51 protein-coding genes and 1 tRNA gene (1 of these 52 running past the window's edge) are annotated in these 47,161 nt (G+C 40.7%); 7 read left to right on the top strand and 45 right to left on the bottom strand.

The window, feature by feature from the left end; translation table 11 throughout:
• The 4 genes from O3670_RS00830 to dnaG all read right to left on the bottom strand — a co-directional run.
• Positions 1-533, bottom strand: a 533-nt coding sequence (locus tag O3670_RS00830; protein ID WP_371595675.1) for a glycosyltransferase family 2 protein, incomplete at its 3' end; no start/stop codon positions are given.
• A gap of 10 nt (positions 534-543) precedes the next feature.
• Positions 544-879 carry a metal-sulfur cluster assembly factor gene (locus O3670_RS00825; RefSeq protein ID WP_002884757.1) on the bottom strand — a complete coding sequence of 112 codons (336 nt, stop codon included), beginning with the start codon at positions 877-879 and terminating at the stop codon, positions 544-546.
• A 53-nt stretch (positions 880-932) separates the two neighbouring features.
• Positions 933-2,042 (bottom strand): RNA polymerase sigma factor RpoD, encoded by a 1,110-nt coding sequence (gene rpoD, locus O3670_RS00820; RefSeq protein ID WP_002884252.1) that lies wholly within the window; start codon positions 2,040-2,042, stop codon positions 933-935.
• A gap of 3 nt (positions 2,043-2,045) precedes the next feature.
• Entirely contained in the window at positions 2,046-3,857 is a 1,812-nt protein-coding gene (gene dnaG, locus O3670_RS00815; RefSeq protein WP_195950523.1) for a DNA primase, read from the bottom strand.
• A 162-nt stretch (positions 3,858-4,019) separates the two neighbouring features.
• Here dnaG and mscL point away from each other — a divergent pair, with 162 nt between their 5' ends.
• Positions 4,020-4,400: a large conductance mechanosensitive channel protein MscL gene (mscL, locus tag O3670_RS00810; protein WP_371482483.1), complete on the top strand. Its 381-nt coding sequence runs from the start codon at positions 4,020-4,022 to the stop codon at positions 4,398-4,400.
• Between the two features lie 157 nt (positions 4,401-4,557).
• Here mscL and rpsU read toward each other — a convergent pair whose 3' ends face one another.
• The 9 genes from rpsU to O3670_RS00765 form a co-directional block, all read right to left on the bottom strand.
• Positions 4,558-4,734: a 30S ribosomal protein S21 gene (rpsU, locus tag O3670_RS00805; protein WP_002884573.1), complete on the bottom strand. Its 177-nt coding sequence runs from the start codon at positions 4,732-4,734 to the stop codon at positions 4,558-4,560.
• 194 nt (positions 4,735-4,928) lie between these two features.
• The gene (locus O3670_RS00800) at positions 4,929-5,723 is read right to left on the bottom strand and encodes an ABC transporter substrate-binding protein (protein WP_037602915.1); all 795 of its coding nucleotides are present in this window, start codon (positions 5,721-5,723) and stop codon (positions 4,929-4,931) included.
• 61 nt (positions 5,724-5,784) lie between these two features.
• Positions 5,785-6,894: an aminotransferase gene (locus O3670_RS00795; RefSeq protein WP_371595674.1), complete on the bottom strand. Its 1,110-nt coding sequence runs from the start codon at positions 6,892-6,894 to the stop codon at positions 5,785-5,787.
• A gap of 243 nt (positions 6,895-7,137) precedes the next feature.
• On the bottom strand, positions 7,138-7,935 hold the full coding sequence (locus O3670_RS00790) for a transporter substrate-binding domain-containing protein (protein WP_175063032.1): 798 nt from the start codon (positions 7,933-7,935) through the stop codon (positions 7,138-7,140).
• Positions 7,936-7,946: 11 nt separating this feature from the next.
• On the bottom strand, positions 7,947-8,759 hold the full coding sequence (locus tag O3670_RS00785; protein WP_064521014.1) for a transporter substrate-binding domain-containing protein: 813 nt from the start codon (positions 8,757-8,759) through the stop codon (positions 7,947-7,949).
• Positions 8,760-8,974: 215 nt separating this feature from the next.
• The gene (locus tag O3670_RS00780; protein ID WP_037611855.1) at positions 8,975-9,439 is read right to left on the bottom strand and encodes an 8-oxo-dGTP diphosphatase; all 465 of its coding nucleotides are present in this window, start codon (positions 9,437-9,439) and stop codon (positions 8,975-8,977) included.
• A gap of 515 nt (positions 9,440-9,954) precedes the next feature.
• Positions 9,955-11,946: an excinuclease ABC subunit UvrB gene (gene uvrB, locus O3670_RS00775; protein WP_021143783.1), complete on the bottom strand. Its 1,992-nt coding sequence runs from the start codon at positions 11,944-11,946 to the stop codon at positions 9,955-9,957.
• Entirely contained in the window at positions 11,936-12,562 is a 627-nt protein-coding gene (locus tag O3670_RS00770) for a hypothetical protein (protein WP_021143782.1), read from the bottom strand. Before O3670_RS00770 ends, uvrB begins: the two co-directional genes overlap by 11 nt.
• 68 nt (positions 12,563-12,630) lie before the next feature.
• Positions 12,631-13,566 carry a CPBP family intramembrane glutamic endopeptidase gene (locus O3670_RS00765; RefSeq protein ID WP_064521011.1) on the bottom strand — a complete coding sequence of 312 codons (936 nt, stop codon included), beginning with the start codon at positions 13,564-13,566 and terminating at the stop codon, positions 12,631-12,633.
• A gap of 198 nt (positions 13,567-13,764) precedes the next feature.
• On the opposite strand from O3670_RS00765, the gene O3670_RS00760 reads away from it, so the two are divergent.
• Positions 13,765-15,963: an ABC transporter substrate-binding protein/permease gene (locus O3670_RS00760; protein ID WP_084869402.1), complete on the top strand. Its 2,199-nt coding sequence runs from the start codon at positions 13,765-13,767 to the stop codon at positions 15,961-15,963.
• Complete coding sequence (locus O3670_RS00755; protein WP_129852008.1) at positions 15,963-16,703, top strand: amino acid ABC transporter ATP-binding protein; 741 nt, start codon at positions 15,963-15,965, stop codon at positions 16,701-16,703. The genes O3670_RS00760 and O3670_RS00755 overlap by 1 nt, the downstream gene beginning before the upstream one ends.
• Before the next feature lie 73 nt (positions 16,704-16,776).
• On the opposite strand, the gene O3670_RS00750 is transcribed toward O3670_RS00755, so the two are convergent.
• The 7 genes from O3670_RS00750 to O3670_RS00720 all read right to left on the bottom strand — a co-directional run bounded on the left by O3670_RS00750 (position 16,777) and on the right by O3670_RS00720 (position 21,283).
• Positions 16,777-16,974, bottom strand: a complete 198-nt coding sequence (locus O3670_RS00750; RefSeq protein ID WP_002884415.1) for a hypothetical protein — start codon at positions 16,972-16,974, stop codon at positions 16,777-16,779.
• A gap of 128 nt (positions 16,975-17,102) precedes the next feature.
• A complete protein-coding gene (gene obgE, locus O3670_RS00745; protein WP_022496325.1) occupies positions 17,103-18,416 on the bottom strand; it encodes a GTPase ObgE in 1,314 nt (437 codons plus the stop codon).
• Positions 18,417-18,510: 94 nt separating this feature from the next.
• Positions 18,511-18,639 (bottom strand): DUF4044 domain-containing protein, encoded by a 129-nt coding sequence (locus O3670_RS00740; protein WP_002884629.1) that lies wholly within the window; start codon positions 18,637-18,639, stop codon positions 18,511-18,513.
• Between the two features lie 81 nt (positions 18,640-18,720).
• Positions 18,721-19,452: a pseudouridine synthase gene (locus O3670_RS00735; protein ID WP_022496324.1), complete on the bottom strand. Its 732-nt coding sequence runs from the start codon at positions 19,450-19,452 to the stop codon at positions 18,721-18,723.
• Positions 19,453-20,427 (bottom strand): GyrI-like domain-containing protein, encoded by a 975-nt coding sequence (locus tag O3670_RS00730; RefSeq protein ID WP_038676569.1) that lies wholly within the window; start codon positions 20,425-20,427, stop codon positions 19,453-19,455.
• Between the two features lie 13 nt (positions 20,428-20,440).
• On the bottom strand, positions 20,441-20,824 hold the full coding sequence (locus O3670_RS00725) for a PaaI family thioesterase (RefSeq protein ID WP_021143776.1): 384 nt from the start codon (positions 20,822-20,824) through the stop codon (positions 20,441-20,443).
• A 93-nt stretch (positions 20,825-20,917) separates the two neighbouring features.
• Positions 20,918-21,283, bottom strand: coding sequence for an OsmC family protein (locus O3670_RS00720; protein ID WP_038676572.1), 366 nt, complete (start codon positions 21,281-21,283; stop codon positions 20,918-20,920).
• A 247-nt stretch (positions 21,284-21,530) separates the two neighbouring features.
• Here O3670_RS00720 and O3670_RS00715 point away from each other — a divergent pair, with 247 nt between their 5' ends.
• Both O3670_RS00715 and O3670_RS00710 read left to right on the top strand, forming a co-directional pair.
• Positions 21,531-21,896 (top strand): hypothetical protein, encoded by a 366-nt coding sequence (locus O3670_RS00715; protein WP_038676574.1) that lies wholly within the window; start codon positions 21,531-21,533, stop codon positions 21,894-21,896.
• A 114-nt stretch (positions 21,897-22,010) separates the two neighbouring features.
• Positions 22,011-22,901, top strand: coding sequence for a DMT family transporter (locus O3670_RS00710; protein ID WP_371595673.1), 891 nt, complete (start codon positions 22,011-22,013; stop codon positions 22,899-22,901).
• A gap of 36 nt (positions 22,902-22,937) precedes the next feature.
• On the opposite strand, the gene O3670_RS00705 is transcribed toward O3670_RS00710, so the two are convergent.
• The 14 genes from O3670_RS00705 to O3670_RS00640 all read right to left on the bottom strand — a co-directional run bounded on the left by O3670_RS00705 (position 22,938) and on the right by O3670_RS00640 (position 34,769).
• Complete coding sequence (locus tag O3670_RS00705; protein ID WP_002884756.1) at positions 22,938-23,177, bottom strand: hypothetical protein; 240 nt, start codon at positions 23,175-23,177, stop codon at positions 22,938-22,940.
• 223 nt (positions 23,178-23,400) lie between these two features.
• Complete coding sequence (gene serB, locus O3670_RS00700; RefSeq protein ID WP_201710713.1) at positions 23,401-24,048, bottom strand: phosphoserine phosphatase SerB; 648 nt, start codon at positions 24,046-24,048, stop codon at positions 23,401-23,403.
• A gap of 111 nt (positions 24,049-24,159) precedes the next feature.
• Entirely contained in the window at positions 24,160-25,884 is a 1,725-nt protein-coding gene (gene ezrA / locus O3670_RS00695; protein ID WP_371595672.1) for a septation ring formation regulator EzrA, read from the bottom strand.
• A 96-nt stretch (positions 25,885-25,980) separates the two neighbouring features.
• Positions 25,981-27,933 (bottom strand): DNA topoisomerase (ATP-hydrolyzing) subunit B, encoded by a 1,953-nt coding sequence (gene gyrB, locus O3670_RS00690; RefSeq protein ID WP_195413465.1) that lies wholly within the window; start codon positions 27,931-27,933, stop codon positions 25,981-25,983.
• Entirely contained in the window at positions 27,934-28,494 is a 561-nt protein-coding gene (locus tag O3670_RS00685) for an HAD-IA family hydrolase (protein WP_048673773.1), read from the bottom strand. It lies immediately after the preceding gene.
• A gap of 85 nt (positions 28,495-28,579) precedes the next feature.
• Positions 28,580-29,275: an LrgB family protein gene (locus O3670_RS00680; RefSeq protein ID WP_037598330.1), complete on the bottom strand. Its 696-nt coding sequence runs from the start codon at positions 29,273-29,275 to the stop codon at positions 28,580-28,582.
• Positions 29,268-29,642, bottom strand: coding sequence for a CidA/LrgA family protein (locus tag O3670_RS00675; RefSeq protein WP_037598332.1), 375 nt, complete (start codon positions 29,640-29,642; stop codon positions 29,268-29,270). The genes O3670_RS00680 and O3670_RS00675 overlap by 8 nt, the downstream gene beginning before the upstream one ends.
• A gap of 152 nt (positions 29,643-29,794) precedes the next feature.
• Positions 29,795-29,865: transfer RNA gene (locus O3670_RS00670), tRNA-Thr, on the bottom strand.
• 57 nt (positions 29,866-29,922) lie between these two features.
• Complete coding sequence (locus O3670_RS00665) at positions 29,923-30,276, bottom strand: arsenate reductase family protein (RefSeq protein WP_037598335.1); 354 nt, start codon at positions 30,274-30,276, stop codon at positions 29,923-29,925.
• A 34-nt stretch (positions 30,277-30,310) separates the two neighbouring features.
• On the bottom strand, positions 30,311-30,805 hold the full coding sequence (locus O3670_RS00660; RefSeq protein ID WP_070576752.1) for a methylated-DNA--[protein]-cysteine S-methyltransferase: 495 nt from the start codon (positions 30,803-30,805) through the stop codon (positions 30,311-30,313).
• 54 nt (positions 30,806-30,859) lie between these two features.
• On the bottom strand, positions 30,860-32,038 hold the full coding sequence (locus O3670_RS00655) for a 3-phosphoglycerate dehydrogenase family protein (RefSeq protein ID WP_060972623.1): 1,179 nt from the start codon (positions 32,036-32,038) through the stop codon (positions 30,860-30,862).
• An 18-nt stretch (positions 32,039-32,056) separates the two neighbouring features.
• Complete coding sequence (locus tag O3670_RS00650; protein ID WP_371595671.1) at positions 32,057-32,614, bottom strand: GNAT family N-acetyltransferase; 558 nt, start codon at positions 32,612-32,614, stop codon at positions 32,057-32,059.
• Between the two features lie 12 nt (positions 32,615-32,626).
• Complete coding sequence (gene serC, locus O3670_RS00645; protein WP_002891515.1) at positions 32,627-33,721, bottom strand: 3-phosphoserine/phosphohydroxythreonine transaminase; 1,095 nt, start codon at positions 33,719-33,721, stop codon at positions 32,627-32,629.
• 154 nt (positions 33,722-33,875) lie between these two features.
• Positions 33,876-34,769 carry an ROK family protein gene (locus O3670_RS00640; protein ID WP_371595670.1) on the bottom strand — a complete coding sequence of 298 codons (894 nt, stop codon included), beginning with the start codon at positions 34,767-34,769 and terminating at the stop codon, positions 33,876-33,878.
• A gap of 115 nt (positions 34,770-34,884) precedes the next feature.
• Between O3670_RS00640 and gloA the strand changes: the two genes are divergently transcribed.
• A complete protein-coding gene (gloA, locus tag O3670_RS00635; RefSeq protein WP_002891517.1) occupies positions 34,885-35,280 on the top strand; it encodes a lactoylglutathione lyase in 396 nt (131 codons plus the stop codon).
• 42 nt (positions 35,281-35,322) lie between these two features.
• On the opposite strand, the gene O3670_RS00630 is transcribed toward gloA, so the two are convergent.
• The 8 genes from O3670_RS00630 to folB form a co-directional block, all read right to left on the bottom strand.
• Positions 35,323-36,222 carry an SPFH domain-containing protein gene (locus O3670_RS00630; RefSeq protein WP_002891518.1) on the bottom strand — a complete coding sequence of 300 codons (900 nt, stop codon included), beginning with the start codon at positions 36,220-36,222 and terminating at the stop codon, positions 35,323-35,325.
• Between the two features lie 308 nt (positions 36,223-36,530).
• Complete coding sequence (locus tag O3670_RS00625) at positions 36,531-37,598, bottom strand: ABC transporter substrate-binding protein (protein ID WP_371595669.1); 1,068 nt, start codon at positions 37,596-37,598, stop codon at positions 36,531-36,533.
• Complete coding sequence (locus O3670_RS00620; protein ID WP_037598343.1) at positions 37,591-38,370, bottom strand: ABC transporter permease; 780 nt, start codon at positions 38,368-38,370, stop codon at positions 37,591-37,593. The genes O3670_RS00625 and O3670_RS00620 overlap by 8 nt, the downstream gene beginning before the upstream one ends.
• Positions 38,367-39,161: an ABC transporter permease gene (locus O3670_RS00615; protein WP_048673786.1), complete on the bottom strand. Its 795-nt coding sequence runs from the start codon at positions 39,159-39,161 to the stop codon at positions 38,367-38,369. Before O3670_RS00615 ends, O3670_RS00620 begins: the two co-directional genes overlap by 4 nt.
• Positions 39,145-40,299 (bottom strand): ABC transporter ATP-binding protein, encoded by a 1,155-nt coding sequence (locus tag O3670_RS00610; RefSeq protein ID WP_371595668.1) that lies wholly within the window; start codon positions 40,297-40,299, stop codon positions 39,145-39,147. Before O3670_RS00610 ends, O3670_RS00615 begins: the two co-directional genes overlap by 17 nt.
• Positions 40,300-40,345: 46 nt before the next feature.
• Positions 40,346-41,248: a UDP-N-acetylmuramate dehydrogenase gene (gene murB, locus O3670_RS00605; RefSeq protein WP_060972618.1), complete on the bottom strand. Its 903-nt coding sequence runs from the start codon at positions 41,246-41,248 to the stop codon at positions 40,346-40,348.
• Positions 41,249-41,436: 188 nt separating this feature from the next.
• Positions 41,437-41,928 (bottom strand): 2-amino-4-hydroxy-6-hydroxymethyldihydropteridine diphosphokinase, encoded by a 492-nt coding sequence (gene folK, locus O3670_RS00600; RefSeq protein WP_073685691.1) that lies wholly within the window; start codon positions 41,926-41,928, stop codon positions 41,437-41,439.
• Positions 41,925-42,284 (bottom strand): dihydroneopterin aldolase, encoded by a 360-nt coding sequence (gene folB / locus O3670_RS00595; RefSeq protein ID WP_073685692.1) that lies wholly within the window; start codon positions 42,282-42,284, stop codon positions 41,925-41,927. Before folB ends, folK begins: the two co-directional genes overlap by 4 nt.
• A 222-nt stretch (positions 42,285-42,506) precedes the next feature.
• Between folB and O3670_RS00590 the strand changes: the two genes are divergently transcribed.
• The gene (locus O3670_RS00590) at positions 42,507-43,958 is read left to right on the top strand and encodes an alpha-amylase (protein ID WP_038676594.1); all 1,452 of its coding nucleotides are present in this window, start codon (positions 42,507-42,509) and stop codon (positions 43,956-43,958) included.
• A gap of 31 nt (positions 43,959-43,989) precedes the next feature.
• Here the strand turns inward: O3670_RS00590 and folP are convergent, their stop codons facing one another.
• The 3 genes from folP to kimA all read right to left on the bottom strand — a co-directional run.
• A complete protein-coding gene (folP, locus tag O3670_RS00585) occupies positions 43,990-44,790 on the bottom strand; it encodes a dihydropteroate synthase (RefSeq protein WP_002884425.1) in 801 nt (266 codons plus the stop codon).
• An 8-nt stretch (positions 44,791-44,798) separates the two neighbouring features.
• The gene (gene folE, locus O3670_RS00580; RefSeq protein ID WP_002884345.1) at positions 44,799-45,362 is read right to left on the bottom strand and encodes a GTP cyclohydrolase I FolE; all 564 of its coding nucleotides are present in this window, start codon (positions 45,360-45,362) and stop codon (positions 44,799-44,801) included.
• A gap of 145 nt (positions 45,363-45,507) precedes the next feature.
• Positions 45,508-47,161, bottom strand: the 3' portion of a protein-coding gene (gene kimA / locus O3670_RS00575) for a potassium transporter KimA (RefSeq protein ID WP_038676596.1). It continues 191 nt past the right edge of the window; only the last 1,654 of its 1,845 coding nucleotides appear in the window; the start codon falls outside the window, past its right edge; its stop codon occupies positions 45,508-45,510.

Below are 47,161 nucleotides of genomic sequence, written 5' to 3'. Positions count from 1 at the left end.
CGATTCACTTCCTTGAGCTCAAGGATGGCATCAACGACTTGACGAGTCATCAAGCGGAAATCACGTGCCCCATCCACCATTTCGGTATCAGAAATTTTATTTATCAACCAATAGAAGGCCTTAGCAAAGAGTGAACGAATAGGTGGCTCACCCTTGCGGTCAGCACGTCGTGTCCCCACAACGTCGTAACCTTCTTGGATTTTGGCATACATCTCGATGAGCAGTTCAGGCGGATCTTGAAGATCGGCATCCATAACTGTGACGTAGTCACCTTGGGCTGCTTCAAGTCCTGCAAGTAAGCCTGCTTCCTTCCCAAAATTACGAGAGAAAGAGAGATAGTGAACATTCTCAAATTGCTTTGAAACCTGTCTCAGAACTTCCAAAGTGCGATCTTTTGAACCATCATTGACAAAGTAATAGTTGAATGTCAACTGATTGGCCATTTGTCGTTCAACTGCCTGACAAGCCTCTAAAAAAGGATGAATAGTCTCTTCCTCGTTATAACAAGGAACAACGATAGCCAGTGTTTTCATAAGATTTCTCCTAACGAATACCTAGGGCGATACGGGCATAGCGGCTCATCTTTTCGATAGTCCATGCTGGTGTCCAGACCAATTTAACCTCTGTCTTAGTGACCTCTGGTACTTCTTTCATAGCGTCATAAATTTGGTCTGTCAAAAGGTCTGCCAAGGGACATCCCATAGTCGTCAAGGTCATATCAATTTCAGTATAGCCATCTTGCTGGAAACGGATATCGTAAATAAGGCCAAGGTTGACAATATCAATCCCCAACTCAGGGTCAATAACCATTTCTAAAGCTTCCAAGATACGATCCTTGATTTTTTCAATTTCTGCTTCAGTGTATTTTACTTCAGACATAGCTTTTCCTCCAAAATCAGGGCCTAATTATCAGGCCCCTTCCATTTACCATCTTAGTCTTCAATAAAGTCTTTAAGTTGTTTACTACGGCTTGGGTGGCGCAATTTACGAAGGGCTTTAGCTTCAATCTGACGAATACGTTCACGAGTAACGTTGAAGACTTTACCAACATCTTCCAAAGTACGCATCTTCCCATCATCAAGACCGAAACGGAGACGAAGAACATTTTCTTCACGGTCTGTGAGGGTATCAAGCACTTCATCCAATTGTTCACGAAGAACCACACGAGTTGTGTAATCTACTGGATTTTCAATAACTTCATCCTCGATAAAGTCACCCAAATGGCTATCATCTTCTTCACCGATAGGTGTTTCAAGAGAAACTGGCTCTTGAGCAATCTTAAGGATCTCACGAACCTTATCTGGAGTCATATCCATACGTTCAGCGATTTGCTCAGGAGTTGGATCTTGTCCCAACTCTTGCAAGAGGTTACGTTGCTCACGCACCAATTTATTAATAGTTTCAACCATGTGAACTGGGATACGGATGGTACGTGCTTGGTCTGCGATAGCACGAGTGATTGCTTGACGGATCCACCATGTCGCATAAGTTGAGAATTTGAAACCTTTAGAGTAGTCAAATTTATCAACGGCTTTCATAAGCCCCATGTTACCTTCTTGAATCAAGTCCAAGAACTGCATACCACGTCCCACATAGCGTTTAGCGATTGAGACTACCAAACGAAGGTTGGCTTCTGCCAAACGTTGTTTAGCTTCCAAGTCACCATTTTCAACAGCGATAGCCAATTCTTTTTCCTCTTCGTTACTCAAGAGAGGCACTACCCCAATCTCTTTGAGGTACATACGAACAGGGTCATTGACCTTAGCTGAATTTGAACCAAGAAGCTCCTCGTCTGTCAACTCTTCTGGTTTTGGGGCTTCAACAACATATTTAGATGAAGGATTTCCGTCCTTATCAGTGATAGAGATACCACCGTCTGTCAAACGTTCCAAAAGGTCATCAATCCCATCAGCATCAAGAACAAATGGGATAACAAGTTTTTCTGTGACTTCATCATCAATTGCTGTACCAGCTTTTTTGTGGTTACGAATGAAATCAGCGACTTGAACGTTAAATGCTGTATTTTGTTTTTTCTTTGCCATGTGTTACTCCATATCTCGTTTTTGGGCGATGAGCATCTGCAGAGCTTCCACCGCTGCATCCACATCACCGTGGTTACTTGATTCTCTTATTTGTTTACTTTGCTTACGAAAGTCCTGTTCCCTCAAAAAATGATTTCTACGCTCTTCGATAGCCTGAACTTCTTCAAGACTTGTTTCAGGTGGTAAAATCTCCTCTAAAACCTGATAATAGGCTGTTTGCACCTCTTGAGAAAGTAGAGATAAAGCTACGGTATCAATCTGACCATCTTGTTTCAGAATATGATAAAGCTCCTCTAACTCAGGCGTTTGGAAGAAAAACTCCTCTCTCATGCGATAGTCATTCAAAATCATAGGATGATTAAGCATACGATGGAAGAGTTGATTTTCCGCCCGACGAAGACCTGTAATCTTAGGTGTAGAAGGTAGTTTGACCGTCCCTCTGAATCCTGACGCTGAAGACTCATAAGCACTATTACTAGCAGCCGATAATTGAGCCGTCTGCTGATTCCTAATGGTCAATCGTTCATTATTGACCGCTTGCTCGACTTGGAAAAAATCAAAGTCAGGCAAAAGGTCAGCCACCTTAGAAATGTAAGAATTTTGTGCCGTCACAGAAGGTGACTTGGCAATAATCTTAGCAATCTGCTCTACATAGGCAATCTCTGCTTGAAGATTGTCTACATTAGCAGGCTTGAGCTGTCCAATCCAAAATTCCACATCTGAAATGCGGGACTCGACCAAGAGTTTCCCCAAAGCCTCTTCGGATGTTTTCTGTAGATATTCATCAGGGTCCATATTGTCTGGAATTTTAACAATATCGACTTGAAAATCCGATAAAAGCTCAAGAGACTTGGCAATCGCATTTTGCCCAGCCTTATCACCATCATAGGTCAGAACAATTTTCTTGGTGAGTTTACGCAGACGATTGACATGTTCAGGGGTCAAGGCCGTCCCCATAGAAGCCACAGCATTAATATGCCCAGCCCTATAGGCAGCAATGACATCCATGAACCCCTCCATCAGATAGACCTCATGGGTCTTCTGAATGACTGGCTTAGCCTGATCGAGGTGGTAGAGTTCATAGGATTTATTGAAAATACGGGTAGCCCTTGTATTTTTGTACTTGGCTTGTCCTTTTTCAATATCTCCCTTAGTCCAAACACGCCCTGAAAAACCGATGGTCTTTCCAAACTCATTTTTGAGTGGAAACATAATTCGATTTTTAAAAGTATCGAAAAGACGATTACTTTCAGAAAGATTAAAAAGACCTGATTCTGTCAGCACCTCTTCGTCATATTTTTTTGATACAGACTGATAGAGATAATCTGGTTCGTCAGGGGCTAGACCAATCTGGAAGGTCTTAAGTAAATCGTCAGTCATACCACGCTCATAGAGGTAGGCACGCGCTGCTTCTCCTATCTTGGTCGTCATCAGAACAGCGTGATAAAACTTCAGCGCATCCTCATGAAGATCATAGAAAGCTTGATTAGGAGAATTCTGCTGCTGAGCCTGTCTTGGTGCGTCTATCGTAACTGCAATACCTAAGCGGTCTGCCAGAACCTTGACACTTTCTTGGAAAGAAATCTGACGGTATTCCTCTAAAAATTTAAAGACATCCCCAGACTTTCCGCAACCAAAACAATGGTAAAACTGTCTGTCCTCAATAACATTAAATGAGGGGGTTTTCTCCTTATGGAAGGGGCAGAGACCTAGGTAATTGCGACCTGCACGATTAAGACTGACAACTTCGCCAATCACGTCGACGATGTTGGTACTGCTCTTAATATCTTCTATTAAAGCTTTATCAATCACCATCTAATCGCCCCCTATCTTACCATAATTGCATTACCCCTAATTATAACACGATGAAAAATGAAAGTAAAATAAAATCAATTTTTCATGAGCAAATCTCTTGTCAAGATTTACAAAATCGGATAAACTATTAAAAGTAAATAAAAGAAAGGATTTATTGTCAAAATGATTAAAGAACTTAAAGACTTTTTGTTCAAGGGTAACGTCCTTGATCTTGCTGTAGCCGTTGTTATGGGGGCTGCTTTCAACGCTATTATCACTTCACTTGTTGGTGATATCATCACACCACTTATCCTTAACCCAGTTGTTAAGGCCGCTAACGTTGAGAACCTTTCTAAATTGTCATGGAACGGTATCGCATACGGTAGCTTCTTGAGCGCAGTTATCAACTTCATCATCGTTGGTACTACTCTCTTCTTCGTTGTTAAAGCTGCTAGCAAAGCAACAGCTCTTAGCAATAAAGAAGCTGAGGATGCTGCTGAAGCAGCAGGTCCATCACAAGAAGAATTGCTTGCTGAAATCCGCGATCTTCTTGCAAACAAATAATTTTTATTTGTTCAACTAAAGACATATGAAACTTAAGACGCCTGAACTATCAGACGTCTTATTTTTTATATCTCGCGAATACCAACTGTTTATCTATACTAGGAAAAAGAAAAAACTTGAGTAAACTCAAGCTTTTCTCTGTTAATTTCATTCTTAATTAGAATTTTTTACGTTTGCGAGCTGCCTCTGATTTACGTTTACGTTTTACAGAAGGTTTTTCGTAATGTTCACGTTTACGAGCCTCTTGAAGAGTACCAGCTTTAGTCACAGAACGTTTGAAACGACGAAGAGCGTCGTCAAGTGATTCGTTTTTACGTACTACTGTTTTTGACATTGAATTCACCTCCTCAAGATAATGTAACATTTTACACGTTCTATTCAAGTATACAAGACTCGTCTTTTTCTGTCAAGAAATATCTTTTAAGTTTGAGAATTTTTGACATCATCCCTATTTTCTATATTTCATAATGATTCATCAGATGATTTGCCATACAAAAAAACTAGAGGGAACACCCTCTAGTTACTCTTTTATTCAACTGCTGTGTATTTAGAAGCATCCTTGATGTACTCGTCATAAGTACCATTATCTTTCAATTTCTTGATAACCTTGTTTACTGCTTCTTTCAATTTGTCATTACCTTTAGCCATAGCGACAGCTTTAGCATCACCATCGTCAACTTTGAGGGCAACACTTGCCAAAGCCAAATCTGGATTTTGTGCCACGTAACCTTCTGCTACTGGTTTTTCAAGGTCAACAGCATCAACTTGGCCAGATTTAACTTCGTTAATGGCTTCACCCATTGCTGTAAGTGATACGACTGTTGAATCTTTCAATTGTTTCTTAGCAAGACCTTCTTCAATGGTACCTTTTTGAACAGCAACTTTTTTACCTTTGAAAGCATCTAGGCTTGAGTAAGTTGATTCTTGATCTTTACGAACGATGATAGCATTTTGTGTTTCGTAGTAAGGATCTGAGAAATCGAAAGTTTTCTTACGTTCAGCTGTTACTGAGATACCTGAGATAGCGAGATCAGCTTTACCTGATTGAAGACTTGAAAGGACATTATCGAAGCTCATTGTTGTTACTTCGAGTTTTACCCCAAGTTCATCAGCGATAGCTTGTGCCAACTTGATGTCTGAACCAACAACTTGGTCTTTACCGTCGACCAAAGTTTTGAACTCAAACGGTGCATAGTCTGGGCTAACTGCTACGACAAGTTTTTTATTTTCTTTAATAGATTCGTAAGCATCTTTTTTTGACCCACAAGCTACCAAAGTAACAGCAGCAAGGAGAGCCATAGCTCCAAGGAATAGTTTTTTCATAAGAAACTCCTGTATAAATATAATTTTTGCTCGTTTATTTTACTTAAAATTAGTGGTATTGTCAACATTTATTAAGAAATTGCGACAGTTTTTCCAAGCCTTTTTGAAGAACTTCCTTGTCACAGCAATAACCGATGCGGACATGTGACTCCTTGTCAAAACGGTTACCCGGAACCACAAGAACACCATAGTCTTGAAGAAGCTCTAAGGCAAAATCTTCGATAGGACGATTGACATCTAATTTGACGAAGGAAGTTGACACACGGGCAGGACGAATCCAGCTAGCCTTAGGTTCCTTGGCAATCCATTCATCCATAAGAGCTAGATTTTCCTCTACAATCTGACGATTACGCTCTAGGATGGCTTCTTTATTTTCCAAGACAAGGGTAGCCACCATATCATCAAAGACACCCGCACAAATCATTGTGTAATCGCGGTAGTCCCGCAGAATGTCTGCCACCTCAGTATTAGAAGCTACCCAACCAACTCGAATACCAGGAATCGAATAGGTCTTTGAAAGACTGTTGACCGCAATTCCCTTTTCATATAAATCAACAATAGAAGGTGCAGGCTGGTCAAAACTGCGATAGACCTCATCTGAGAAGATATAGGCACCCACTTCTTTGGCGATAGCCACTAGGTCCTCAAGGTAAGCAGCATCCATAAGGGCACCGGTCGGATTATTAGCATTGTTAATGCAAATCATCTTGGTATTGGGACGAATCAGACGACGTAGTTGCTCCAAATCAGGCAACCAGCCCTTGTCCTCCTCAACTTCCCAGAGATCCACTTCTGCTCCTAGTGACTTAGGAATGTCATAGAGCTGTTGATAAGTTGGATACATGGAGATGACATGGTCCTCAGGCTCAATAAGCGCATAAAGGGCTAGCATCGTCGCTCCTGTAGCCCCATTGGTTTGGAGGATATTATCAACCGGCATGTTCTTGTATAAGCTAGCCACTTGAGTTTTGAACTCTGGTGACCCCTCAATCCAGCCGTAATCCATCTTTTTCTTTAGAAGTTGGGCAAAAAAGGCATCCTTATCAAGGCCTGACAGGTCAAATAATTCTTCCATTGTGAGGGCCTTAATTGAAACTCCTGCGATATCATATATGGCAGATTTTTCATGGACATTAAGCCATTCTTCAACACCAAAACGTGGTAGCTTCATAGTTTCTCCTTGCTTTTCTTAAGCACTCTATACGATGTCATTTGTCTATTTGAACAGACTTACCTACTTTGATAATAACTGTTTTTAGCAGAGAATTCAATAAAAAATGGGGTATTCCCCATTTAGATTTAAGAATTTTTGGAGACTCCCCTTAAGTGAATAAAGCGAGGACCAAACAAGACTTTTCACTGTTGATGAAAGCACCTGAAACATGCTCGTTTCAGGTGCTCGGGAGTTTTAAATTTACTTACTTTGTTTGTAGGTTGATGCTTCTTTCAACCATTGGTCAAATTTCCCAGAGTCCTTAGTCTCTTTGATGACGGCATTGATTTCTTTAAGCAAGTCATCTGAACCTTTACGTGTTGCGACGGCATAAGCATCTGTGCCATCTGACTTGAGATTAAAGTTGGCAAGGGTTAAATCATCATTTTGAGCGATATAACCTTCTGCAATGGCCTTCTCGAGTACAACTGCTTGAAGCTGTCCTGACTTGAGTTCGTTAATCATTTCACCATTTGAAGCCAGTGATACCACACTTGCCTTAGGGATTTGTTTCTTAGCAACTGTTTCTTGAACAGACCCTTTTTGCGTACCGACCGTTTGTTTTGCGAGACTATCAGTGCTAGTGTAGTCATTTACCTTGTCTTTTTTGACAATCACTACATTTTCTGACGTATAGTAGCTGTCTGAAAAATCATAAACCTTCTTACGTTCGTCTGTCACCGAAATCCCTGCAATGGCGATATCGGCTTTACCACTTTGCACGTTAGCAAGAACATTATCAAAAGACATCACGGAAAATTCAACCTTTACACCGAGTTTTTCACCGATAGCTTTGGCCAACTCGATATCTGCTCCAACTAGCGTATCTTTGCCGTTAACCAACGATTTGAACTCAAAAGGCGCAAATTCAGATTCTGTTGCCACGACAATTTTCTTCTTTTCCTTAATCGTTTTGGGACTTACTCCCTGACTTCCGCTACAAGCAACTAGAAAGCAGGTAGCGACTAGAGCTGTAAAGATAAACCAAAATTTCTTCATATGATAACCCCTTATTTAGTAGAACTCTTAAGTGAAAGAGTATAGGCATCTTGAACATAGCTGTCAATCTTACCTTCTTTTTTGAGTTTAGCGATAACCTTATTAACCTTTGCTTTTAGCTTATCGCTTCCTTTAGGCATTGCGACGGCATAGGCATCTTTTGAATCAGACTTGAGCGTAATGTCTGACACAGCTAAGTCACTGTTTTGGTCTACATAACCTTGTGCAATGGCTTTTTCAAGAACCACTCCTTCAACTTGACCAGATTTCAATTCATTGATAGCTTCACCAGGTTGTGCCAAGGATACCACATTAGCATCTGACAAGTTGGCTTTGGCGATATTTTCTTGAATAGAACCTTTTTGAACGGCTACAGATTTTTTAGCAAAATCACCGGTTTGTTTGTAAGTTCCCGTCGCATCTTTTTTGACAACAAGAACCGTTTCAGACTCATAGTAGGTATCTGAGAAATCAAAGATTTTCTGACGTTCTTCAGTGGCTGATATTCCGGAAATGGCGATGTCTGCCTTACCAGATTGAACATTGGCTAAGACATTATCAAAAGACATTTCAGAAAATTTGACTTTTACACCAAGCTCATCTGCAATAGCCTTAGCAATTTCGACATCTGCCCCAACAATCGTATCCTTACCATTTTGGATTGTCTTGAATTCAAAAGGAGCAAAGTGTGGATTAAGAGCAACTGTCAAAGTTCCTTTATCTTGTACCTTTTCCAAAGTGTCCTTCGACGAAGAACAAGCTGCTAAAGTCGTCAAAGCAAAGATCCCTGCAAATCCCAACAAAAGTTTTTTCCATGTTTTCATAATCAATCTCTTTTCTATATTTATTAACTTATGTAAGTATAATAATGTATTATTATGCATTTGTCAATGAAAAAATGAACTTTTATTGATTAAAATTTTCATTTTTATTAATTTTATCGTCATTACAAAATCTAAAAAATGCTTATTTAAAGCTCTTCTATCTGATTTTAACGACAAAAAAACTATTCATTCATTTGAATAAATAGTTCATATTATTACCAAAATTCTCGGATAAAGTCATTTTCGAGTCGCTCCCGATAGAAAAGTTCTGAGAGATTGTCTTTTTCAAAGACACGAAGGAGATTAATCATGTCATAAGCCAAGTCCATCTTAGGAACATCCTCTCTAGCAACCCAGCGAACTTCGCCTTCTTCTGTTGAATGGATTTTTCCTTCAAAATCCGAAGTTCTATAAAGGAATACTAGATAACGCTCATCATCTGTCGTGTAAAAATGCTTCATACCAACTAATTTAGGGTTTTTGATGGTCAAGCCAGTTTCTTCTTTAACCTCACGGATAACTGATTCTACCAGACCTTCATGTGCTTCGATATGGCCACCGGGTAGGGCTGCTCCCGACCAGTAATAACGCTTGGGATCGCGAATTTGCATGACAATATTTCCATGACCATCTTCGATGAGACACATGTTGGTCAGAATAGTAGCTTGTGAACGTGACATAGATAGTCCTTTCTAGTAAGTAGTCAAATAAAATCTTAACAATTAGTTTTTAATCGACTCTCGATGTCGCAAATGCAGATAAATAGAAGCATAGAAAGCCATAAACAATATATAACCAAATATTGGTATCCAAACAAGTTCTCTTTTTATCATCCACAAGGGCTCAAAAATAATTCGCGGATTCTCTTCATTCATATCACTTATACCTACCATAGCATGCAACAGAAATACAATAAGGTTAAAATTTAAACCAATAAAAGCTGCAATTTTTCTCTGATGCTTATAGGCAATCTGATCCTTATGGGCAAGAAGTAAGAGGAACCAGATAAGAAAGTTAAGCTCAAACGGAAACAATATACCACTTCAAAATAAGGTAGGGAAATAAACATAAATCAGAAAAGAAATAACAAAACCTGGTATAAAAAGACAGATTGTCTTAAACCAACTTGAATTCAATGTTGCCTCCTTTTTTGAAAGTTCATCTTGCTAAAGCATCAACCTAACGTCCAGTATTTCTAATCCATACTCTTCAGTTCTAGCACCATATCACGGATTTGAGCCGCCAATTCAAAGTCAAGTAGTTCTGCTGCTTCATGCATTTGTTTTTGAAGTTTCTTGATGGCTTCTTGGCGTTCTTTCTTGTTCATGGCACTGTAGTCCACAGTATCCTCTGCCACTTCTGCTTCATTAGCCTTGGTAATCGAAATAAGGTCACGAATTTCTTTCTTAATCGTTTGTGGAACAATGCCATGCTCCTTATTATAGGCCATCTGGATTTCACGACGACGAGCTGTTTCATCCATGGCCTTCTGCATAGACTCTGTAATCTTATCCGCATACATGATAACGTGCCCCTCACTATTTCGGGCAGCACGTCCGATTGTTTGGATAAGTCCACGTTCGTTACGAAGGAAGCCTTCCTTATCCGCATCCAAAATAGCAACCAGACTAACCTCAGGAACGTCAATCCCTTCACGAAGAAGGTTAATCCCGATAAGAACATCAAAGACACCTAGACGCAAGTCACGGATAATCTCCGTACGTTCCAAAGTCTTAATGTCAGAGTGCATGTATTTAACCTTGACACCCATTTCCTTGAGATAGTCAGTCAAGTCTTCAGCCATCTTCTTAGTCAAAGTGGTTACAAAGACACGCTCGCCTTTTTCAGTTCGGGCATTGATCTCACCAAGGAGGTCATCCATTTGTCCCATAGTTGGACGCACTTCGACTTCTGGATCAAGAAGCCCTGTCGGACGGATGATTTGCTCAACGACAGTCTCAGTTTGCTCCATCTCATAGTCCCCTGGAGTGGCAGACACATAGACAATCTGATGAACATGACTCTCAAATTCTTCACGTCGAAGTGGACGGTTATCAAGCGCTGATGGCAAACGGAAACCGTAATCAACCAACATCTTCTTACGGGCCTGGTCCCCGTTATACATTCCCTTAATCTGACCCATGGTCATGTGACTTTCATCAATCATGATAAGGAAATCTTCTGGGAAGAAATCAAGCAAGGTGAACGGTGGCTCGCCTTCTTTACGTCCATCCATGTGTCGTGAGTAGTTTTCAACACCATTGGTGTAGCCCATTTCACGAAGCATTTCAACATCGTATTCAGTCCTCTGGCGGATACGTTGAGCCTCGATGAGCTTACCCTCAGCTTCAAATTGCTTAACCTGGGCTTCCATCTCTTCCATAATATTCTTGATGGCTTCTTCCATATGCTCTTCATTGGTCATAAAGTGAGTCGCCGGGAAAAGAACAAGGTGCTCAACCTCGCCGAGATTGCGTCCTGTCAAGCTCTCAATCTCACAGATGCGGTCAATCTCATCACCGAAAAATTCCACACGAAAGGCGTGTTCATCGCGGCTGGCAGGGAAAATCTCGACTACATCACCGCGTACACGGAATTTCCCACGTTGGAAATCAATGTCATTTCGCTCAAACTGGATATCAACTAGGTCATTTAGTAACTTATCTCGAGAAATCTCTTGGCCTGGTCGAAGGCTGACCGCTGAATCGGCATATTCTTTGGGCGAACCCAAACCGTAAATACAAGAAACGGAAGCCACAACGATAACATCATTACGCTCAAGGAGGGCCGATGTCGCTGAGTGACGAAGCTTATCAATTTCATCATTTACAGAGCTATCTTTTTCGATATAGGTATCCGATGACGGTACATAGGCCTCTGGCTGATAGAAATCATAGTAGGAAACGAAGTATTCTACAGCATTGTCTGGGAAGAATTCCTTGAACTCACCATAAAGCTGACCTGCCAAAGTTTTATTGTGGGCGATAACCAAGGTTGGTTTATTGACGCGCTGGATGACCTGACTCATGGTATAAGTCTTACCTGTCCCAGTCGCTCCCTTTAGAATTTGAGCCTTCTCACCACCTTCAATATTGTCCACCAAGGCTTCGATGGCCTGAGGTTGGTCCCCAGAAGGTTCATATTTAGAAACCAAATGGAATTGGTTATCTTCTTTTCTATCTATCATTCTTTTTCCTTTCATTTATGTAATCATTCATCTCTTGGTCGGAGAAGATTTCCCCACTTGTAAGCGGAATTTGAATCATTCGCATCTTAGCGACATAGGCACGTTTCTTCCGTGATTGATGACCAAGTTTTTTGTCATAGGTAACAGCTGTCTCACCATTTTTGAAGAAGATAAGCAACACTTGATATCTCTTTTTATCATCAACCTCGGCATCATAGTCGAAGACATGCTCGATGCGTTTCAAAGAATATCTCACTGTCGAAGAGCGTCCAATATCCTCCATCCGTGTTGTCCAAGCTTTCTTGACAAATTCAATCTCGGATAAGGGAATGTCAAAAGTTTTCCGTCCAAATGCTTGGCCATAGTAGGTCAAGGAATTGTCATCCAGTTCCAAGAGCTTTCCATGACCTTTGAGATTTACGATACCGTCTATGAGGTGAACAATGGATAATAAAAGCCAAAATAAAACAATGACAGCAAGGAACTGCTTGACTGGATTGTCACGAAGAGAACCTCTAATGAGCTCAGGACAAAGAATCCATAAAGACAAGACAGAAAATATAAGGCCAACGACTATTTTCAATTTCAACATGACCCTATCAAGCTTAACTATCATATTGTCTCCTCCATGTGTTTCTTCTATTTTAACACAGAAGTAAAAAGACCGAGTCTTTGAACTCAGCCTTAAAAGTTTTCTTTTTTCAATTGTAGACGAAGAATGATAATCCCTACTAGGAGAACGAGACAGGTAACAAGATTTCCTTCTAGACCAAAGGCCCCTCCTGATAACCAATCAGGCGTGCCTGACCTGGCCTGAAAGTGCAATAAGCTACCACCTGCATGCTGCCCACTAACTGCCACGCCAACTAGATTCCCTTGCGCGAAGTTCCAAGCACCGTGAAGGGCAGCAACACCCCAGATATTATCTGTCTTGAGCATGTAAAGAGCCATGAGAACTCCTACTAGAACAATACTGATAAGAGACAAGGCGGTAACACCTTGATTTCCTAGGTGTAATATTGAAAAGAAAGAACTTGAAATAGCAATTCCCCAGGAAAGGTTCAATTTATTAGTCACCGTCTGAAGTAACCAACCACGTGTCACCAGTTCCTCGGTTCCACCTTGGATAAACCAGAAAGGTATTAGGGATAGTATATATAAGAGGGTTCTCTGAGAAAAGTCTACTTTTACAAATTCTAAACCGCCTAGTAAATAAGTCCCAAGGAAACTAACTAACAAGAGCAAAGTTCCAAGTCCCCAACCCTTAAGCAAGTTCAACCAGATATGACCCTTGAAAAATCCTAGTGTGCGAATGGGACGTTTTTCAACAACTTTAACCCAGAAAAAGATAGCTAAGGCAGTAAAGGCAAAGGCTCCCAACTGAAAATACAAGGTTGAAAATATTTTATAGTAAATCGAATGTATATCCTGGAACTGAATGTTGCCATTTAATACTAAGAAAGAAAGAACAATAGCCATTGGAATTCCCACAACAATCCCTGATAGAAATCCACTTATAAGGAAATAACCAAAGGCAATAAAACAGGACAGCATAATCATCAGCCAACTTGGAACTTTATCATATCGACTGGTATATTTCTCAAGCATACGTTTCTTCATTTTTTAGCTCCTGTAACAAATCTTACATGTATTCGATTACAGTGTAACTAATTGACACAAGCTTGTCAACTTCTTCTCAGATAGCTCTCATAGCTAACGAACTTTGTTACATTTCCTAACATCAAACTCCAAGAAGTTTGATAACAAGACCTTTTTTTGATAGAATAGGAAGGTATTTTATAAAGGAGACTTTTTATAATGAAGAAAAAACTTCTGACACTCTTCTTGAGTGCCATGTCAGTTTTCTTTGTTTTCGGAGTTAAGGTATCTGCTGAAACAATTTCAGTCGTTTCAGACACAGCCTATGCCCCATTTGAATTCAAAGATTCTGATCAGACCTACAAAGGTATCGACGTTGATATCATCAACGAAGTTGCCAAACGTAAAAATTGGGATGTTAACCAAACCTTCCCTGGTTTCGATGCAGCTGTTAACGCTGTTCAATCAGGCCAAGCAGACGCCCTAATGGCCGGTACTACTGTTACCGACGCACGTAAGAAGGTCTTCACTTTCTCAGACACTTATTACGACACTTCAATTGTTATCTACACACGTAGTAGCGACAAAGTCAGCGACTACAAACAATTGAAGGGTAAAACAGTCGGTGTGAAAAACGGTACAGCTGCTCAAACTTGGCTTGATAAAAACGCTAGCAAATATGGTTTTACAGTTAAAACTTTTGACACTAGCGACTTGATGAACAACAGCTTGGATTCTGGTTCTGTTGACGCAGCTATGGACGACACACCAGTTGTTAAATACGCTATTGGTCAAGGAAAAGACTACGCTATCAACATTAAGCCTGAATCTATCGGTAGCTTCGCTTTCGCTGTTAAAAAAGGCGGAAAACACGAAAATCTTATCAAAGACTTCAACGAAGCTCTTAAGGAAATGAAGAAAGACGGCACCTACGATAAAATCATGAATAAATGGTTGGGTGACTCAGAAAAATCTTCTTCATCAAAACCTTCAGCAGATCTTAAATTGACTGGTGATGCTAACGCAAAAGCCACTCCTGTTAAGGAAACCTACACTATCTCAATGGACTCATCTTTTGCTCCATTTGAATACCAAAATGGTTCAGGTAAATATGTAGGTATCGATGTCGATATCATCAATGCCATTGCTAAAAACCAAGGTTTCAATGTCAAATTGACAAACCCTGGTTTCGATGCATCACTTAATGCTGTACAATCTAGCCAAGCTGATGCCGTATTGGCTGGTATGACCATCACTGATGCTCGTAAACAAATCTTTGACTTCTCAGATCCTTACTACACATCAAACATTCGTTTGGCTGTAGCTAAAGGAAGTAAGGTTAAATCTTACAAGGATCTTAAAGGTAAGACTGTAGGAGCTAAGAACGGTACGTCATCATACTCATGGTTGGAAGACCACGCTGGTGAGTATGGCTTTACTGTTCGTGCTTACGATGAAGCTTCTACTATGTATGACAGCTTGAACTCTGGTTCAATCGATGCTCTTATGGATGATGAAGCCGTTCTTCTATACGCTATCCAACAAGGACGTAACTTTACAACACCAATTGAAGGTATTGCCACTGGTGAAGTCGGATTTGCTGTTAAAAAAGGCACTAACCCTGAGTTGATTGAGATGTTCAACAATGGTTTGGCTGCTATCGTTAAAGATGGTACTTACGATAAGATTATCAATAAATACCTCGATAGCAACAAATCAAAAGAAGGAAGCTCGAAAAAAGCTACCGATGAAACAACCATCGTAGGCTTGATTAAAAACAACTACAAACAACTTCTTCAAGGTCTTGGAATTACCCTTGGATTGACCCTTCTTTCATTTGCTATTGCCATGATTATCGGTGTTATCTTCGGTATGATGGCAGTTGCACCAAACAAGACACTCCGCGTGATTTCGCAAGTCTTTGTTGACGTGGTTCGTGGTATCCCATTGATGATTGTTGCAGCCTTCATCTACTGGGGTATTCCTAACTTGATTGAAAATATCACTGGTCACCAATCACCAATCAATGACTTTGTGGCAGCGACAATTGCCCTCTCACTTAACGGTGGTGCTTACATTGCCGAAATTGTACGTGGTGGTATCGAAGCTGTTCCTATTGGTCAGATGGAAGCTAGCCGAAGCTTGGGTGTCCCTTACAATACAACAATGCGTAAGGTTATCTTGCCACAAGCGGTTCGCTTGATGTTGCCAAACTTCATCAACCAATTTGTTATCTCATTGAAAGATACGACTATCGTATCAGCTATCGGTTTGGTTGAACTCTTCCAAACTGGTAAAATCATCATTGCTCGTAACTACCAATCATTCCGTATGTATGCGATCTTGGCCATCCTTTACTTGGTCATCATCACATGCTTGACAAAATTGGCTAAACGACTAGAAAAGAGACTTAAATAATGGCTGAATTGAAAATCGATGTGCAGGACTTGCACAAATCATACGGCGACAATGAAGTCCTTAAAGGCATTGACGCCAAATTCTACGAAGGTGACGTTGTATGTATCATCGGTCCTTCAGGTTCAGGTAAATCAACCTTCCTTCGTACGCTTAACCTACTTGAAACAGTGACATCTGGTAAGGTAGTCGTTGATGGCTATGAATTATCAGATCCTAAGACAAATCTTGACAAAGCCCGTGAAAATATCGGGATGGTCTTCCAACATTTCAACCTCTTCCCACACATGACAGTCCTTGAAAACGTGACATTTGCACCTGTTGAACTCGGACGTATGAATAAGGAAGAAGCTGATAAATTAGCTATGGATCTTCTTGATCGTGTGGGACTTGCTGACAAGGCAGATGCAATGCCAGATAGCCTATCAGGTGGACAAAAACAACGTGTGGCGATTGCACGTGGTTTGGCAATGAATCCTGATATCATGCTCTTTGACGAACCTACTTCTGCCCTTGACCCTGAAATGGTCGGAGACGTTCTTAACGTTATGAAAGAATTGGCAGAGCAAGGTATGACCATGATTATCGTTACTCACGAAATGGGATTTGCTCGTCAAGTTGCCAACCGAGTAATCTTTACTGCGGACGGTGAGTTCCTCGAAGATGGTACTCCAGATCAAATCTTTGATAACCCACAACACCCACGTTTGAAAGAATTCTTGGACAAGGTTCTAAACGCCTAATTATCAAAACAGTTACTCTTGCTAGAGTAGCTGTTTTTGATTACCATTTTGGATAAGAAAAACAGAGCAAGTGCTAGACTTGCTCTGTTTCTTCATTTAATTCAGGGTGTTTCGCTGCTTCTTCCCTTGCCAAACGCTCACGTTCAAGACGGAGTTTTCGGTTAGGATTTAAGCGTGTAAAGAGTTCTTCAAGTTTCTTTGGATTCCAAACATCGGCCGCAGAAACAAAGTTTCCATCTTTATCCCTGAAGGATATCGGTTTATCTCCCATTGTAAACCTCTTATTTCAATATTTTTATATTTCACTGACCTTACGCAGTTAGTGAGGTTGATAGGCAGTCCGACATAGCGACTGCCGTAGACTATCAAGTGCTTCAGCACTTAGAGAGTCTTTCAACGTCAATCCACAAACTCAAATTCGAAGTTACCGATACGAACGATATCGCCATCCTTAGCACCACGTTCACGAAGCGCTTCATCAACTCCCATACCACGCAATTGACGTGCAAATTTCATGATAGATTCGTCACGTTCCATATTAGTCATGACAAAGAGTTTTTCAAGTTTCTCACCAGAAAGTACCCATGAAGCATCGTCGTCACGACTAATTTCAAATGGACGTTCATCCTCGTTAAAGCCATAGTAAACTTCTTCTTGCTCCATATCGTCTTCGCTATAAAGCAAGAATTCGTCTGTCTCATCAAGCAATTCTGCAGTAGCTTCCAAGAGATTTTCCAAACCTTGGTGAGCCAAACTTGAAATTGGAAAAATTTGTGGCAACTCATCAAATTCATCATAGTTAGCAGCCAATTTTTCCTTAAACTCTTTCAAGTTTTCCTCAGCCCCAGGCATGTCCATCTTATTAGCCACAATAATTTGTGGACGTTCCATCAAGCGAAGGTTGTAAGTTTCCAACTCTTTGTTAATTTGAAGATAGTCCTCGTAAGGATCACGCCCTTCACTCGCTGACATATCAATCACATGAAGGATAACACGTGTACGCTCAATATGGCGAAGGAACTGTGTTCCCAAACCAACACCCTGGCTAGCCCCCTCAATCAATCCTGGAAGGTCAGCCATGGCAAAGCTCTCACCTGACTTCGTACGAACCATCCCCAAGTTAGGAACAATTGTCGTAAAGTGATAGGCACCAATCTTTGGTTTTGCTGCTGTTACCACACTGAGAATCGTTGATTTACCAACGGATGGGAAACCAACCAAACCAACATCAGCCAAAATCTTCAATTCCAATTGAAGTTCACGTTCTTCTCCTGGTTCACCATTTTCAGCGATTTCAGGAGCAGGGTTACGAGGTGTCGCAAAACGGATATTTCCACGTCCACCACGTCCACCGTGAGCAACGACAAACTCTTGGCCATCCTCAACCATATCAGTAATAACCTTGCCTGTCTCAGCATCACGCACCGTTGTACCAGGCGGGATGCTAACGATGAGGTCTTCAGCACCTCGACCGTGCATTCCCTTGGTCATGCCTTTTTCGCCATTCTTAGCCTTGAATTTACGGTTATAACGGAAATCCATAAGGGTACGCAAGCCTTCGTCAACCTTGAAAATGACTGAGCCTCCCTTACCACCGTCACCGCCCCAAGGACCGCCATTGGGTACATATTTCTCACGACGGAAAGCGACCATCCCGTCACCACCACGACCAGCTTTGACACTAATCTTGGCTGTATCTAAAAACATACTCATCTCTCTATCTCTCTTTCTGACTCGTGTGTCCTATATCAAGACATTCTCATATAAAAGAATTTCTGACAGACACAAAAAAACGCTTGATAGCGTCTTAAAGGACAGCTGCGACTGCTTGGAAAATCAATGCCCCAACTGTTACTAATAGCATAATCAAAACGACCAATACTGTTAGACGTTCAAAAAATGATTTCTTACGTGGTCCGTTATCTCCAAATGCCACTTGAATTTACCTCGTTTTTTCTTCTAATATTTCACAATAATAGTAACAAAAATCTGCCTATTTCGCAACTCTTAGACTAGCTTAAGCCAAAGGAATTCCAAAAACCGTTAAAGCTTCCAACTCCTCCTCGGTCAAACGTCGCCAAGCACCAAGGTCTAAATCATCTGGCAGGCTTAAAGGTCCCATGCTCAGACGTTGTAACTCTGTCACTTCCTTACCACAAACAGCTACCATACGCTTAACCTGATGGAATTTCCCCTCAGCAATGGTAATCTGAACCAGGCTAGTCCCAGTAGCCCTATCTACTGAAATAATTTCTAGTTTAGCCGGTTGGCAAGTATGATCTTTGAGTTCAATTCCTTTTTCAAAAGCCAGAATATCCTCCTGATTCATGATTCCATCAACCTTAGCCTGATAAATCTTATCAACATGTTTCTTTGGAGACAGCATAGCGTGAGCTAAATCGCCATTATTTGTCAAAAGCAGGAGACCGTGAGTATCAATATCCAAACGTCCAACAGGAAAGACCTGCTTATGTCGTGCTGTATCATCCAGTAAATCAAGTACTGTCTTGTGACGGGCATCCTCCGTCGCTGAAATGACTCCCTGAGGCTTATTTAAAAGATAGTAAACAAAGGTCTCGTGTGTTAATGCTTGACCTTGAAAAGCAATCTGGTCTTGATTCTCATCAATCTGAGTCTTGGGTGACGTCTCCACCTGACCATTTACGGTCACTTGCTTCTTTTTGAGAAAGGTCTTGACTTGACTGCGACTACCAACACCACAATCAACCAAAAACTTATCCAGACGCATCTATACTTCCTCCTTTATTGGAATCCAAACTTCCATCTCATAATCTTCAGCCTGACGATTCCCTGGTGGATAAACCTCTACAGTTGGCTGATTAATCATTTCAAAATGTTTCTTAGCATAATGAAAACTCTCCCAAACAGCTGCTGTTGCAGGCCCACTAAGTTTAAAAACCGCATAAGTAGCTGGTGCAAGAGCAATCATTTCCATACTATCATCCTCACCAGCCAAGGCCGTTACATAAGTCTTGCGACTGCCATCATTGATCCGAATACCATAGGTAGGAACAGCCAAATCATCTTGTTCTGCCAAAAAGGGTACCCAAAGAAAGTCTGTTGGCTTACCTAGTTCCTCGCCCTCAAAAACCATCCCTGAAAAACTCAAAAATCCCTTTCGAACAACCTTCACATCATAACGAACGGTTACTAAATCTAGCTTTTGAATCACCTTTTTCAGTTTTGTCAGTTCAACTGGAACCTCATCCGCTAGGACATAGGAAATCTTTTCTACAAATGCTTCTTTTTCAGCATTACCAGAACCTATAGGAACCAAAACCCAATCTTCTGCTGTAACACTTTGGTCTTCACAAAGGTAGGTAAAGTGCTTTCCTCCTTCGTTAAAAGACACATCAGCTAAACGAAAAAGGGGCTCAGGCAAATCGACAACCACCATTTCAAGCCCCTTTGCTTGAAACAAGAGCTCTTGATCCCTTAAACGCACTTTCATAGCCAAGCTATCACTATCAATAGAAAAGCTGTTAGCCGAGTCCATTACAGACTGAAAGAAGGCCTGGTGTAACCCTGAAAAAGTCCAGACAGCATGCCAACGACACATCATCTCGTAATCATCAATGGTCACAAGAAGAGAGAGCTCCTGCTGGTCTGACGCATAAGAATAGGCTTGAACGCTCAATTGGTCTGGTGTCAGGTAGTCATTAACAAAGACCGCAAAGTCATCCATGGTTTGAAAATCTGACATAAACGCTCCTTTTCTATTCCTCGACCGAGCCTGTCACATACATGGTAAACGTAGCCCTTGTAAGAATTTTCTCTTCCTGATTAGTAATAACAACTTCCACCACCTTAGTCGTCTTACCATTATGAACACATAGTCCTTCAATCTTGAGTTGGTCAGACAAATGCCCTGCCTTGAGGTAATTGATATTAGACTGAAGCGTCACCGCATAGTCGCCTGTTGAAATGGCCACAAGCCCTGCAACCTGATCACAAAGCGTAAACAAATACCCTCCGTGAGCATTACCAAAATAATTCAGGGACTTCTCAACCACCTTAGTTGTCACGATGACATGTCCCGTTTCAAATAGTTCTTCTTGAAAATTCTCAAACACACGGATTTCATGTAGTTTGTCTTGCATAGCAAGCCCTCCTATTGTTGCTCATTCCACACCTAGTGAAATGACACGTCTTTATCTACTAGTATAACACGAAGTTCATAAAGGATAGTAAGCTTATTTGGCTAAGCTAATATCAACCTGAATATCTTCACGAAAAAGCTTCTTCACTCGGCAAAAATTATCCACAAAAGCCAAGAGTTCTTGCTCATTTTTCAAAATCAGATCCTCAGGTAAATGAATGGCAAGGATGAAATGCCCTTCTTCATAGTTGGAATCAACTTGAATAGCAAGCTCCTCGATTCCCTGATACTTGGCAAAATAACTCTGTAGACACATGGTCACACAGGAAGCCAAGGCAATATTCACCAAGCTCATCGGTGTTTCCCCATCATCCGTGTAGCCAAAAAGTTCCACAGGTGCTCCATAACCCTCTGAAAGCGAATGGAAACGTTTGTCACCTTTAATTGTTGTTTGATACATCATGTCACCTCAATCTGTTTTTTATTATTATAACAAAGAGAGCCTTAAGGACCGAGCTGAACGCTTTGAAATATCTATCAAAAGAAGAAAAAGCGTAAGAGCTTTTAGCTCTTATTTTTCAATAGATTAGCCTTGTACAACACTGGCATTACTAAGGGATTACAGTTGAGTAAAAGCGACTGGAAGCGCTTTTAAAATTATGGTAATTCATTTAAAATGAATTTACTAAGAAAAAAGGGAGACTATTATGAAAACATTTTCTAAATTAACTTTAGCCTCTGTCTCAGTTCTTGCCTTGTTGACCTTAGCAGCATGTGGCAACTCTAAAGACAAAACTGACTCGTCATCTTCAGCACCATCATCAAGTAAGGTGACCAAAGAATCTTCTTCAACTGATTCAAGTGCTTCAGTAAAAGTCAACAAAGACGGATCAACTGAGGTCAGCGATGGAAACGGTAACTCAGCAAAAACAAACGGTAATAATACTGTCGAAGCCAACGATAGCGAAGGTAACAGTGCAACAGTTGGTCAAGATGGCTCAGTCGACGTTAATAGCCAAGACGGTACAAATGTCAAAGTTGGATCAGACGGGACTGTCTCAATTGGTAACTAATAAGATAAGATAGGCTAGCTAATCTGCTAGTCTATTTTTTAGGTTCAGATTGATGTAAACGCTTCCTGAAAGTGCTATAATAGGCGTGGAAATGCAAATTCAGGAGGTGAGATAATGAAGAATAAAATCATCTTAGGATGCTTGGCTGCAGCGACCTGTGAAATTCTCTTTGGGCTCAGTTTTATCTTTACCAAATCTATTACAGCACAGGTCAGTGACCTGGCTTTAATCTCTTGGCGCTTTGTCACCGCCTTCCTTTTTATCAACCTTTATTTCCTATTCAGCCGACGTCGGCTAAACATTAACGGTAGAAATCTTAAACCTCTGACACGTATTGCCATTCTCAATCCGATTATCTATTTTATTTGCGAAACGATTGGCATTCGTATGACGACTGCTTCTGAAAGCGGAGCCTTCCTCGCCTGTATCCCAGTCGTTGCCCTTATCATGTCCAGCCTAATTTTAAAAGAATGGCCTAGCCGTTGGCAAGTGGTCGGTGTCATCACAACCCTTGTCGGTATTATCATGGCTGTCTTTGCTGCTGGCGGTTCTACTCACTTCTCCCTTGTTGGCTACTTGATTCTAGGGCTAGCAGTCATCTCCTACGCCCTGTATTGCGTTGATGTTGAAAGGGCAAGTCAATTCACCAGCCTTGAGATTACCTATTTTATGCTTGCCAGTGGTTGCCTGACATTTGGACTCTTTGCACTCAGCCAAGGCTTTCTAGCTGGCTACTTAAAAGAACTCTTACTTCTTCCTTTGACCAATCCAAAATTTACAATCACTATCCTTTATCAAGGCTTGGGATGTAGTGTTCTGGGCTATTTGCTATCAAATTTTGCCATCGCCAATATCGGGGTTAACCGAACAGCTTCCTTCATTGGGATTTCGACAATTATATCTATTCTAGCTGCTGTTATTGTCTTAGGAGAGCCCTTCTCACATCTACAAATTTTTGCAGGAATTTTAGTCGTCTTGGGCGTCTATGTGGCCAATAAAACCTAAAACTCTCGGGAATTAATCTTCCGAGAGTTTTTAGTCTTAATCAAGCTCTGTTTGGATTAACACGACGAGTTCTTCCTCATTAGGAATGCTGCTTACCGCAGTCGGCTCAGGTAAAGCCTTATCTCCATACCCCTTAATAATATGTGATAAGAACACAGACGCTTTTGTCATGGCAAGAGGTAAAGAATCTGCCCTAATGCTACGACCAAAATCAGGAAAACTAATTTGATAACCTTCCTCAATCGTGTGAAAAATCGCTGGATATTCGTATAACATGTCTCTTCCCCCATTTCAATACTATACTCCTCTATGATAAGATGCGTTTGAAGAGAAGTCAACCAAAATCATTACAATGGGGGAGTGAAACCATTCGAAACAATACAGCAAAGTTAAAATAAGGCTTAGTCCGTATTCAACTTGAGAAAGTGGCACCGATTCGGTGCTTTTTTGATGCCCAAAAAGCCCATTGGAATAATCCAACGGACTCTTTTTATAGCTACTATTTCTTAACCCCATCCAAAATCTCAATCACCTTATACAAATCTGGTTCTGTGATTTGGTAAGGCGCTTGTTCACGGACGATTGGTTTAGCACAAAAGGCGATGCCGATGCCAGCTGTCTTAATCATAGGCAAATCATTAGCACCGTCACCCATAGCAATGGTTTGCGAGAGTTCGAGACCATTTTCTGCTGCCCAATCTTTGAGTTTGGCTACCTTGACATCTTTGGTGACAATGTCACCATAGACCTTACCAGTTAAGACACCGTCAACCACCTCTAGGTGATTAGCCTTAACATAATCGATTCCTGCTTCAACTGCTAGTCTATCCACAGTCTCATGGAAACCTCCAGAAACCAAGCCTACCTTAAAGCCACGGGCGTGGAGTTCATATACAAGTTCCTTGGCTCCCTTGTTGAAATGAATACGAGCGTAGACCTTGTCAAATATACTCTCTGGCAATCCCTTGAGGGTCGCCACACGCTCATTCAAGGCCTGTCTAAAATCCAATTCTCCACGCATGGCACGCTCTGTAATTTCAGCAACCTTTTGACCAACGCCTGCTTCTTCTCCCAATAAATCAATAACTTCTTCTTGGACTAGCGTAGAATCTACGTCCATAACTAATAAACCTTTAACTTCTGACATAATTACCTCGATTCTTCGATGTCTATATAAGCCTTCACTAGATTTAATTCAAATATGAAATGAAAAACGGACCTTACAAAAAATTCTGGACCGTAGTCCAGAATCTTTCTCTTACATACGAATTTGTTCGCGTGTCTTCTCGTAAGATGATACAAAACGATCTGTCACACCTGGTTCAACTGTTTCCAAAGCATAAGAGATTTCTTCCAAAGATGCATCATAATCATGATCAACCTCAAACAATTTAAGTGCATGCTCAAAGCTACTTTGAACAGCAGGTTCGAACGAACGGTAGCGGTTTGAGTATTGCAAGAGTTGCTCAGTCAAGGTTGCATTTTGAACAACCAAGTAAGCAGTCTCTTCCAAATGATCAATGGCGTTTTTAGATATTTCTGTCAAACGCATTACCGCATCAATATTAATACGGCCACGGCTGAGTTCGTCCATAAGGGCCTCAATTTGAGCACTAGTTGAGAAGAATACACTCAAGAAGGATTGAGGAATACCTGGCAGGTTACGTTTTTCCATGTAACGCTTGATAACATGCAATTTATTAACATAAAGATCAAGCTCTTCACGTGCTTTAGCTTCGTTTATCTCAATAGCCTGAAGATTTTCAAAGACCTCAACCTGACCATTTTCAACAGCTGACAAGGTATTAAGACTCTTTTCAAAGATTTTCTCAAGTTCTGAGAATGGTTTTACCTGAGTTTCAAAATTTTCAAGGGTCGGAAGAACAGCCGTCTCCACACCTGAAATATCAGATGCAAAGCTACGAACATCTGCCGCATATGTTTCATCGAAGATGTAAGTCAACATGAGACGCTCAAGCTCTTCTTGAAGTTTCTTGTTGTTTTCTTTAGCATGCTTGAGATAATCTGGCAAAATTTTCTTTTGACGCATAACAACCTTGTATGAGGCAATTTCACGTTCAAAAATGCTATACAAGTTGTCAATTTTTTCTTGAATCTCAGCGTTTTCTTCTTCCGCACGGTCTAAATCAAGAGAAACCAACTCACTTGAGTTTGAACGGATAGCTTCACGAATTTCTTGGAAGCGACGTTCGATATTTTTCTCAGGGAAGTGATAATTTTGCTCAATCAACTTGCGATAGCCAGATTCCAAATCATCCAACTGATCTGGGAAATCATCTTCCAACTTAGCTACAATAGCAGGAATCTTCTCTGAAATTTGACCCAATGCAATAGTGTGCTCTTCTGCACGATCCAAGATAGTAGATGCTTCAACAGGGTCACCTGATGAGTTAAGCGTCACGAATTCAGCAAACTCAGCTTCAATGTTTTTAAGCTGTTTATTGATTTCAGTCATGGTAGAACCGAAATTATCAGAGTTTTCCTCGATTGAGTTTTGCAACTCTTCGTACAAGTCTAATGCATGCTTAACGCGAGCACTGTTCTTTTCTTCTTGTTCTTTCAAGGTTGAGAGCGCTTCGCGGATAGACTTGATGTCTTCTTCCACAAGATCTAACTGACTCTCAATGTTATTGATTTCACCACTAGCCTTGAAGAAATGGAAGGTATCGTTCATATTTTCAGCTTCGAAAATATGATTTTCAATATCTGCGAATGAATTTGTCGAGATATCAATCCATTTCTGATTCCATTCACGGAATGTTGTTTGACTTTGTCCAATCAAGTGAAGCTTTTTAACTTCTTCAATTTCTTCGTTAATTGGCAAGTCAAACAATTTTTGCTTGCGTTCTTCAAGCTGTGCAATCCGCGAATCATTTCGTTTTCTAATAAGAATACCGACTAAGTAAGCGATAATTACGAGCATAACTACCACTACAATCAGTAAAACAATTCCGCTAGACATAGTTTCTCCTTAATCGTCTATTATGTTCATAAATGTAGAATAACATTACGATTATATCATAGTTATCCTAGCATTGCACCCTTTTCTAAAAGAATATTAGATATCTAGAGTACTGTAAACGGCATTTTCTTCGATAAATTCTCGGCGAGGTTCAACCTTGTCTCCCATCAGCATATCGAAAATCTTATCGGCCTCTGCAGCATCATCCACAGAAACACGTGCCATCAAACGATTTTCAGGGTCCATGGTAGTTTCCCAAAGTTGGTGGTCATCCATTTCACCCAAACCTTTATAACGTTGTACTGTAGGTTTTGAACGTCCCACACTATACTTTTCAAAAGCAGCACGCAATTTGTCTTCTTGATCGGCACCAGGTTGGATGTATTCTTTAATCTCAGAACCAACCTTAACCCCATAAATTGGTGGTTGAGCAATGTAGACATAGCCTGCTTCCAAGACTGGACGCATAAAGCGGTAAATCAAAGTCAGAAGCAAAGTACGGATATGGGCCCCATCGACATCGGCATCGGTCATGATTACCAACTTGTGGTAACGAGCCTTGCTGACATCAAATTCAGCTCCAAAACCTGTTCCCATAGCTGTGAAGAGAGAACGAATTTCTTCATTGGCTAGAATCTTATCCATGCTAGCCTTTTCAACGTTCAAAATCTTACCTCGAATTGGCAGAATAGCTTGGAATTCACGGTTACGACCTGATTTAGCAGATCCACCAGCTGAGTCCCCTTCGACAATGAAAAGTTCATTCATTTCAGCATTATTTGATGAACAGTCTGCCAACTTCCCTGGAAGGTTAGAAATTTCAAGACCTGACTTCTTACGTGTCACTTCACGGGCACGCTTAGCGGCGATACGGGCCTTAGAAGCCAAAATCCCTTTTTCAACAATCTTCTTAGCGATAGCAGGATTTTCCAAGAGGAAGCGACTCAAAGCTTCACTGAAGAGACGATTGGTAATCTTAACCACTTCAGAGTTTCCAAGCTTGGTCTTGGTTTGACCTTCAAACTGTGGGTTTGGATGTTTAACAGAGATGATAGCAGTCAAACCTTCACGAACATCATCCCCTGTCAAATTATCATCTTTTTCTTTGAGAATCTTATTCTGACGTGCATAGTCATTAATGACACGCGTTAAGGCTGTTCGGAAACCTTGTTCGTGAGTACCACCCTCATGGGTGTGAATGTTGTTGGCAAAACTCATTACCGTTTCATGATAGCCAGTCGTATATTGCATAGCAACTTCAACCGAAATACCATCCATCTCACCATCAGTGTAGATAGGTTCATCAAAGATAACATCCTTATTTTCATTGATGTATTTCACATAGGATGTGATACCACCTTCGTAGTGATAATGTTTCTCTTGTTCGAGACCTTCACGCTTATCTGTGATAGAGATACGGAGCCCCTTGTTCAAAAAGGCTAATTCTTGGATACGTTTAGCCAATTTTCCAAAATCAAACTCGGTTGTCTCTTGGAAAATCTCTGGGTCTGGCGTAAAGTGAACAGTCGTACCATGTTTCTCTGTTTCACCAATTACTGCCAAATCTGCTACCACTACCCCACGTTTATACTCTTGGAAGTGGATATGGCCATTTTTATAAACCTTAACATCAAGTTGTGTTGAGAGGGCATTAACGACCGAAGAACCAACCCCGTGCAAACCACCAGAGACCTTATAACCGCCTCCGCCGAATTTACCACCAGCGTGAAGTACTGTAAAGACAGTTTCTACCGCAGGACGGCCAGTTTTTTCTTGGATATCGACTGGAATACCACGACCATCATCGACAACCGTAATAGAATTGTCCGGCTCGATAAAGACTTGAATATGAGTGGCGAAACCAGCCAAGGCCTCATCGATTGAGTTATCGACAATCTCCCATACCAAATGATGCAACCCCTCTTTTGAGGTTGAGCCAATATACATACCTGGGCGCATACGTACGGCTTCAAGTCCCTCTAAGACTTGAATCTGGCTGGCATCATATTCTTGCGCTTTTTCTTCAAGATTTTTTAATTCATCAGTCATTTATGTCACAATCTCCAATAATGATTTATGGCCGTCAACAAGCAAGGTATCCAGACCCGCTACTTTTCCTGCCTCTATATCTATCTGGCGGTCACCAATGACCAAGCCGTGTTTAATATCGTATTTTTTAATTAAATAAAGGAAACTATCTGGACTCGGCTTTCTAGCAAAACCATTTTCAGAAGTTACAACCTCTGTAAAATAAGAGGCAATTTCTGCTTTATCAAGGATGTCTAGCACCAAATGATTACGGTGGCTAACCAAAAAATTACGCCCACCCTCGGTCACAATCTTAGCTAGGACAGCCCTAGCACCTTCAAAAAGAACAGGTTCCTGTAAATGCTTGGCTTCCTCCTGCTTATATAGGGTTCGAAAATCAGCTATATCAGGCGCAAACATAGCAATGGCAGTACTCGTTGATACCTTAAGGGCATCATAGACTGCTTGAGGTTCTGCTGTACGCTCAAATTGTTCTAAAGTTGCTAGAAAGGCTTGGGTTGATACCTGGTAATTATCCAACAAGGTACCACCCAAATCCCAGATATAATCTCCATAATTCATAACCTTAATTATAACACAAAAGGTCAGATTTTGCTTGCTTTTCACAGCTAAAAAGGCTTGGAAAACCTATCCAAACCTTAATTTTTTATTTCAGAATCAAACTCGCCACAATAGGACTAATAAAGACATATAGAATCCCTGTTACAGCGATTGAGAGACCACCCATGGCACCTGCAACCTGACCATATCTGAAGGCAGTTCCTGTACCTACAGCGTGTCCGGTTCCTCCTAGTGAAAGTCCAATAGCGACTGGGTCTTTAATCCCAATCATTTTTAGAAAGACAGGACCTAAGACAGAGGTTAAGATACCCGTAATAACAACTACAACTAAAGTTACCGTCGTAATCCCCTGCATTTTTTCCGAAATTCCCACAGCCATGGCAGTCGTTACAGACTTAGGAAAGAGCGAAATAGCCAAAAAATAATCCATTCCAAAAAGCTTAGCAATCAAGGCCGTGTAAGTCGTATTTAGAACACAAGCAACCGTTGATCCAATTAGAATACTCTTATAGTGATGGCGCATGAGGTGTAGATTTTTATAAAAAGGAACTGCTAGCGCGACTGTTGAAGGAATAATCAAACTGTTAAGATAAGAGCCGCCGACATAGTAATCCTTGTAGGAAATTCCTGTATAGTGCAAAATGACGATAATCAGGGCAGTCGATACAAGAAGAGGCGTCGTCAAAGGATTAGGGAAACGGCGATAAATCAATAGCCCTAATGTGTAAGCTAGTACAGAAAGTGTTAGCCCAAACAAGGGTGTGTTAAAAAAATTAGCCACGTTTAACCTCCTCGTAATCACCTTCAAAATGTTTTTTGATGAAACCGACGACTACTGCAATCACTACAATATTAAGAACCAAGGCTCCCATAATAATCAAAATAATAGGGACAATATTCGCTGAAATAGCATTCCAACGTTCCATAATACCGACACCTGCTGGCAAAAATAGAATAGTCATATTGGCAATTAAAAATTCTGCCACAGCATGTATATGACGTAGACGAATCCACTTAAGCTGAAGAGCAATCAGAAGCAAGAATAAGCCAATAATGCTTCCAGGAATAGGTAATTTGAAGAATGTTGACAGAGCTTCACCAATAACGGCAAACAAACAAATCAACATGAATTGAACGTAGTATTTCACAACTTGCCTCCTAGGTTTAATCACCTATTAGTCTACTCCTTTTTTTTTGAATTTCAAGAGTTTTCAGTAAGTTCTTTTGAAATATTGAGATCCATAAATCAGCCCCTTTGAACATAAAAAAAACCAACCCAAAGGCTGGACTCTATCACAGATGCCACCACCGAGAATTGAACTCGGAACGGAGCATTACCATTGCTCTATTATACCATTTAACTATAGCGGCAACTGTTTTAATCTTACCATACTTCTATTTACTGTGGCAAGATTTTTTGCTTATTTTTTATAAATTTAAGTCTTGATAAGGCGTACGGTAACCAACCTGTAAAACCTTACCATCTTTAATCAAGATAGGACGTTTAATCAACATACCATCTGAAGCTAAGAGTTCAACAGCTTCATCAAGAGATAGCGTTGGTAGCTTATCCTTTAATCCTAGAGATCGGTAGGATTGTCCACTCGTATTAAAGAATTTCTTAAGCTCTAAATCTGACCCTGCCAAAAGCTCTTTTAAAAACTGAGCCGAAGGTGGGTTTTCCTTAATATTAATAGATTTAACATCTAAACCTAATTGATTGAGTTCCGCCTTTGCCTTACGACAAGTGCTACATTTGGGATATTCATAAAAAGTGTACATGTTTTTCTCCTTTTTTCTAGCATAAAATATCTGTCTAAGACTTGTCAAACCTAATGCCTTCTAAATGAAGTAAAAAACGCTTGACTTCTTCTCCTGCTGCATATTTTCCTATATGACCACTACTAGGAAGAACCCGATGACAAGGGACGAGAACCAACCATGGATTCTTACCAACAGCAGTTCCTACGGCCTGTGCCGATTGACATGAAATCACTTTTCCAATCTGACTATAGGTTCTACTCTGCCCCGCAGGAATGTCCTGTAAAGCTGACCAAACCTTTAACTGGAAGGAGGTCCCTCTATCTGCTAGAGGGAGGGTATCTGGACTTGGATTATTACCTTTAAAATAAGCCTCTAACCAATCCCTCGTCATTTTCAAGATAGGATTTGAGGTGTCTACTAATTCCTCTTCCTTAATACCTGCCTGAAAATGCTTTTGTCCCTCCAACCAAATGCCATAAAGCGCTTGGTCACTTGCCACCAAACACAAGCGTCCAATAGGAGATAAATAATACTGACGATAAAACATATATTTATTATAACAAAAAGACAGGAATCTCTTGTTCCTGTCAATTAACTCTTATTATTTACCTTTAATCAAACGCACACGAACGATATTGTCGCTAGCCTCAAACTTAGCAACCAATTCATCAATCTTAGACTTGTCTGTTTCATCAAGGTCAAGAAGTGTATAGGCATAGTCTCCCTTAGAACGGTTGATGATATTATCAATATTGATATTAAAATCAGAAACCGCTGTAGAGATACGAGCCACAATATTAGGCACGTTTTTATTAATCAAGGTGATACGGTATGGGGCACTCAAGGCCTGTTGCACACGTGGGAAGTTAACAGAGTTAACAATCTCACCTGTTTCCATGAAACGACGAATGGTTTGACCGGCCATAATCGCACAGTTAAGTTCTGCTTCACCTGTTGAGCCTCCAACGTGTGGGAAGACAGTCACATGAGGTTTATTAAGTAGCTCTTCTGTACCAAAGTCGGTGATATAACGTTTAACCACACCTGTTTCCAAAGCATCAAAGAGGGCATCGTTATCTACCAACTCTGCACGGGCAAAGTTAATGATAGTTGTCCCTTTTTGCATAAGGTTAAAGGCATCCGCATTGAAAGTTCCTTTTGTGTCAGGTGTCAATGGAACGTGAACAGTGATATAATCACAGTTTTCAAAAATCTCTTTGAGATCAGAAACACGTCTTACATGGTGAGAAATATTCCAAGCTGCTTCAATAGAAACGTATGGATCGTAACCATAGACCTTCATACCCAAACGGTAAGCATCATTGGCAATACGTGCACCAATAGCACCAAGCCCGATAACACCAAGGGTCTTACCAGCAATCTCGCTACCAGCAAACTGTTTCTTCCCTGCTTCAATTTGTTTAGGAACATCGTCACCACTAAGTGTGTTAACCCAAGCATTGGCCGCAATATAGTCACGTGCTGAGAGTAAGATAGAGGCCAGAACAGCTTCTTTAACAGCGTTAGCATTGGCACCTGGAGTATTGAAGACAACAATTCCTTTTTCAGTTGCTTCGTCAACTGGAATATTGTTAGTTCCTGCACCAGCACGCGCAATAGCTTTCAAGTTGTCAGGGAAGACGGTATTATGGAGATTTTGACTACGAATGATGTAGGCATCTGGATTTTCCGCTAAATCACCATCAATTTGGAAATGATTTCCAAGTTCCTTCAAACCAATCTGGTTAATATTGTTATATGTTTTTACACTAAATACCATAATTTTATTCCTCTTAAATCAATGTATCCCGTGGTGAGCTGCTTCATCAACTTCTTGATAAAAGGCTTTCTCACGCTTGGTTTTGATTTTCTGATAAGCAAGACGTTCACCATCAATAGGGACCTTGCCACAATAGACATAGCCAAGTTTCTCCAAAATATGCTGCATGATAAGATTCTTTTCATGTGTGTCGCAACGAAAATCATGAGCATCAGTTCCCTCAATAAGACCTTGAATAAAGGTTTGAGCGACCCTTTGACCCGTAACCTCAGTCAAAACAGCAACCCTATGGAAAGTAATGTAGCGCTTATTGTGATGTTTCCAGTCTCCATCATAGATTTTGTCGTAAGCAGGGTCTCCATCAGTAATCACCGCAGCATAAGAAACAATTTGACCATCAATGAGTCCTACATAGGCCTGTCCCTTAAGGACATCGTCGAAGATTGTTTCTTCAGTAGGGTAACCATCAGCTCCTTGCCATTGGGTGCTACCAGCTTCTACTAAAGCAGTTCTAGCACTCTCAATGACAGTCATAATAGCCCCAATTTCATTTGGAAAGGCTTGTCTAATTTCCATCTCTTTACCTAATTATTTATTTTCGGCTTCAAATTTCTTCATAAAGTCAATCAAATCAAGCACACCTTGGCGTGGGAAAGCATTATAAACACTAGCACGCATACCACCTACTGAACGGTGTCCTTTGATATTCTTGAAACCAAGAGCATCTGCTTCTGCTACAAACTTAGCATCCAACTCTTTACTTGGTGTGACGAATGGAATGTTGCAGACAGATCGATCCTTGGCATCTTTGACAGGGTTTGTGTAGAAATCAGATGACTCAATGTAATCGTAGAGAAGACCTGATTTTTCGCGTTGAATTTCAGCCATCTTGTCTACGCCACCAATTTCATTTTTAACCCAGTCAAAGACGAGTTTTGAAATATAGATGTTGAAACATGGTGGTGTATTGTAAAGTGATCCTGCCTCAGCTTGAATACGGTAATCCAACATGGCAGACAATTGTGGCTGGTCATTTAGGAAGTCCTCACGAACGATAACTACTGTTACACCAGCTGGTCCAATATTTTTTTGAGCACCAGCGTAGATAAGGGCAAAGTCCTCAACATTGTAGCGAGCAGCCAAAATATTTGAAGACATATCAGCTACAATTGGCACACCGTTAGTATCAGGCAAATCGTAGATAGCTGTACCTTCAATGGTATTGTTCGTTGTCAAGTGAACATAGGCAGCTTCTGGATCAATTGTTGCTGGGTCAAAACTTGGGATGTGATCGTAAACAGTTTCTTCTGAAGAGGCCAAAAGAATTGGTTCGAAAGGAATGGTTTTTGAAAGTTTAACAGCTTCTGTATAAGCTTTTTTACCCCATGAACCACCTACAAGGTAGTAAGCTTTCTTACCTTGAGCGAGGTTAAGTGGGACCATTGTAAATTGTGTTGAAGCACCACCTTGCAAGAAAATAACCTTATAGTTATCAGGAATGGCCATGAGCTCACGAAGTGTCGCTTCCGCATCTTTAACGATCTTGTCAAATTCTGGAGAACGGTGGGACATTTCTAGCACGGACATACCGGAATCTTGATAGTTAAGCAATTCAGCCTGCGCTTTTTCAAGCACTGGTTTTGGTAATGTAGCAGGTCCTGCTGAGAAATTATAAATTGTCATAAAGACACCTCCAAAATTTTAATGGTCCCATTATAGCGAATTTTCTGAATATTGTAAAGTCCTAACAGTAAAAAACGAACGGAATTAACCGCTCATCTTTAAAAAGTTAGGTATTTTATGTATATTTTTATCAGCATTTGATTTTAGTATCCGTTTATTTCTGCTTAAGAAAATAAGCTGCTCCAATCAGATTAGCTCCATTATGATGATGACAGGCCACAATCTTCGGACGTTTAATAATTTTACCAATAAAGTCAATCTCATGGTGAACCTTATCAAACTGGCGGTTGACCTCCTCGATAAGAATAGGCTGGGCTGAAATACCACCTCCAATAACAAAGGTTTCCATATCAAAAATGGTTTGAAGATTCAAAATGGTAATGGCTAAGTTACGGCAATAGCTTTCAAAAAGTGGATAGACCATTTTATCTCCTACATTAATTGCCTCAAATGCGGCTAAACCATTCTTTAAGTCAGAGTTACCTAACACTTCATTAATTTTGGTAATTAAACCTACAGCTGACAGAGTCACGCCTCGCATCAATGAAGGCTCAACTTTTTCCATTTGAACTGGTAAAATAAAGGTCAACTCGCCCGCTTGAAAGTGACTTCCTTGAAAAAGTTTACCATTAATTATAAGTCCACCACCAAGGCCTGAACCCAAAACAAGGGCTGCACCATTGGTCACTCCTTGCAAATGACCTGTGGCTAGCTCTGCCAAGGCTGCCGCTTTACCATCATTAAGAGCCATTACAGGCAAATGGTACTTGGCTTCAAGGACCTCTTTAATACGAAAACCATGGAAATATCTCAATAAGCCACCATGATAAATGACACCTTCCTCAGTATCAACCGTCCCAGGAACACTAATAGCAATACCTGATAGCTTGGCTTCAACTGAAGTAACTATATGATCAATAACATCAATAGCTTGGTTCAAGGTTTGTGGAGATGACTGCGTCGGCAGACTTTTTTCAATGGCAAACTCCTCCAAAACAAGTGCTGACTTTACCTGTGTTCCTCCAAAATCAATCGCTAAAATCGTCATAATCATCCTCCACAGATTGTTTTTCGTCATTATAGCATAAAAGAGGTAATAGTAGAAAAAACGGTTTCAAAATGCTATCATAAACTTACAGAATTAGATAAAAGGAGTATCTCACATGACTAAATTTCTACACACTTGTGTCCGTGTCAAGGACCTAGAAGCCTCACTTAAATTTTATAAAGAAGCTCTTGGTTTCAAAGAAGCTCGTCGAAATGATTTTCCAGAATATAAGTTCACCCTTGTCTACTTGCAACTCGAAGATGATCCTGATTACGAGTTGGAATTAACCTACAATTATGACCACGAAGCCTATGATTTAGGAGATGGGTACGGTCATATCGCTGTTGGTGTCGATGATTTAGAAGCTACACATCAAGCTCACAAAGAGGCTGGATACACTGTTACAGACCTCTCAGGTCTTCCTGGTAAACCAAAAATGTATTACTTTATCACTGATCCAGATGGCTATAAGATTGAAGTTATTCGTTTGGCTCAATTCCTAGAAAAATAAATCAAAAAAAGTCAGATCGTATAGATCTGGCTTTTTTTGTGCTTAATTTTTATTATCTGCTTTCAAGGCTGACAAAATTTGGGTACGAATATCATCCACACCGTTTGGATTATTTGGCAAGAATAAGGTTTGATTTCCTTTCGCCGCAAAAGTATTAAGGGTATCCAAATATTGGTTAGTCAAGAGAATAGACATAATTTGCTCTTCAGACATCCCCACATTAGCCTCTTTTAGTTCTGCAATAGATTCAGCCAATCCATCAACGATAGCCTTACGTTGTTGGGCAATACCAACACCATGAAGACGATCTTTTTCAGCTTCGGCTTCGGCTGCTGTGACAATCTTGATTTTATCAGCTTCTGCCAATTCTTGGGCTGCTACACGCTTACGTTGGGCAGCATTGATTTCGTTCATAGACTGCTTAACTTCAGCATCTGGTTCAACTTTGGTAATCAAGGTCTTAACAATGATATAACCATAAGTTGTCATTTCTTCGGCCACTTGGTGTTGAACCTCAAGGGCAATCTCATCCTTTTTCTCAAAAAGCTCATCGAGTGTCAACTTCGGAACTGATGAACGAAGAGCATCCTCAATGTATGATTTAATTTGAGCCTCTGGACGCATGAGTTTATAGTAAGCATCTGTAACATTTTGCTCATTTACACGATACTGAGTAGCCACATTCATCATAACAAAGACATTGTCCTTGGTCTTGGTTTCGACCACAATCTCACTTTGAAGCAAACGTAGTTGAATACGAGCGGCAATTTTATCGATACCAAATGGCAAACGCATATGAATCCCACTCGTTGCGATTTTTTGATAACGTCCAAAACGTTCAACGATAGCTACTGACTGTTGACGTACGACATAAAGCATACTGATGAGAATTCCCAAGATAATCAAGAATGAAATCAGTAAAAAGAGAAATGCTGCTTGCATGTTAAGTCCTCCAAAATAAACATTAAAAATTTCTTTGTTTTATTATAGCACAGCAATACAATTTTTCAAGAAAAATAGTATGGCTTGTTCGGAATAGTGTAAAGTAGACACTTTCTTAATCTCTTATGTGTCAGCACTCCTGAAATCTTGGAAACTCTTGTTAATCGAGAGACTTGTACGCAACAGGCGAGACTTTTCGATGTAAGAAAAAGACTGAAACTATTGCGTTTCAGCCTCTCCGTAATTTTAAAATAAAATCGTTTGAAGAACCGTTTTAGATTGCATCTAAAACTTAGGTCTCAAAAATCTTATTTACGATACATCTTAACTTGAAGGTAAATATCGTTATAGATTCCTAGCCACTTTTGACCTAGGTTATTATAGACTTCAAGGTTTTTAATGGTTGATTCTGATGGGTAAAAGGCCTTATCATCCGTAATACTCTTTGGAAGTAAGGCTTTGGCTGCCTCGTTAGGTGTGGCATAACCAATATATTCAGCATTTTGCGCTGCATTTTCCGGTTTAAGCATGAAGTTGATAAGGGCATAAGCTTCCTTCTCATGCTTCACAGTTTTAGGAATCACTAGATTGTCAAACCAAAGATTTGAGCCTTCTGATGGGACAACGTAACGTAGGTCCTCATTTTTATCAAGCATCTCACTGGCTTCCCCTGAGAAGGTTACTCCAATAGCCGCATCACCTTGAACCATGTAGCCCTTCATCTCATCACCCACAATAGCTTTGATATTTGGTGTCAGACTATTAAGTTTAGTTTCAGCCAAACGTAATTCAGTCATATTCTTCGTATTCAAGCTATATCCCAGGCTATTAAGTGAGAAACCAAGGACTTCTCGCGCGCCATCAACCAGCATAATCTGGTTTCTGTATTCGGGTGACCAAAGATCATTCCAGTGCTGAGGTGCTTTTTTCACCAATTTCGTATTATAGACGATTCCGACTGTCCCCCAAAAATAAGGGATAGAATAGTCATTATTAGGATCGAAACTAAGCCCCTTAAAACTTGAGCCAATCTGATCAAAGCCATGGATTTTAGATTTATCCAACTTCACCAAAAGGTCTTCCTTGACCATTTTATCAATGGTGTAGTCTGACGGCACAGCAATGTCGTATGTCGTACCACCTTGCTTAATCTTAGTATACATAGCTTCGTTGGAATCAAAGGTTTCATACTGGACCTTGATGCCCGTTTCTTTAGTGAACTTGGCCAAGAGGTCTGGATCAATATAATCACCCCAGTTATAAATAACAAGCTTGTCCGACACATTTCCTGTACGGCTTTGCATGTAGGCAGAAATTCCCCAAAGGAAGAAAATAATTGCTAAAATCCCTGCCAGAAATTGATAGAGTTTACGCATCGTGCTCCTCCTTTCTCTCCTTGGTAATCATATAATATCCAATGACTAGAAGAATAGAGAACAAGAAGACAACCGTTGATAGGGCATTGATTTCCAAGGAAATCCCTTTACGGGCACGTGAGTATATTTCCACAGCAAGTGTTGAAAAACCATTCCCCGTAACAAAGAAGGTTACTGCGAAGTCATCCAAAGAATAGGTAAAGGCCATGAAATAACCAGCGATAATACCAGGTGTCAAGTATGGCAACATAACCTCACGTAACATCTGCCATTGGGTCGCACCCAGGTCATAAGCTGCATTCACCATGTCTCGATTCATTTCCTTGAGACGTGGTAAAACCATGAGAACCACGATTGGGATTGAGAAGGCAATGTGACTCAACAAAACCGATACAAAACCGAGTTGGAAACCTATCAAGGTAAAGAGAATCAAGAAACTCGCACCAATCATGACGTCTGGTGCAACCATGAGTACGTTATTTAGAGATAAAATCCCAGTCTGTTGCTTCTGTTTACTCTCATAGATAAAGATAGACCCAAAGGTACCAATAATCGTCGCCAGAAGAGCACTAAGGAAAGCTAAAAAGAAGGTTTGAGCCAGAATTAACATGAGTCGGCTATCTGAAAACATGCTCTGGTAGTTATCCAGAGTAAAGCCAGTGAAGCTATTCATATCACCACCACTATTGAAAGAATAGGCGATTAAATAGAAGATTGGCAAATAAAGGATAACAAAGACAAGAGCTAAATAGAGATTTGCAAATTTTTTCATTGACGTCTCTCCTTTGTTAACCACATGGTCGCAATCATGGCAGCAATAAGAACAACACCAATGGTTGCCCCCATTCCCCAGTTTTGTGTCGTTAGGAAGTGCTGTTCAATAGCTGTTCCTAGGGTGATAACTCGGTTACCTCCGATCAAGCGTGTCAGCATAAAGAGGCTGAGACTAGGAATAAAGACAGACTGGACACCAGAGCGTACCCCATTGAGCGATAAAGGAAAAATAACCTTGGTAAAGGTCTGCCAATCATTGGCTCCCAAATCTTTACTCGCATTCACAATATTTTCATCCAAATCATCCAGTGCATTGAAAATCGGTAGAATCATAAAGGGAATTTCAATGTAGCTAGCCACAAAAATGAAGGAGAAATCCGTAAAGAGAATTTGCATGGGTGCAATCCCAAAGAAGCCGAGAAAGGCATTGATACCACCTTGTTGCCCAAAAATCCCCATAAAAGCATAGGCTTTCAGAAGGAGATTGACCCAGGTTGGCAAAATGACCAACATCAACCAAAGTTGCTTATGCTTTAGTCTGGTTAAAAGATATGCCGTCGGATAAGAAATGAGAAGGGTTACCAGAGTAATGATGGCTGCATAAAGAACCGAGTTAAAACTCATCCTTAAGTAAGTCCAACTGGAAAAGAAGGTACCATAATTGTCCAAAGTAAAGTTGCCACTGATATCAAAGAAAGACTGATAGAGTAGCATGAGTACTGGAGCAACCACGAAGAGTAGGAGCCAAAGGAGGTAAGGAACCGAGAAGAGGCTAGCTGTTTTCTTCATAGCGCTCCTCCTCAATGGCATTAATCAAGCCATCTTCATGCTCTTCCACTTCCACATATTCTTCAATACGTGCATCGAATTCTTCTTCTGTCTCATTAAGACGCATGATATGAATATCCTCAGGCGTAAAATCAAGACCGATAATCTCACCCTCAATCGCCTTACGGGTTGAATGAATCATCCATTCATTACCAAGATTGTCATAGGCAATGATTTCATAGTGGACCCCACGGAAGAGCTGAGTTTCCACGCGAACTTGCAATTTGCCTTCCTCAGGAAGTGTAATCTGTAAATCTTCAGGGCGAATCACCACTTCGACAGGTTCATTAGGACGCATTCCTCCATCAACAGATTCAAAACGTTTCCCATTGAACTCAACCAAATAGTCCTCAATCATAACGCCTGGTAGGATGTTAGATTCTCCAATAAAGGTTGCAACGAAGTGATTGATTGGTTCGTCATAGATATCAACCGGAGTTCCTGATTGAACAATTTCACCATCATTCATAACAAAAATCCAGTCCGACATGGCCAAGGCCTCTTCTTGGTCGTGAGTGACAAAGACAAAAGTAATCCCTAAACGTTGTTGCAATTCGCGCAACTCGTATTGCATTTCAGTACGTAGTTTCAAATCCAGTGCCGACAAAGGCTCATCCAAAAGGACTACACGGGGTTGGTTAATAATCGCACGAGCAATAGCCACACGTTGACGTTGACCACCTGATAATTTTTGAATCGAGCGCTTTTGATAACCATTTAGTTGAACCATCTTTAAGGCTTCTTCTACACGCTCTTCAATTTCCTTTTTAGGCACCTTTTTCAATTTAAGAGCAAAAGCCACATTGTCAAAGACATTCATATGTGGAAAGAGGGCATAAGATTGGAAAACGGTGTGAACATCCCTTTTATTGATAGGAATATCATTGATACGTTTTCCATCCAAAAGGACGTCGCCACTGGTCGCATCTAAGAGACCTGCAATGATGTTCAAAATCGTTGATTTACCAGAACCAGAAGCCCCAAGAAGGGTATAGAACTCACCTTCTTCTAGTTCAAAGTTGATGTCTTTTAAAACTTGTGTGCCACTGTCTTCAAACACTTTTGAGACGTTTCGAAAGGCAATAATCGGATTAGTCAATTGTCATAAATCCTCCATGGATAGCAAATATAGGGATAGGGTTTTATTAGTTTAATTCGTCGCCAATGATACGTACTTCAGGCTCTAGTGTAACACCTGAATTTTCCTTAACCTTAGCGATAACATCTGAAATAAGGTCTTCATAGTCTTTTGCTGTTCCTTGATCGACATTGACCATGAAACCAGCATGCTTAGTCGAAACCTCAACACCACCGATACGATGTCCCTTGAGGTTGGCTTCCATAATCAGCTGACCTGCAAAGTGACCTGGTGGGCGTTTAAAGACCGAACCACACGAAGGGTATTCAAGAGGTTGTTTAAGCTCTCGCAAATGATTGAGACGATTCATCTCATTCTTGATTTGCTCGTAGTCTCCTGGTTTGAGGTTAAATTTAGCTGAAATAACCACTTCACCTGTTTCTTGGAGCACCGAACGACGATAACCAAAACGCATATCTCTTGCATCAATCGTACGAATATCACCGTCTTTTGTAAGAACCTGAGCAGAAACCAAGATATGGGCAATCTCACCACCATAGGCACCCGCATTCATAAAGACGGCACCACCAACACTACCTGGAATCCCCGCTGCAAATTCAAAACCAGTCAAACTTTGGAAACGAGCCACCTTGGTTGTCGCAATCAAATTAGCCCCCGCTTCAGCTTCAATTTGATAACCATTAACAGCAATACCATTAAGTCTGTCAAACATAATCACAAAACCTCTGATACCACCGTCACGGACAATCAAATTACTGGCATTACCGAGCACCATCCAAGGAATGTCATGCTTATTAGCAAATTTGACAATACGAGAGAGTTCATAGCGGTTACGTGGAAAGGCCAAATAATCCGCTGGACCACCAACCTTGGTATATGTATAACGTTTTAAGGGTTCGTCGAAACGAATATCAATCCCCACTAAATCTTCTTTAAGTTCATCTAACATGTTATTTTCCATACTTTTTCTATACATTTATTTCTTTGTAGGTATCGTGATAGACTTCCCCATATTACTATCACTACCTAAAAATGAGTTAGCATTTTTCCTAAAAATTAAAAGAAAAATACGGCAAAAAGCCAAGATTAATTATAGCAAAAAATCCCCATCTTGACGACAAGGAATTTCACGCAAAACTAATCCATAACTTCCAATTTACGGACATCACTAGTGTTTAATTGACTCAAATATTTTTTGTAGGCTTGGCCAGTTTTAGGGTCAGCCAAATCATCTGCTATTTCTATCAAGGGAACCAAAACAAAAGCTCTCTGACTCATATAAGGATGGGGCACTTTAAGGTGCTCAGTCTCCCAGATTTCCTGCCCATATAGAAGAATATCAATATCTACTGTCCGAGGCCCCCAATGCTCATGACGAACGCGATCAAGGTCTTTTTCAATCTGCTGACATGACCTTAGTAAGGTTTCAGCTGGCAACTGAGTCTCTAAGAGCAAGGCAAGGTTCAAAAAATCAGCCTGTTCTGTCAGTCCCCAAGCAGCCGTTTCATAATAGGAAGACACTGCTTTAACCTCTGTCTCAGGTAAGTCATTCAAGGCCTCCACAGCTTTTTGGAGATAGTCCTGACGATCACCCATATTAGATCCCAAACTCAAATAAACTCTTGTCATCGGCTACGCTCCAATTCAATACCAACACTCTTATAATGCCCATTAATTGGTGGATTTTCCTTGGTAATTCGAACTTTAATAGATTGAATAGGTGCAAATTGTTCAAATAAATCCTCACAAATCGCACCCGCCAAACGCTCAATCAAAATGTACTTTTTATCTTCCGCTTGTTTTTGCACGGCTTCGAAAACCAAACCATAGTGAACCGTATCATCTAGATTGTCACTCTGTGAAGCCCTAGTTAGATCAACAGTCAATTCCAAATCAACCACAAAAATTTGCCCTAGGGTCTGCTCCTCAGCAAAAGCCCCGTGATAACCATAAAAACGGCAACCATTTAAAATAATTTTATCCATAGTTTCTCCTTAAGACACTAGACTCTTCTTTATTCTAGCACAAAACAGTTGAAAAGTTGGTCTCTAATTAGTATGATATTTTAGACAAATCTGAAATTAGTGTATTTACACTTTATGCAATCGATTGCATAATTCTTCTGATTTGGTAAAATATAGACACAGGAGCTAAAAAGAAACTCCTGAATTATAAGCAAGACTATCTCAACTAATAAGGAAAAAACTATGACAAATCAAACCGCAATGCAATATTTTGAATGGTATCTCCCAAGTGACGGACAACACTGGAACAATTTGGCTGAAGATGCCCAACATTTAGCAGACCTGGGCATCAGCCACGTTTGGATGCCACCTGCTTTTAAGGCTACCAACAAAGATGATGTTGGTTACGGAGTCTATGACCTCTTTGACCTTGGAGAATTCGACCAAAAAGAAACTGTCCGCACCAAATACGGCCTTAAAGAAGAGTATCTCAATGCTATCAACCAACTCAAAGAAGTTGGTATTGTACCTATGGCCGACGTTGTGCTTAACCACAAGGCAGCAGCCGATAAACTCGAGACCTTCGAAGTGGTCGAAGTTGACCCAGAGGATCGTACCCAAGAAATCAGCGAACCATTTGAGATCGAAGGCTGGACACACTTCACCTTTGACGGACGCAATAAAGCCTACAACGATTTTGAATGGCACTGGTACCACTTTAACGGAACTGACTTCGATGCTAAACGTAATAAAAGTGGTATCTATCTTATCCAAGGTGACAACAAAGGTTGGGCAGACAACGACTTGGTTGACAATGAGAATGGTAACTTTGACTATCTTATGTATGCTAACCTAGACTATAAACACCCTGAAGTTATTGAAAACATTTACGAATGGGCGGATTGGTTCGTTGAAACAACAGGTGTTCAAGGATTCCGCATGGATGCAATCAAGCACATCGATTCATTCTTCATGCGTAACTTTATCCGTGATGTCAAAGAAAAACAAGGTCAAGACTTCTATGTCTTTGGTGAATTTTGGAATGGTAACGAAGAGGATAACAATACCTATCTTGAAAAGATTGAAAAACGTTTTGACCTCGTTGATGTTTCCCTTCACAACAATCTACACAACGCTAGCACAGCTGGAGCTGATTATGATTTAACAACAATTTTCGATCATTCTTTGGTCAAAAATCATCCTGAACATGCCGTGACCTTCGTAGACAACCACGACACTCAACGCGGACAAGCTCTAGAATCTACTGTTGAAGAATGGTTTAAACCAGCTGCTTATGCTCTCATTCTTCTCCGTGAAGACGGTCTTCCTTGCCTATTTTATGGTGACTACTATGGCATCGAAGGTGAATTTGCCCAAGAAAATTTCCAAGAAATCCTAGATACTTTGCTCTACGCTCGTAAAGACCTTGCTTACGGAGAGCAAACAGACTACTTTGATGATCCAAACTGTATTGGATGGACACGCTCTGGCAACGAAGATGGCGCTCCATTAGCTGTAACAATCTCTAATGATGCTGCTAACAGCAAGTCTATGGAAATTGGTAGTGATTGGGCTGGACAAACCTTCTATGACATTCTTGGAAACTGCTCTGATACTGTAACCATTGACGAAGACGGATGGGGAGACTTCCCAGTTTCTGAAAAATCTGTCAGCGTTTGGACAATTCAAGACTAAGAAAAAAAGCTCAATCGAGCTTTTTTTAGTATCATAAAATCCCTAAAATGGTCTTAACAATATCACGATTGGCATCAACATTATGCACACGGACAATCTGACAGCCCTTGCTAACAGCATAGCCAGATAGAGCAGCCGTTCCCTGATCACGGTCCTTAGCTTGGGTATTTCCACCTAGTAGGTAGTCCACAACACGCTTACGAGAAATCCCAAAAAGAACAGGATAGCCCAAGGCAACGACCTTACCCAAACCTTTTAGCAGGTCAATATTGTGTTGGACATTTTTCGCAAAGCCAAAACCTGGATCAATCCAGATATTGTCCTTGGCCACTCCTGCTTCCAAGGCGGCCTGGGCTCGTTGACTGAGGAATGTACAGACATCTTCTGTGACATCATTGTATACTTCTTCTTTTTGATTATGCATGAGAATAATCGGCACATTCTTTTCAGCTGCTAAAGCTAGCATCTGACCATCATAGAGTCCAGCCCAGACGTCATTTAGAATATCTGCCCCTGCTTCAAGAGCAGCTCTGGCAGTAGCTGTCTTATAGGTATCAATACTGATGAGCACATCATATTTTGCCTTGATAGCCTGAATAACTGGCACGATACGAGCAATCTCTTCTTCCTCGGTCACAAATTCTGCTCCTGGTCTTGTAGATTCGCCACCTACATCGATAACGGCTGCTCCCTGGGCAATCATACGCTCAACCTGAGCCAACGCATCCTCTACAGTGTCAAAATCGCCACCATCTGAGAAAGAATCAGGGGTGACATTCAAGATTCCCATAATACAGGCCTTACCTGCAATCTCATGTTTGCCAATAAACATCTTAACTCCTAAAAATCACGCATCAATGAAAGAATTTCCTTGCGTTCTTCACGGTCTTCTTTATAAAGGCCCTTAGCGACAGTTGTGATTGTCTTACTTCCTGGTTTCTTAATTCCTCGCATGGTCATGCACATGTGCTCTGCTTCAACCATGACAAAAACTCCTCGAGGATTCAGAGCTTCTTCAAGTGCTGTAGCAACTTGATCTGTAAGGCGTTCTTGCAACTGCGGACGACGAGCAGCTACTTCAACGGCACGCGCTAATTTGGAAAGTCCTGTCACCTTGTCTCCACTTGGCAAATAAGCCACATGGGCCTTACCATAAAATGGAACCAAATGGTGCTCACACATAGAGTAAAAAGGAATATCCTTGACAAGGACAACTTCGTCATGGACTTCTGAAAAGACAGCTGTAAATTGATCCTTAGGGTCTTCATTTAGACCTGAAAACATTTCAGCATACATCTTAGCCACACGTTTTGGTGTGTCCAAAAGTCCCTCACGCTCAGGATTTTCACCTAGAGCTTCCAATAGTTGATAGACTGCTTGTTCTACTTTTTCTTGATTTGCCATAATTTCCTCTTGCAACGTTATAATACTATCTATTATACCTTATTTTGCTGGATTTTTCTTGCAAAAAATAAGATTTCCTAGCTACCTAAATCTCAAAAAAAGCGAAGACCACCTTTCATATAGAGGTTATCTTCGCTTATATTTTTTAGTCTTTCAAGTGGTAAGAATAGGATGAAACCACAATATTCTCACGCCATTTGAGATAATATTTCAATCGTAAACTCATTTGGTTGTGAAGCATGGTTTGCCATGATTTTTTAGGCACAAACTGAGGAATCATGACTGTCAGAGTCGCATTATCCTTCTCAGCTTGAGTGGCGACCTCGTCCACATACTGAATGGTTGACTGAGTGATTGAGCTGTACGGTGATTGGATATGAACCATCTCAATTTCAGGGAAATATTTTTTAAACTCTTGTTCAGTTTCCTTGTCCTTGTTCTCAGTATCCTTAGTAGATACATGCATGGCGATAACCTTGTCACCAATAGAACGCGCATAGGAAATAGCTCCGATATTAGCCTTGGTAACATTCCCAACGAGGATAAGAACAATATTTCCTTGATAATGGTGTTCTTCTACCGCTCCATCAATACGCAACTGTTGAGCAACACCATTATAGTGTTTTTTAATCTTAAGGAACATCCACATCAAGATTGCAATAATTGGGAAGAATGGCCAGATATCTCCTAAACGGAAAAGGAAGAGAATGAGAACAATAGCATAACAAATGAGAGCCCCCAAGATATTAGCTAAAGAATGTTTCCAGAATCCCTTACCATATTCACGAATCCAATGGATAACCATCCCCGTTTGAGAAAGAGCAAATGGAATGAATACACCGATGGTATAAAGCGGAATCAAACGTTCCGTATTTCCTCGGAAAATAAACAAAAGGGTAATGGCGCCAATTGCAAGTGTCAAGATCCCATTAGAGTATCCCATACGTGCCCCTTTTTCAAGGTACATGTGAGGCATGTATTTATTTTTCGCCATATTAAAGGACAACATCGGAAAGGCTGAAAAACCTGTGTTAGCCGCTACTGCAAGAATCATGGCAGTAGAGAATTGGAAAACGTAAAATAGAATACTACCAATCCATGACTGACCGAGAATTTCTCTAGCCATTTGTGACAAGATGGTTACTCCTGCATGAGGTGTAATACCTGTCCACCAGTTGAGGAAGGTGATTCCCGCAAACATAGCCCCCAAAATGCTAGACATAATAAAGAGGGTTGAAGCTGCATTTTTGGCCTTAGGTTTCTTAAAGAAAGGCACCGCGTTAGAGATAGCTTCTACCCCTGTCAATGAGGCAGAACCTGAAGTAAAGGCCCTTAAAATAAGAATCAAAGACACACCTGTAATTGGTTGTCCTAAATGTGCTGTGGCTGCGTTAGGCATATGACCCGTTAGAATTTGAAAGAAACCAAATCCCAATAGGAAGAGCGTCGAAACAATGAAGAGATAAACTGGTATCATCAAAGATTTTGCAGATTCACGCATTCCCCTAAGGTTCATAACCATCAAAACAAGCACCAAAATCATTGATATTTCAAGATTGAAAGGATGCAGGAAGGGAAGGGCTGAAGTAATGGCATCTGCACCTGAGGCCACTGAAACAGCAACCGTCAACATGTAATCGACCAAAAGACTACCACCAGCTATCAAGCCAAACTTAGGAGACAGATTTTCCGTCGTTACCATATAGGCGCCACCACCTTGAGGATAGGCTTTGATAACCTGTCTATAAGAAATGGTAAGACTGGCCAAAAGGACGAGAACCAAAAGTCCAATAGGGATT

The organism is Streptococcus sp. 27098_8_74 (assembly GCF_041431705.1).
Classification (GTDB): Bacteria; Bacillota; Bacilli; order Lactobacillales; family Streptococcaceae; genus Streptococcus; species Streptococcus salivarius_E.
The sequence above is the reverse complement of the archived record's forward strand: the minus strand, read 5'-3'. Positions and strand labels throughout refer to the sequence as shown.

What these genes read in the sequence shown, in the direction of transcription:
- O3670_RS00795 (WP_371595674.1), bottom strand. Translation starts at nt 6,894, where the DNA reads ATGAAGCTACCACGTTTTGGTGTTGAAGAATGGCTTAATGTCCATGAA.
- O3670_RS00650 (WP_371595671.1), bottom strand. Translation starts at nt 32,614, where the DNA reads ATGGAAATTAGACAAGCCTTTCCAAATGAAATTGGGGCTATTATGACT.
- O3670_RS00630 (WP_002891518.1), bottom strand. Translation starts at nt 36,222, where the DNA reads ATGCAAGCAGCATTTCTCTTTTTACTGATTTCATTCTTGATTATCTTG.
- obgE (WP_022496325.1), bottom strand. Translation starts at nt 18,416, where the DNA reads ATGAGTATGTTTTTAGATACAGCCAAGATTAGTGTCAAAGCTGGTCGT.
- O3670_RS00825 (WP_002884757.1), bottom strand. Translation starts at nt 879, where the DNA reads ATGTCTGAAGTAAAATACACTGAAGCAGAAATTGAAAAAATCAAGGAT.
- O3670_RS00615 (WP_048673786.1), bottom strand. Translation starts at nt 39,161, where the DNA reads ATGAAGAAAACAGCTAGCCTCTTCTCGGTTCCTTACCTCCTTTGGCTC.
- O3670_RS00780 (WP_037611855.1), bottom strand. Translation starts at nt 9,439, where the DNA reads ATGTCACGTTCACAAGCTACTATTCTGACCAACATGTGTCTCATCGAA.
- O3670_RS00735 (WP_022496324.1), bottom strand. Translation starts at nt 19,452, where the DNA reads ATGCGTCTGGATAAGTTTTTGGTTGATTGTGGTGTTGGTAGTCGCAGT.
- folE (WP_002884345.1), bottom strand. Translation starts at nt 45,362, where the DNA reads ATGGCAAATCAAGAAAAAGTAGAACAAGCAGTCTATCAACTATTGGAA.
- O3670_RS00765 (WP_064521011.1), bottom strand. Translation starts at nt 13,566, where the DNA reads ATGAAGAAACGTATGCTTGAGAAATATACCAGTCGATATGATAAAGTT.
- O3670_RS00620 (WP_037598343.1), bottom strand. Translation starts at nt 38,370, where the DNA reads ATGAAAAAATTTGCAAATCTCTATTTAGCTCTTGTCTTTGTTATCCTT.
- O3670_RS00770 (WP_021143782.1), bottom strand. Translation starts at nt 12,562, where the DNA reads ATGATAGTTAAGCTTGATAGGGTCATGTTGAAATTGAAAATAGTCGTT.
- O3670_RS00590 (WP_038676594.1), top strand. Translation starts at nt 42,507, where the DNA reads ATGACAAATCAAACCGCAATGCAATATTTTGAATGGTATCTCCCAAGT.
- folP (WP_002884425.1), bottom strand. Translation starts at nt 44,790, where the DNA reads ATGTTTATTGGCAAACATGAGATTGCAGGTAAGGCCTGTATTATGGGA.
- folK (WP_073685691.1), bottom strand. Translation starts at nt 41,928, where the DNA reads ATGACAAGAGTTTATTTGAGTTTGGGATCTAATATGGGTGATCGTCAG.
- O3670_RS00730 (WP_038676569.1), bottom strand. Translation starts at nt 20,427, where the DNA reads ATGTCAGATTTTCAAACCATGGATGACTTTGCGGTCTTTGTTAATGAC.
- rpoD (WP_002884252.1), bottom strand. Translation starts at nt 2,042, where the DNA reads ATGGCAAAGAAAAAACAAAATACAGCATTTAACGTTCAAGTCGCTGAT.
- serC (WP_002891515.1), bottom strand. Translation starts at nt 33,721, where the DNA reads ATGACAATTTATAATTTCTCAGCAGGACCTGCTACATTACCAAAACCA.
- O3670_RS00625 (WP_371595669.1), bottom strand. Translation starts at nt 37,598, where the DNA reads ATGCGTAAACTCTATCAATTTCTGGCAGGGATTTTAGCAATTATTTTC.
- O3670_RS00750 (WP_002884415.1), bottom strand. Translation starts at nt 16,974, where the DNA reads ATGGGAGATAAACCGATATCCTTCAGGGATAAAGATGGAAACTTTGTT.
- serB (WP_201710713.1), bottom strand. Translation starts at nt 24,048, where the DNA reads ATGTCAGAAGTTAAAGGTTTATTAGTTATGGACGTAGATTCTACGCTA.
- O3670_RS00715 (WP_038676574.1), top strand. Translation starts at nt 21,531, where the DNA reads ATGAAAACATTTTCTAAATTAACTTTAGCCTCTGTCTCAGTTCTTGCC.
- ezrA (WP_371595672.1), bottom strand. Translation starts at nt 25,884, where the DNA reads ATGTCTAGCGGAATTGTTTTACTGATTGTAGTGGTAGTTATGCTCGTA.
- gloA (WP_002891517.1), top strand. Translation starts at nt 34,885, where the DNA reads ATGACTAAATTTCTACACACTTGTGTCCGTGTCAAGGACCTAGAAGCC.
- O3670_RS00640 (WP_371595670.1), bottom strand. Translation starts at nt 34,769, where the DNA reads ATGACGATTTTAGCGATTGATTTTGGAGGAACACAGGTAAAGTCAGCA.
- O3670_RS00755 (WP_129852008.1), top strand. Translation starts at nt 15,963, where the DNA reads ATGGCTGAATTGAAAATCGATGTGCAGGACTTGCACAAATCATACGGC.
- gyrB (WP_195413465.1), bottom strand. Translation starts at nt 27,933, where the DNA reads ATGACTGATGAATTAAAAAATCTTGAAGAAAAAGCGCAAGAATATGAT.
- O3670_RS00790 (WP_175063032.1), bottom strand. Translation starts at nt 7,935, where the DNA reads ATGAAGAAATTTTGGTTTATCTTTACAGCTCTAGTCGCTACCTGCTTT.
- O3670_RS00785 (WP_064521014.1), bottom strand. Translation starts at nt 8,759, where the DNA reads ATGAAAACATGGAAAAAACTTTTGTTGGGATTTGCAGGGATCTTTGCT.
- dnaG (WP_195950523.1), bottom strand. Translation starts at nt 3,857, where the DNA reads ATGGTGATTGATAAAGCTTTAATAGAAGATATTAAGAGCAGTACCAAC.
- O3670_RS00705 (WP_002884756.1), bottom strand. Translation starts at nt 23,177, where the DNA reads ATGTTATACGAATATCCAGCGATTTTTCACACGATTGAGGAAGGTTAT.
- O3670_RS00710 (WP_371595673.1), top strand. Translation starts at nt 22,011, where the DNA reads ATGAAGAATAAAATCATCTTAGGATGCTTGGCTGCAGCGACCTGTGAA.
- O3670_RS00685 (WP_048673773.1), bottom strand. Translation starts at nt 28,494, where the DNA reads ATGAATTATGGAGATTATATCTGGGATTTGGGTGGTACCTTGTTGGAT.
- O3670_RS00725 (WP_021143776.1), bottom strand. Translation starts at nt 20,824, where the DNA reads ATGCAAGACAAACTACATGAAATCCGTGTGTTTGAGAATTTTCAAGAA.
- uvrB (WP_021143783.1), bottom strand. Translation starts at nt 11,946, where the DNA reads ATGATAGATAGAAAAGAAGATAACCAATTCCATTTGGTTTCTAAATAT.
- folB (WP_073685692.1), bottom strand. Translation starts at nt 42,284, where the DNA reads ATGGATAAAATTATTTTAAATGGTTGCCGTTTTTATGGTTATCACGGG.
- murB (WP_060972618.1), bottom strand. Translation starts at nt 41,248, where the DNA reads ATGTTAGATGAACTTAAAGAAGATTTAGTGGGGATTGATATTCGTTTC.
- O3670_RS00655 (WP_060972623.1), bottom strand. Translation starts at nt 32,038, where the DNA reads ATGGTATTTAGTGTAAAAACATATAACAATATTAACCAGATTGGTTTG.
- O3670_RS00760 (WP_084869402.1), top strand. Translation starts at nt 13,765, where the DNA reads ATGAAGAAAAAACTTCTGACACTCTTCTTGAGTGCCATGTCAGTTTTC.
- mscL (WP_371482483.1), top strand. Translation starts at nt 4,020, where the DNA reads ATGATTAAAGAACTTAAAGACTTTTTGTTCAAGGGTAACGTCCTTGAT.
- rpsU (WP_002884573.1), bottom strand. Translation starts at nt 4,734, where the DNA reads ATGTCAAAAACAGTAGTACGTAAAAACGAATCACTTGACGACGCTCTT.
- O3670_RS00660 (WP_070576752.1), bottom strand. Translation starts at nt 30,805, where the DNA reads ATGTTTTATCGTCAGTATTATTTATCTCCTATTGGACGCTTGTGTTTG.
- O3670_RS00800 (WP_037602915.1), bottom strand. Translation starts at nt 5,723, where the DNA reads ATGAAAAAACTATTCCTTGGAGCTATGGCTCTCCTTGCTGCTGTTACT.
- O3670_RS00720 (WP_038676572.1), bottom strand. Translation starts at nt 21,283, where the DNA reads ATGTATCAAACAACAATTAAAGGTGACAAACGTTTCCATTCGCTTTCA.
- O3670_RS00665 (WP_037598335.1), bottom strand. Translation starts at nt 30,276, where the DNA reads ATGTACACTTTTTATGAATATCCCAAATGTAGCACTTGTCGTAAGGCA.